At 63.6% G+C, this 53,754-nt stretch carries 64 protein-coding genes (2 of these 64 only partly in view); 32 read left to right on the top strand and 32 right to left on the bottom strand.

The genetic code is table 11. The features are described from left to right. The 6 genes from PVU19_RS17290 to PVU19_RS17265 all read right to left on the bottom strand — a co-directional run. Positions 1-435: the 5' end (the start) of a glycosyltransferase family 4 protein gene (locus PVU19_RS17290; protein ID WP_050664047.1), read on the bottom strand. 645 nt of this gene lie to the left of the window's left edge; the window shows 435 of its 1,080 coding nt (coding positions 1-435); the start codon lies at positions 433-435; its stop codon lies beyond the left edge, outside the window. Beyond that, on the bottom strand, positions 432-1,205 hold the full coding sequence (locus PVU19_RS17285) for an inositol monophosphatase family protein (protein ID WP_235575878.1): 774 nt from the start codon (positions 1,203-1,205) through the stop codon (positions 432-434). Before PVU19_RS17285 ends, PVU19_RS17290 begins: the two co-directional genes overlap by 4 nt. A gap of 25 nt (positions 1,206-1,230) precedes the next feature. Then, positions 1,231-2,196 carry a zinc-dependent alcohol dehydrogenase gene (locus PVU19_RS17280; protein WP_050664045.1) on the bottom strand — a complete coding sequence of 322 codons (966 nt, stop codon included), beginning with the start codon at positions 2,194-2,196 and terminating at the stop codon, positions 1,231-1,233. A gap of 5 nt (positions 2,197-2,201) precedes the next feature. Continuing rightward, positions 2,202-3,023 carry a RibD family protein gene (locus PVU19_RS17275; protein ID WP_050664044.1) on the bottom strand — a complete coding sequence of 274 codons (822 nt, stop codon included), beginning with the start codon at positions 3,021-3,023 and terminating at the stop codon, positions 2,202-2,204. A gap of 81 nt (positions 3,024-3,104) precedes the next feature. Then, entirely contained in the window at positions 3,105-3,872 is a 768-nt protein-coding gene (locus PVU19_RS17270; protein WP_050664043.1) for a class I SAM-dependent methyltransferase, read from the bottom strand. A gap of 1 nt (position 3,873) precedes the next feature. Continuing rightward, entirely contained in the window at positions 3,874-4,269 is a 396-nt protein-coding gene (locus PVU19_RS17265; RefSeq protein ID WP_050664051.1) for a 6-pyruvoyl trahydropterin synthase family protein, read from the bottom strand. Between the two features lie 222 nt (positions 4,270-4,491). Between PVU19_RS17265 and mdoH the strand changes: the two genes are divergently transcribed. Further along, complete coding sequence (gene mdoH / locus PVU19_RS17260) at positions 4,492-6,231, top strand: glucans biosynthesis glucosyltransferase MdoH (RefSeq protein ID WP_050664042.1); 1,740 nt, start codon at positions 4,492-4,494, stop codon at positions 6,229-6,231. A 16-nt stretch (positions 6,232-6,247) separates the two neighbouring features. Beyond that, positions 6,248-6,838 carry a YceI family protein gene (locus PVU19_RS17255; RefSeq protein ID WP_050664041.1) on the top strand — a complete coding sequence of 197 codons (591 nt, stop codon included), beginning with the start codon at positions 6,248-6,250 and terminating at the stop codon, positions 6,836-6,838. A 110-nt stretch (positions 6,839-6,948) separates the two neighbouring features. Here the strand turns inward: PVU19_RS17255 and PVU19_RS17250 are convergent, their stop codons facing one another. The 5 genes from PVU19_RS17250 to PVU19_RS17230 form a co-directional block, all read right to left on the bottom strand. Continuing rightward, the gene (locus tag PVU19_RS17250; RefSeq protein WP_274789828.1) at positions 6,949-7,086 is read right to left on the bottom strand and encodes a hypothetical protein; all 138 of its coding nucleotides are present in this window, start codon (positions 7,084-7,086) and stop codon (positions 6,949-6,951) included. A gap of 395 nt (positions 7,087-7,481) precedes the next feature. Beyond that, positions 7,482-8,450 carry an agmatinase gene (gene speB / locus PVU19_RS17245; protein WP_050664039.1) on the bottom strand — a complete coding sequence of 323 codons (969 nt, stop codon included), beginning with the start codon at positions 8,448-8,450 and terminating at the stop codon, positions 7,482-7,484. Further along, entirely contained in the window at positions 8,447-9,196 is a 750-nt protein-coding gene (locus PVU19_RS17240) for a C40 family peptidase (RefSeq protein ID WP_050664038.1), read from the bottom strand. Before PVU19_RS17240 ends, speB begins: the two co-directional genes overlap by 4 nt. After that, positions 9,193-10,572 carry a leucyl aminopeptidase family protein gene (locus PVU19_RS17235; protein WP_050664037.1) on the bottom strand — a complete coding sequence of 460 codons (1,380 nt, stop codon included), beginning with the start codon at positions 10,570-10,572 and terminating at the stop codon, positions 9,193-9,195. Before PVU19_RS17235 ends, PVU19_RS17240 begins: the two co-directional genes overlap by 4 nt. 80 nt (positions 10,573-10,652) lie before the next feature. Continuing rightward, positions 10,653-11,033 carry a hypothetical protein gene (locus PVU19_RS17230; RefSeq protein WP_050664036.1) on the bottom strand — a complete coding sequence of 127 codons (381 nt, stop codon included), beginning with the start codon at positions 11,031-11,033 and terminating at the stop codon, positions 10,653-10,655. A gap of 164 nt (positions 11,034-11,197) precedes the next feature. Between PVU19_RS17230 and PVU19_RS17225 the strand changes: the two genes are divergently transcribed. After that, positions 11,198-11,848: a carbonic anhydrase gene (locus PVU19_RS17225; protein WP_050664035.1), complete on the top strand. Its 651-nt coding sequence runs from the start codon at positions 11,198-11,200 to the stop codon at positions 11,846-11,848. Between the two features lie 100 nt (positions 11,849-11,948). Here the strand turns inward: PVU19_RS17225 and PVU19_RS17220 are convergent, their stop codons facing one another. From PVU19_RS17220 to PVU19_RS17185, 8 genes are all read right to left on the bottom strand, one after another. Further along, positions 11,949-14,144 (bottom strand): 3-hydroxyacyl-CoA dehydrogenase NAD-binding domain-containing protein, encoded by a 2,196-nt coding sequence (locus PVU19_RS17220; RefSeq protein ID WP_274789827.1) that lies wholly within the window; start codon positions 14,142-14,144, stop codon positions 11,949-11,951. Positions 14,145-14,159: 15 nt separating this feature from the next. Further along, positions 14,160-15,371, bottom strand: coding sequence for an acetyl-CoA C-acetyltransferase (locus tag PVU19_RS17215; RefSeq protein WP_274789826.1), 1,212 nt, complete (start codon positions 15,369-15,371; stop codon positions 14,160-14,162). A gap of 14 nt (positions 15,372-15,385) precedes the next feature. Next, the gene (locus tag PVU19_RS17210) at positions 15,386-16,021 is read right to left on the bottom strand and encodes a glutathione S-transferase family protein (protein ID WP_050663185.1); all 636 of its coding nucleotides are present in this window, start codon (positions 16,019-16,021) and stop codon (positions 15,386-15,388) included. Positions 16,022-16,289: 268 nt separating this feature from the next. Then, on the bottom strand, positions 16,290-17,423 hold the full coding sequence (locus PVU19_RS17205) for an acyl-CoA dehydrogenase family protein (protein WP_050663186.1): 1,134 nt from the start codon (positions 17,421-17,423) through the stop codon (positions 16,290-16,292). 25 nt (positions 17,424-17,448) lie between these two features. Next, positions 17,449-17,661 (bottom strand): hypothetical protein, encoded by a 213-nt coding sequence (locus tag PVU19_RS17200; protein ID WP_050663187.1) that lies wholly within the window; start codon positions 17,659-17,661, stop codon positions 17,449-17,451. 43 nt (positions 17,662-17,704) lie between these two features. Next, a complete protein-coding gene (locus PVU19_RS17195) occupies positions 17,705-19,483 on the bottom strand; it encodes an acyl-CoA dehydrogenase C-terminal domain-containing protein (protein ID WP_050663188.1) in 1,779 nt (592 codons plus the stop codon). A 36-nt stretch (positions 19,484-19,519) separates the two neighbouring features. Next, complete coding sequence (locus PVU19_RS17190) at positions 19,520-19,921, bottom strand: MerR family transcriptional regulator (protein ID WP_050663189.1); 402 nt, start codon at positions 19,919-19,921, stop codon at positions 19,520-19,522. 173 nt (positions 19,922-20,094) lie between these two features. Continuing rightward, a complete protein-coding gene (locus PVU19_RS17185) occupies positions 20,095-20,463 on the bottom strand; it encodes a MerR family transcriptional regulator (RefSeq protein ID WP_050663226.1) in 369 nt (122 codons plus the stop codon). 117 nt (positions 20,464-20,580) lie between these two features. On the opposite strand from PVU19_RS17185, the gene PVU19_RS17180 reads away from it, so the two are divergent. The 5 genes from PVU19_RS17180 to PVU19_RS17160 all read left to right on the top strand — a co-directional run bounded on the left by PVU19_RS17180 (position 20,581) and on the right by PVU19_RS17160 (position 24,653). Next, on the top strand, positions 20,581-21,003 hold the full coding sequence (locus PVU19_RS17180) for a PaaI family thioesterase (RefSeq protein ID WP_050663190.1): 423 nt from the start codon (positions 20,581-20,583) through the stop codon (positions 21,001-21,003). Further along, positions 21,003-21,512 (top strand): PaaI family thioesterase, encoded by a 510-nt coding sequence (locus tag PVU19_RS17175; protein WP_050663191.1) that lies wholly within the window; start codon positions 21,003-21,005, stop codon positions 21,510-21,512. The genes PVU19_RS17180 and PVU19_RS17175 overlap by 1 nt, the downstream gene beginning before the upstream one ends. Next, positions 21,505-22,821, top strand: coding sequence for an MATE family efflux transporter (locus PVU19_RS17170; RefSeq protein ID WP_050663192.1), 1,317 nt, complete (start codon positions 21,505-21,507; stop codon positions 22,819-22,821). The genes PVU19_RS17175 and PVU19_RS17170 overlap by 8 nt, the downstream gene beginning before the upstream one ends. 153 nt (positions 22,822-22,974) lie before the next feature. Further along, positions 22,975-23,889 (top strand): sulfite exporter TauE/SafE family protein, encoded by a 915-nt coding sequence (locus PVU19_RS17165; protein ID WP_050663193.1) that lies wholly within the window; start codon positions 22,975-22,977, stop codon positions 23,887-23,889. After that, positions 23,889-24,653, top strand: a complete 765-nt coding sequence (locus PVU19_RS17160; protein WP_050663194.1) for a TIGR02186 family protein — start codon at positions 23,889-23,891, stop codon at positions 24,651-24,653. The genes PVU19_RS17165 and PVU19_RS17160 overlap by 1 nt, the downstream gene beginning before the upstream one ends. A gap of 88 nt (positions 24,654-24,741) precedes the next feature. Here PVU19_RS17160 and PVU19_RS17155 read toward each other — a convergent pair whose 3' ends face one another. Next, entirely contained in the window at positions 24,742-25,845 is a 1,104-nt protein-coding gene (locus tag PVU19_RS17155; RefSeq protein WP_160316369.1) for a PRC-barrel domain-containing protein, read from the bottom strand. Between the two features lie 238 nt (positions 25,846-26,083). Between PVU19_RS17155 and PVU19_RS17150 the strand changes: the two genes are divergently transcribed. The 3 genes from PVU19_RS17150 (at position 26,084) to PVU19_RS17140 (ending at position 29,126) form a co-directional block, all read left to right on the top strand. Beyond that, the gene (locus PVU19_RS17150) at positions 26,084-26,263 is read left to right on the top strand and encodes a PLDc N-terminal domain-containing protein (protein ID WP_050663196.1); all 180 of its coding nucleotides are present in this window, start codon (positions 26,084-26,086) and stop codon (positions 26,261-26,263) included. 9 nt (positions 26,264-26,272) lie between these two features. Then, a complete protein-coding gene (locus PVU19_RS17145; RefSeq protein WP_050663197.1) occupies positions 26,273-27,274 on the top strand; it encodes a YihY/virulence factor BrkB family protein in 1,002 nt (333 codons plus the stop codon). Positions 27,275-27,533: 259 nt separating this feature from the next. Further along, positions 27,534-29,126 (top strand): phospholipase D family protein, encoded by a 1,593-nt coding sequence (locus tag PVU19_RS17140; RefSeq protein ID WP_050663198.1) that lies wholly within the window; start codon positions 27,534-27,536, stop codon positions 29,124-29,126. A gap of 4 nt (positions 29,127-29,130) precedes the next feature. Here the strand turns inward: PVU19_RS17140 and PVU19_RS17135 are convergent, their stop codons facing one another. Continuing rightward, a complete protein-coding gene (locus PVU19_RS17135) occupies positions 29,131-30,219 on the bottom strand; it encodes an AI-2E family transporter (protein WP_050663199.1) in 1,089 nt (362 codons plus the stop codon). 177 nt (positions 30,220-30,396) lie between these two features. Here PVU19_RS17135 and PVU19_RS17130 point away from each other — a divergent pair, with 177 nt between their 5' ends. From PVU19_RS17130 to PVU19_RS17120, 3 genes are all read left to right on the top strand, one after another. Next, positions 30,397-30,528: a CsbD family protein gene (locus PVU19_RS17130; protein WP_338049911.1), complete on the top strand. Its 132-nt coding sequence runs from the start codon at positions 30,397-30,399 to the stop codon at positions 30,526-30,528. Next, positions 30,528-31,019 (top strand): pyridoxamine 5'-phosphate oxidase family protein, encoded by a 492-nt coding sequence (locus PVU19_RS17125; RefSeq protein WP_050663200.1) that lies wholly within the window; start codon positions 30,528-30,530, stop codon positions 31,017-31,019. The genes PVU19_RS17130 and PVU19_RS17125 overlap by 1 nt, the downstream gene beginning before the upstream one ends. A 65-nt stretch (positions 31,020-31,084) precedes the next feature. Beyond that, positions 31,085-32,740: a mechanosensitive ion channel family protein gene (locus PVU19_RS17120; RefSeq protein ID WP_050663201.1), complete on the top strand. Its 1,656-nt coding sequence runs from the start codon at positions 31,085-31,087 to the stop codon at positions 32,738-32,740. A gap of 4 nt (positions 32,741-32,744) precedes the next feature. Here the strand turns inward: PVU19_RS17120 and PVU19_RS17115 are convergent, their stop codons facing one another. Then, positions 32,745-33,476: a Crp/Fnr family transcriptional regulator gene (locus PVU19_RS17115; protein WP_050663202.1), complete on the bottom strand. Its 732-nt coding sequence runs from the start codon at positions 33,474-33,476 to the stop codon at positions 32,745-32,747. 67 nt (positions 33,477-33,543) lie between these two features. Between PVU19_RS17115 and PVU19_RS17110 the strand changes: the two genes are divergently transcribed. Beyond that, positions 33,544-33,951, top strand: coding sequence for a hypothetical protein (locus tag PVU19_RS17110; protein WP_050663203.1), 408 nt, complete (start codon positions 33,544-33,546; stop codon positions 33,949-33,951). Here PVU19_RS17110 and PVU19_RS17105 read toward each other — a convergent pair. Further along, complete coding sequence (locus tag PVU19_RS17105) at positions 33,948-34,301, bottom strand: phage holin family protein (RefSeq protein ID WP_050663204.1); 354 nt, start codon at positions 34,299-34,301, stop codon at positions 33,948-33,950. The genes PVU19_RS17110 and PVU19_RS17105 overlap by 4 nt on opposite strands. A 3-nt stretch (positions 34,302-34,304) precedes the next feature. Continuing rightward, positions 34,305-34,634, bottom strand: coding sequence for an ElaB/YgaM/YqjD family protein (locus PVU19_RS17100; RefSeq protein WP_050663205.1), 330 nt, complete (start codon positions 34,632-34,634; stop codon positions 34,305-34,307). 173 nt (positions 34,635-34,807) lie between these two features. On the opposite strand from PVU19_RS17100, the gene PVU19_RS17095 reads away from it, so the two are divergent. Then, the gene (locus PVU19_RS17095; RefSeq protein ID WP_074785621.1) at positions 34,808-34,978 is read left to right on the top strand and encodes a DUF1328 domain-containing protein; all 171 of its coding nucleotides are present in this window, start codon (positions 34,808-34,810) and stop codon (positions 34,976-34,978) included. Positions 34,979-35,062: 84 nt separating this feature from the next. On the opposite strand, the gene PVU19_RS17090 is transcribed toward PVU19_RS17095, so the two are convergent. Next, positions 35,063-35,881, bottom strand: a complete 819-nt coding sequence (locus PVU19_RS17090) for a response regulator (RefSeq protein ID WP_050663207.1) — start codon at positions 35,879-35,881, stop codon at positions 35,063-35,065. 139 nt (positions 35,882-36,020) lie between these two features. Between PVU19_RS17090 and PVU19_RS17085 the strand changes: the two genes are divergently transcribed. The 5 genes from PVU19_RS17085 (at position 36,021) to PVU19_RS17065 (ending at position 38,956) form a co-directional block, all read left to right on the top strand. Continuing rightward, complete coding sequence (locus tag PVU19_RS17085; protein ID WP_274789825.1) at positions 36,021-36,179, top strand: NepR family anti-sigma factor; 159 nt, start codon at positions 36,021-36,023, stop codon at positions 36,177-36,179. Positions 36,180-36,226: 47 nt separating this feature from the next. After that, positions 36,227-36,730: an RNA polymerase sigma factor gene (locus tag PVU19_RS17080; RefSeq protein ID WP_050663209.1), complete on the top strand. Its 504-nt coding sequence runs from the start codon at positions 36,227-36,229 to the stop codon at positions 36,728-36,730. Beyond that, positions 36,727-38,478: a sensor histidine kinase gene (locus tag PVU19_RS17075; protein WP_050663210.1), complete on the top strand. Its 1,752-nt coding sequence runs from the start codon at positions 36,727-36,729 to the stop codon at positions 38,476-38,478. Before PVU19_RS17080 ends, PVU19_RS17075 begins: the two co-directional genes overlap by 4 nt. A gap of 82 nt (positions 38,479-38,560) precedes the next feature. Beyond that, positions 38,561-38,701 carry an entericidin A/B family lipoprotein gene (locus PVU19_RS17070; protein ID WP_074785494.1) on the top strand — a complete coding sequence of 47 codons (141 nt, stop codon included), beginning with the start codon at positions 38,561-38,563 and terminating at the stop codon, positions 38,699-38,701. Between the two features lie 69 nt (positions 38,702-38,770). Then, the gene (locus PVU19_RS17065) at positions 38,771-38,956 is read left to right on the top strand and encodes a DUF3008 family protein (protein WP_050663211.1); all 186 of its coding nucleotides are present in this window, start codon (positions 38,771-38,773) and stop codon (positions 38,954-38,956) included. A gap of 7 nt (positions 38,957-38,963) precedes the next feature. Here the strand turns inward: PVU19_RS17065 and PVU19_RS17060 are convergent, their stop codons facing one another. The 4 genes from PVU19_RS17060 to PVU19_RS17045 form a co-directional block, all read right to left on the bottom strand. Continuing rightward, complete coding sequence (locus tag PVU19_RS17060; protein ID WP_050663212.1) at positions 38,964-39,548, bottom strand: exopolysaccharide biosynthesis protein; 585 nt, start codon at positions 39,546-39,548, stop codon at positions 38,964-38,966. Between the two features lie 78 nt (positions 39,549-39,626). Beyond that, the gene (locus tag PVU19_RS17055) at positions 39,627-40,502 is read right to left on the bottom strand and encodes a DMT family transporter (RefSeq protein ID WP_050663213.1); all 876 of its coding nucleotides are present in this window, start codon (positions 40,500-40,502) and stop codon (positions 39,627-39,629) included. 7 nt (positions 40,503-40,509) lie between these two features. Next, positions 40,510-41,229, bottom strand: a complete 720-nt coding sequence (locus tag PVU19_RS17050; protein WP_050663214.1) for an SDR family oxidoreductase — start codon at positions 41,227-41,229, stop codon at positions 40,510-40,512. Beyond that, positions 41,226-42,755 (bottom strand): AAA family ATPase, encoded by a 1,530-nt coding sequence (locus tag PVU19_RS17045; RefSeq protein ID WP_050663215.1) that lies wholly within the window; start codon positions 42,753-42,755, stop codon positions 41,226-41,228. Before PVU19_RS17045 ends, PVU19_RS17050 begins: the two co-directional genes overlap by 4 nt. 174 nt (positions 42,756-42,929) lie before the next feature. Here PVU19_RS17045 and PVU19_RS17040 point away from each other — a divergent pair, with 174 nt between their 5' ends. Both PVU19_RS17040 and PVU19_RS17035 read left to right on the top strand, forming a co-directional pair. Next, entirely contained in the window at positions 42,930-43,739 is an 810-nt protein-coding gene (locus PVU19_RS17040; protein WP_050663228.1) for a division plane positioning ATPase MipZ, read from the top strand. Positions 43,740-43,872: 133 nt separating this feature from the next. Then, on the top strand, positions 43,873-44,583 hold the full coding sequence (locus PVU19_RS17035) for a GNAT family N-acetyltransferase (protein ID WP_160316371.1): 711 nt from the start codon (positions 43,873-43,875) through the stop codon (positions 44,581-44,583). A 3-nt stretch (positions 44,584-44,586) separates the two neighbouring features. Here PVU19_RS17035 and PVU19_RS17030 read toward each other — a convergent pair whose 3' ends face one another. After that, positions 44,587-45,486, bottom strand: a complete 900-nt coding sequence (locus tag PVU19_RS17030; RefSeq protein ID WP_050663217.1) for a DMT family transporter — start codon at positions 45,484-45,486, stop codon at positions 44,587-44,589. A gap of 65 nt (positions 45,487-45,551) precedes the next feature. After that, the gene (locus tag PVU19_RS17025) at positions 45,552-46,136 is read right to left on the bottom strand and encodes an HdeD family acid-resistance protein (RefSeq protein WP_050663218.1); all 585 of its coding nucleotides are present in this window, start codon (positions 46,134-46,136) and stop codon (positions 45,552-45,554) included. Between the two features lie 144 nt (positions 46,137-46,280). On the opposite strand from PVU19_RS17025, the gene PVU19_RS17020 reads away from it, so the two are divergent. The 4 genes from PVU19_RS17020 to PVU19_RS17005 are packed head-to-tail and all read left to right on the top strand — an operon-like array spanning position 46,281 to position 48,639. Further along, a complete protein-coding gene (locus PVU19_RS17020) occupies positions 46,281-47,051 on the top strand; it encodes an aldolase/citrate lyase family protein (RefSeq protein WP_050663229.1) in 771 nt (256 codons plus the stop codon). Further along, the gene (locus tag PVU19_RS17015; protein WP_050663219.1) at positions 47,044-47,970 is read left to right on the top strand and encodes a glucokinase; all 927 of its coding nucleotides are present in this window, start codon (positions 47,044-47,046) and stop codon (positions 47,968-47,970) included. Before PVU19_RS17020 ends, PVU19_RS17015 begins: the two co-directional genes overlap by 8 nt. A gap of 46 nt (positions 47,971-48,016) precedes the next feature. Continuing rightward, positions 48,017-48,265, top strand: a complete 249-nt coding sequence (locus PVU19_RS17010) for a hypothetical protein (protein WP_050663220.1) — start codon at positions 48,017-48,019, stop codon at positions 48,263-48,265. Continuing rightward, entirely contained in the window at positions 48,262-48,639 is a 378-nt protein-coding gene (locus PVU19_RS17005) for a type II toxin-antitoxin system death-on-curing family toxin (RefSeq protein WP_050663221.1), read from the top strand. Before PVU19_RS17010 ends, PVU19_RS17005 begins: the two co-directional genes overlap by 4 nt. Before the next feature lie 19 nt (positions 48,640-48,658). Here the strand turns inward: PVU19_RS17005 and PVU19_RS17000 are convergent, their stop codons facing one another. Next, on the bottom strand, positions 48,659-49,378 hold the full coding sequence (locus tag PVU19_RS17000; RefSeq protein WP_050663222.1) for a redoxin domain-containing protein: 720 nt from the start codon (positions 49,376-49,378) through the stop codon (positions 48,659-48,661). Positions 49,379-49,613: 235 nt separating this feature from the next. Here PVU19_RS17000 and parE point away from each other — a divergent pair, with 235 nt between their 5' ends. From parE to PVU19_RS16975, 5 genes are all read left to right on the top strand, one after another. Continuing rightward, entirely contained in the window at positions 49,614-51,569 is a 1,956-nt protein-coding gene (parE, locus tag PVU19_RS16995; RefSeq protein WP_050663223.1) for a DNA topoisomerase IV subunit B, read from the top strand. A gap of 15 nt (positions 51,570-51,584) precedes the next feature. Further along, on the top strand, positions 51,585-51,995 hold the full coding sequence (locus PVU19_RS16990) for a RusA family crossover junction endodeoxyribonuclease (protein ID WP_082237697.1): 411 nt from the start codon (positions 51,585-51,587) through the stop codon (positions 51,993-51,995). Further along, positions 51,992-52,633 carry a hypothetical protein gene (locus tag PVU19_RS16985; protein ID WP_050663224.1) on the top strand — a complete coding sequence of 214 codons (642 nt, stop codon included), beginning with the start codon at positions 51,992-51,994 and terminating at the stop codon, positions 52,631-52,633. Before PVU19_RS16990 ends, PVU19_RS16985 begins: the two co-directional genes overlap by 4 nt. Before the next feature lie 264 nt (positions 52,634-52,897). Beyond that, positions 52,898-53,029, top strand: coding sequence for a hypothetical protein (locus tag PVU19_RS16980; protein WP_254892329.1), 132 nt, complete (start codon positions 52,898-52,900; stop codon positions 53,027-53,029). A gap of 110 nt (positions 53,030-53,139) precedes the next feature. Continuing rightward, a protein-coding gene (locus PVU19_RS16975) for an arsenate reductase/protein-tyrosine-phosphatase family protein (protein ID WP_050663225.1) crosses the window boundary here: on the top strand, positions 53,140-53,754 show its 5' portion. Its footprint extends 237 nt past the window's final position; 615 of the gene's 852 nt are visible here — the first part of the coding sequence; it begins with the start codon at positions 53,140-53,142; the stop codon falls past the right edge of the window.

Genomic DNA, 53,754 nt, shown 5'->3' with positions numbered 1-53,754 from the left:
GTACTCAGTCTCCAGCAGGCGAGCGATATGCGGGCTTGTCACGACGATATGCCGTGCAAGCGCCAGGTTGGCCATTTCACGCGCCGCCATCTCGCGCGCCTGTGCAGTCTCCAGCCCCGGCTCGAGCGCGAGCGGATGATGCACCAGAGCCACAAGAGGGGCGCGGACCTTTGACAGCCGACCCGTGTCAAGAGCGCCGAAGGCCAGCCCATCGACAAGCGCGGGGCAACTGGCGGGCAGCCGGTCAAGCTGCGCCAGCGCATCCGCCATGTCGCGTGCAGTCGGATGAGGAAAACTGTCGCCAAGGGTCAGGTGATGCAGGTCAATGCCGGACGCCACCAGCGCATCGGCCAGCCTGCGATCATAGAGATAGCCGCCGGTCACCGTTTCGATATCGCCCGGCACGGCAAAGGCCATGGCGCGGGGCGCGGTCATGCACTGTCTCGCAGGTCGCAAAGGCGCGGTGCCAGAAGCGGGCCGAGATCGGCATTCGAGGCCAGAAACGAGCCTGTCTCCAGCACCGACTGCCCCGGCCAGAGCGGCCGCATATCCCCACCCGCCTCGGTCACCAGAAGCAGGCCCGCCGCTACGTCCCAAGGGCCGAGGTTACGCTCCCAATAGGCGTCGATTCGGCCTGCCGCCACATAGGCGAGATCCAGCGTCGCGGCCCCCCAGCGGCGTATCCCGGCGCAATCGGGCATCAACCCCTCGATGTCGCGCATGCTATGCGAGAGATAGGTCACCCGCCCGCCCGCAGGCACGCCGGTGGCGAGCAGCGCATGAGAGAGGGGAACATCCTGTGACACCCGCATCGGTGCGCCATTGAGATATGCCCCGGTGCCCGCCCCGGCGGTGAATGTCTCGGACTTGAACGGATCGTGCACCACGCCGGCGATCACCCGGTCGCCCTGCGCCAAGGCAATGGAGACAGCCCAATGCGGCAACCCGTGCAGGAAATTCGTGGTGCCGTCGAGCGGATCGACGATCCAGCGCAGGCCGTTCGGGTCACCCGATGCGCCGGTTTCCTCGCCAAGCCAGCCGATCCCGGGATGGGCACCCTGCAACCGGTCGCGGATCATACGTTCCGCCGTCAGGTCCGCGTCGGACACGAAATCGCCCGCTGTCTTTTCGGTGCGCGGAATGAATTTTACCGTCTCGAACCGGTCGAGCAACTGCGCGCCCACTTCTTGCGCCACGCGTGTCATCAGGTGTAGTGCCCCCCCGCCCGGATCATCCCTCATAGCGCAGCCTGTGGCACAGTGTCTCCGGGGCATCGAGGATATGGGCATAGTCTTGCGCCGTCATGTCGAATGCACTTTCCCCCGAGATGAGCGTGTCGAGCGCCGGATCGTCGAGCAGTCGAAGTGCGGCTTCCAGACGCCTGCGGTGTGTCCAGCGGGCTGCGCGATGCGCGGGGATGCGACCCACCTGCGAGGCGACCAGGCGCAGCCGTCTTTGATGAAACGCAGCCCCCAGGCTGATCGTCGTCGGCCGCGTGCCGAACCAGCTGGCCTCGATCACCGTGGCCTCGAGCCCGGCAAGCGTCAGCGCAGTCGCAAGCCCTGCTTCGGTGGCCGAGGCATGGATCACCACATCTGCCTCGCCATGTCCCGCATCGGGCGCGGCAAAGGCGCAGCCCAACGCGCGGGCAAGAGCGGCGCGGGTGGGATCGACATCTATCAGGCACGTCTCGGTGCCCGGGATACGCGCCGCGAGATAGCCTGCGAGCGCGCCAACCGTGCCCGCCCCCACCACTGCCACGCGGTCGCCCGGCTGCACCTGCGCATCCCACAGAATATTGAGCGCGGTTTCCATGTTGGCCGCCAACACGGCGCGCGCGGCAGGCACTGCTGATGGCACTGGAACGGCCATCGCCTGCGGACAGGCGAATCGGGTTTGGTGCGGGTGCAGGGCAAAGACAATGCGGCCTGCGTCCGGGCCGTCTTGGATCTGGCCGACGGCGCTGTAGCCATATTTCACGGGAAAGGGAAATTCCCCGCCCTGCATGGGCGCGCGCATGGTCTGGTATTCGCTTTCCGGCACGCGGCCCTCGAACACGAGACGTTCCGTTCCACGGCTGATCCCGGAAAAGAGCGTGTGCACGACATAATCTTCGGGCCCGGGCGTGACATCGGTCGGGCGGATTTCCGCAACCCGCGGGCCGGTGATCCAGAGTGCGCGGGCAGCCTCCGTCATCTGAGTCAACCGTGCAACGCCGCAGAGGACATCGCGGCATGCGGCCACGCACAGGGGGCCGCCCGCGTGCCGACAAGACAATCGAACACCACGTCCGATCCCAGCCCATAGACCTGCGTTTCCGGCCGGCGCGCCTGCGCAAGCCGCGATATCGGCTGTGTTGTCAGCCCCTGCGGCCCGGACCCGATGAGCAGCGGGGCCACGGCGACATGCAGGCGCGTCAGCAGGTCCGCTTCGAGAAAACGTGCGATGGTAATTGCCCCGCCCTCGATCAGAAGATGATGCAACCCCTTGCCCTGCAGCGCGGTGATGATCGCACGGGGCGCTATCCATGTATCGCGCGGCAGGCGGATCACCTCCACACCCGGAGGCCGGGGGACATCCACCGTCTGGATCACGATCCGGCGCGCACCATCCTCGGCGAAGAGCCGCGCATCATTGGGCAGGCGGCCCGATGGGTCGATCACCACACGCGCCGGGTTGCGCCCCGGCACCAGCCGAACGGTTAGGCGCGGGTTGTCGTGCAACGCGGTCTTCACGCCGACAACCACGGCATCGACAAGCGCGCGCATGCGGTGCAGATGCGCCAGCCCGTCGGGCCCGGACACGTCCGCGGCATCGCCCGATAGGGTTGCAACGCGCCCGTCAAGCGACTGCCCGATCTGCGCCGCAACGTGACAGGTGCCGGGGGTCGCGATCATTGCCCCGTAAAGGCCGATTGCCGCGCGCTCACCCGCACTCCAGTCGCCGCAGCACAAACAGGACGCGCCCGCACGAGTTCTGACGATGCGATCCCAGACCTTGGGTGTTACGTCGGTCGCGTGCATGTGGCATTCCCTTTGTTGCGTTGCCCCAATTGAGGGGTCTTTACTGCGTCATGTGCAAAGATAGAGGCCAGTGTGCAAATGTCACCCGCCCCCGGGCAGGGCGAGTACATCCACATGGCCGATTTCCGCCCGACCATGGCTAATCGCACCCCGTCGACGCGCCGCCCATCCCCCGGCATCGTCGAACCCCGCGTCTTGCGCCGCTCCGGCGATCCCCGAGAGCAGGGCGTCCTGCAATCGGGCCTCTTGCGGGCCGAGATGCCAGGGGCTCCGGGCGCTGAAGACCTCATATCCGCGGGCAGTCAGCAATGCGGTCATCCGCACAGCCGCCTCTGCTCCGAGCGCCGGACCAAATCCCTTGTCCCCGCATTGATGGAGGTTGAAGCGATCCGTCACCTCGGCGTCGTCTCGGTCCTCTGGGCTCCAACGCATCACACCATCATAACTGAGCGCCGCATAAAGCGCGATCCGGTGCTGCGCCAAACGATCAGAAAGGCGTATCACCCAGTCCTCCGAGACCAGATCGAACAGCGCGGACGCGGTGACCATCGTCACATCCGTCAGAGGCACCGCATCGAGGTCGGTCAGATCGCAGGGGCGAATATCTGCCGCTGGATGGTGTTCGCGCGCAAGATCCAGCAGCGCCTGGTCATTGTCTAGCAGACACCAGTCAAGAGACGTGGCCCTCGACGCCGCGAAGGCCCGCACCGTGGCCCCTGTCCCGCAGCCCAGATCAAGCATGCGCGCGCCGGGGCCCGCATAAGCGATCGCGCGATCAAGCAACCCGGCATCGCGCGCCCGATCGTCCGCAGGTGCGCGTAGGTCAAGCCATTCGGCGTCAAAGCCCATCTCAGATATCGGCCTCGTACCAGCCGCGCGCCACGTGGCTTTCGTGAAGCATCACACGTATCCTGCGCAACCGACCGGCATCGCCAAGTCCCTCGGACTTGGCGGTCTCGCGCAGCGCGCTCCAGATATGGTGACAGAGAAATTCGGTCGTGGTGAACTTGCCTTCGAATTCCGGCTTTTCGTCCAGATTGCCATAGCGCAGCGGTTCAAGCGCACGGGCAAGCGCCTCGGTCGCAAGCCCGATGTCGACCACCAGCCCATGCGCGTCGAGATCTTCGGTGTAAAAGGCGGCATCGACCACAAATGTGGCTCCGTGCACGCCCTGTGCCGGGCCGAAAACCGGCGCGGGCAGCGAATGGGCGATCATGATGTGATCTCGGACTTCTACGGCGAACATGGGCATTTCCTTCAATCAGTGTCGCAAGATAGCTATCATTGCGCACCAAAGGGTCAAGCGACGCGGCAAAACCGGCGATTCCCCGCACACCCACGAAGAATTCATTGGACCGGGGCGGGCAAGACTTTACTTCTTCCTCAACATTATATGATCAGGCCAAGGCTGCCGACACGCTTGGAGAGACTGTTGACCCTAATCACGACACATAAGGAGTACCGACATTTGGCCCCGTTCGAGGGCAAGCGCGTTCGCGCGCGACGTCGGCTGGTTCTTGGCCTCAACTCGGTGACCGTGCTTTTGCTCTTTTCGGTGATGGCGTCGTTTTTCGCCCCCTCCGGCATCACGTTCGCCGAAGTTGCGTTGCTGATCTGTTTCGCGCTGACGCTGCCATGGCTCTCGATCGGCTTCTGGAACAGCGTGCTGGGTCTGGTGCTTGACCTGCAGCATGGCGAAAAGGCCGCCACGCATGTCACACCTGCCTTGGCACGGGTCGTGGGCGACGAACCGCTCACCGCGCGGGTCGCGATCGTCATGCCCCTGCGCAACGAAGATCCCGACGCCTCCATCGATCGGCTGCGGCGGCTTGAGGCAGAGATCGCCCACACACCCTGGGCCGGGCGGTTTTCCTATCACGTGCTAAGCGACACTGACGCGCCCGGCATCGCCCTCAAGGAAGAGGCGCGCGTCGCCCAATGGCGCGCGGCGCGGCCCAATGCCCAAATCCAGTATCGCCGCCGGACCGAGAATACCGGCTACAAGGCGGGCAATATCGCCGAATTCCTGCATAGTGACGAAGGCGAGAGCGATTTCTTCCTGCCGCTTGATGCTGATAGCGAGATGGGCGCCGAGACAGTCTTTCGTCTTGTCCGCGTGATGCAGGCCAGCCCCGAGATCGGTATGCTGCAAAGCCTTGTGACCGGTCTGCCCTCGCGCAGTCTTTTCACCCGCGTATTCCAATTCGGGATGCGCCACGGCATGCGCTCCTTCACCCTCGGCTCGGCCTGGTGGCAGGGCGATTGCGGGCCGAACTGGGGTCATAACGTCCTGATCCGCACCGAGCCGTTCCGCAGCCATTGCATGCTGCCTGACCTGCCCGGGCGCGGTCCGCTCTCGGGCCCGATCCTTAGCCACGATCAGCTTGAGGCCGTGATGATCCGGCGCGCAGGCTATGAGGTGCGGGTGATGGCCGAGGAAAGCCAGAGCTTCGAGGAAAACCCGCCCAGCCTGGTGGATTTCATCCGCCGCGAATTGCGCTGGATGAACGGTAACCTGCAATATCTGCACCTGCTGGCAATGCCGGGGCTCAAAGCGGTGAGCCGCATTCAACTGGTGCTCGCGATCCTGATGTATGTCAGTGCGCCCGCCTGGATGGCCTTCATCCTGATCGGGGCCGCGATGATGGCGCTGCCCGGTCAGTTGAACGCGATGCCGGTGGCCACCGGGCTGGCACTTTTCGCAACAATTCTCACCTTGAGCCTCAGCCCCAAGATCATGGGGCTGGCGCAGGTGCTGGCCAGACCGGAACGTCATGCGGCCTATGGAGGGGGCACGCGCGTTGCCATTGGCGGATTGATCGAGATGCTCTTTTCGATGCTCACAGCCCCCATCGTGGCTCTTGCGCTGACACGGTTCGCCATTGGGCTGCTGTTCGGGCAGCGCATCGGCTGGAGCGCGCAGCAACGCAGCCGAGAGCGCCTGGAATGGAGCGAGGCCGCCCGCGTCCTCTGGCCGCAGACCGTCATCGGTCTGGCGCTTGGGCTCTGGTTTGCGGCGTTCGCCCCTTGGGCGCTGATTTTCGGCGCTCCGATCCTGCTGGCGCTTATCGGCGCAATCCCGATTGCCGTACTCTCGGCCCTGCCGGGCCTTGGGCGCTGGTCGCGCCGCGCAGGTCTTTTCGACATTCCCGAGGACCGCATACCACAAAAGCGTGAGGCCGCTGCCATCCACGCCAACACCGCCTGACATGGGAGGATAGAGAATGACCCGACAGACCCTCACCGCCGCCTGCACCGTTGCGGCCCTGAGCCTGCCACAGATGGCTAAGGCCGAACCGGCAAACTGGCAGATAGACCGTGAACACGCCGTCGTTGCCTTCACCATCATGCATGCGGGCTATGCCAAGGTGCTGGGCCGCTTCTCCGAGATCGAGGGGCAGTTCACCTATGACCCCGAAACGCAGGAACTGGGCGAGGTGCGCGCCACCATTGGTGCGCAAAGCGTCGATACCGACCATGAAAAGCGCGACAACCACGTGCGCTCTCCCGATTTCCTCGATGCCGAGGCAAATCCGCAGATCACCTTTGTCGGCACCGGCAGCACGCCTGAGACCGAGACCACCGGCACCGTCACTGGCGAATTGACCATTCGTGGCGTGACCAAACCCGTTACCCTCGACGTGACGCTCAACAAGCGCGCAGATTATCCCTGTTGCCACGGCAAGGAAACGCTCGGCATCTCGGCCAGCGCCGAGATCCTGCGCAGCGATTTCGGCAGCACCTACGCCCTGCCGGACTTCGTCGGCGACGCAGTGAATATCATCCTCGAATTCGAGGCGATCCGCTCCGAGTGAGCACCTCCGGACGATCTGACGGCCAGAGGCCCTCAGCGTTGGTCGGAAAGATGGTCGCCACGAAAAGCGGCACACCGCTGCTATCGGGAGGTCCGCAAGATGTTCGGGTATCACGTATCATGTGACACGCAGGGGTCAGCCATTGCATTGGGGTCAAAGCCGGTCTGGTAGAGGTGCAGATAAGTGTCGAAACCGGCTACTGTCGTCTCTGCCGAGAATGACAGCGGCTGCGTGATCGTCACGTTCACGGTCTGAAACGGTGTCGCGTTGCCAGAGCCCGACAAGCCGGGCCCGGCACCTATCGGTCTGTTCCACGTGGGCGCGCCCGTCGTGTCACCGTTGATTATGGAACTTTGCGCCAAAGCGGCAGAACCGGCAACCATTGCAAGTACCGTCGTTGTCGCGAAGAAAAATCTTTTCATTTTGGTAAGCCCTGATCCTGCTCTGAATATCTGGTCCAGCCTGTTGCGCGCGGGGCAGGATTCTCTGCGCAGGCCGCGATCGCTTGGGTGGCACCACCCCAACTCTTCACTTTTTAACACAATTACATGTGTGTGACATGCTAGCGAAAGGCTCACAACTAGAGCTTTCCATATCTCAAGACCTGTCTCCAACGCGCAACACAGGCCCGGGCGCGATGTGCTTATTGCGCGCGTCGGACCCCCGCCATGACGCAGAGCAATTCGAACATGATCGACGCTCCGAGAAACGCGGTGTTGCCGGAGGCATCGAAGGGCGGCGAGACCTCGACCAGATCGGCGCCGACGATATTGACCCCCTCCAGCCCGCGCACCACCTGCAGGGCCTGATAGCTGTTCGGCCCGCCCACCTCGGGGGTGCCAGTGCCGGGGGCAAAGGTGGGATCGACAAAGTCGATGTCGTAGCTGACATAAGTATCGCCCTCGCCCGCAATCTCGCGCGCCTCTTCCATAACGTCCTCGGGGCCGCGGGCATGGAATTCCTCGATCAGGATCAGGCGGATGCCCTCGGCCTTCGCGAAATCGCGGTCCTCGGTGTCATACATGGTGCCGCGCAGCCCGATCATCACCACCCGCTTGGGGTCGAGCAGCCCTTCCTCCACCGCGCGCCGAAACGGGGTACCGTGGGTATACATCGTGCCGCCGAAATACGAATGATAGAGGTCGGTGTGGCTGTCGAAGTGGATCATGCCGACGGGCGCACGCCGCGCCAGTGACCGCAGCACCGGCAGCGTCGTCAGGTGATCGCCCCCCGCCGTCAGCGGCATGATGCCCGCGCCGGTCACTCCGTCGTAAAACTCGGTGATCCGCGCCATGCTGTCGATGATATCCGCCGGGTTCGGCCCCACATCCCCCAGATCGGCGCAATTCACCGCCTCGAACGGGCGCATGCCAGAGGTCGGATGCTGCGCGCGGATCATGGTCGAGGCATCACGCAACTGCCGTGGCCCGTGGCGCGGGCCGGGCCGGTTGGTGGTCCCGCTATCCCACGGCACCCCGACGAGGCCGATCTGCACGTCGCTATACCGCTCATGCCCCTTGGGCACGTAAGGCAGACGCATGAAGGTCGGCACCCCGGCAAAGCGCGGCATCTCGAAGCCCGAAACGGGATGGAAGAAGGGATCGGAGGTCATGTCAGTCCTTTCAGTCGTTTGCGGGCGGTCACAGGGCCGTCGCCCTGCGCCGCGATGCGGGAAATGGCGTCCTGCACCGGCTCATAGGTCACCGCCATGTGGTGCACATTGGCATGGATCAGCGTGTCCGGGTCTGCGACCCAGGCCACATGCCCGCGCCAGAACAGCAGGTCGCCGCGTCTCAGGGCGGCACCCTCGGGCAGCGTTTCACCCAACGCCCCCTCCTGATCGCCGCTATCGCCGGGGCAGGGCAGGCCACAGGCGAGGCACCCCGCCTGCACCAATCCCGAACAGTCGATGCCAAAAGCAGAATTACCGCCCCAAAGATAGGGAGTGCCGATCAAGATTTCGGCAACGCTTACGGGATCGGTCTCGCGTTGGTCCAGAGGAACCAGATGCGCGCGAGGGACATAGCCTTGCGGGGTTTCCGCGAAGCGGCCCTGTTCCGAGAGCACATCAAGCCGCGCGCCGTGGCTGAGGCTGACCCGCTCGGGGCTTTTGAAATCGGCGGCGCTGTAGGCATGCGTCGCGCGCGCGCTGACCCGGTGAGTGACGGTGCCGCTGGTCAGCGCCGCCTCGGGGATATAGCCGGGATAGCCGTCGCGCAGCGCGGAAACTTCCGCCCATGCGCCCTTGATCCCAACAAGCTGCACTGCTTCACCCATCAGCAACTGCCGGTCGCGCGCACCCTCCGGGGCGCGCCGCAGATCGACCAGCGGCCAGTCGATGAGACGCGTGGCAGTCACAGATCGAGCACCTCGGGCAGGGCGTCCAGAAGCGCGCGCGCGCCCATGCCGACGCCGCCCTTGGGCCGCGCCGGGGCGGCGGTGGGGCACCAGCCATAGATGTCGAAATGGCTGTAATTGAACCCGCCCGCAAAGCGGCGCAGGAAAAGCGCGGCGGTGATCGAGCCTGCAAACCCGCCCGAGGGCGCGTTGTCGAGATCGGCGATGCCGGGCTCGATCATCGCCTCGTAGGGTGTGTGAAACGGCAGCCGCCAGACCGGATCGTCGACGCGGTCGGCGGCACGTTCCAGCGCCGTCGCAAAGCCCGCATCATCGGTGTAATAAGGCGAAAGGTCCGGCCCAAGCGCCACCCGCGCGGCCCCCGTGAGCGTGGCCATGGAGATCATCAGATCAGGGCTTTCTTCGGCCCCGTAGGCCAATGCATCCGCCAGCACCAGACGCCCCTCGGCATCGGTGTTGTTGACCTCCACTGTCATGCCATTGCGCGCGGTCAGGATGTCACCGGGGCGAAACGCATTGCCCGCAACCGCGTTTTCCACCGCCGGGATCAGCACCCGCAAGCGCAGCGGCAGATCGAGCGCCATGATCATATGCGCGAGCCCGAGAACCGTCGCCGCACCGCCCATGTCCTTCTTCATCAGCCCCATCGACGACCCGGGTTTGAGGTTGAGCCCACCAGTGTCGAAACAAACCCCCTTGCCGACAAGGGTCAGGTTCGGCCCGCTCTCGCCCCATGTCATCTCAATGAGGCGCGGGGCCTGCGTGGCGGCGCGCCCGACGGTATGGATCAGCGGAAACTTCTGCTCCAGTAGGTCCGGGCCGCGCGTGCAGGTGAGCCGCGCGCCCTGTTGATCGGCGATGGCGATGCAGGCGGCCTCCAGCGCGTCGGGGCCCAGATCGTTGGCCGGCGTGTTGATCAAGTCACGGGTCAGCGCCTCGCCCGCCGCGATCACCTCCAGCCGCGCGGCATCGACGCCTTCGGGCGCGATCAGCCGCGCCTTGGCCGGGCTCTGCTCGCGGTAGCGTTCATAGGCGTAATGCGACAGCAGCCAGCCAAGCGCCTCGGTTTCCGCCGCTTCTTCGGGCAAACCTTCCAGCCGGTAAGTGCCCCCGGGCAGGGCCGAGGCCACACCCGCCAGATGAAACCGCGCCCGGGCGCGCGATGTGGCGCTGCCATAGCCCGCAAGCGCCAAGGCAATGCCGCCTGCCGCGTCCGGCACGGCGAGCGCGCGACCAAGCGCGCCGGTGAAGCCCATGGCCCGCACCCAGGCCGCGATCTGCGCGGGCTGCGCGTCGAGCCAGTCCGCGAGCGCGCCCTCTTCCACCACATACAGCGGGATTGCGGGCGTGTCGGGGGGGGCGAATGTCAGGCTCATTTGGTCGGACCTCTTGCAACGGATGATGCCAGCCAGCCTAGCCGCGATTGCGCCGCCTGCAACCCGTCAAATCGCGCCGTTCAAAAGGGCGTGTCCTGCGCCTCCCATATCTCGCAGAGCGAGCGTTCGCCGATCCGCAAAAGCCGTGCGAAGGTGGCGGAGAGCCCGTTGTGATCGCCCGCGTCGATGCAGCCCGCCACATCCCCCGCCACCCGTGCCAGAAGGGCCATGCCGATCTGGTCGGCGATCGCGATAAGGCTGCGGCTGCTCTTGCGCATTTCACTGAACCGCCCGTCGCGATAGAACCGCTCGGCATGACCCAACCGCGCCGCCAGTTCCTCGAGCGCGCGGCAGACCACGTCCTCGGCGCTGGTCTCGCCCAGTTCCAGGTAAAGCGCCTCCAGCCGTTCGGCATCGAGCCGCACGCATTCGTGCTGTTGCAGCACCGTCAGTTGATCCACTTTCTTCACCTTCTCACCCGCTTGTCGTGTTCCAGCCCCCACGGCTGCGCAGAGAATGGCACTGCCAAGGTTCCCAAATGGTTGCCGTGCTTGCGAATTATGGCTCGAATTCGAGGTGAATACCTATTATCCAGCCGTGAGCCGCCCCTAGCGCCGGAGAGATCATGGACTACGCCCGCCCCCTGCCCACCTATCTGGTGCACCGCTTCCACGGCTGGAAAGCCACCAGCTATACCGAGAATCAGGCCTGGTACCGTCACCTTGCCCAACAGGGCCAGCATCCGCGCGCGATGGTGATTTCGTGCTGTGACAGCCGCGTTCATGTCACCTCGATCTTCGGCGCGGATCAGGGCGAGTTCTTCATTCACCGCAACATCGCCAATCTTGTGCCGCCCTACGTGACCGACGGCGCGCAGCACGGCACCTCCGCGGCGGTGGAATTCGCAGTGACCGCGCTCAAGGTGGCGCATCTGATCGTGATCGGCCATTCGGCCTGCGGCGGGGTCAAGGGCTGCCAGCAGATGTGCGCGGGTCATGCGCCGGAACTGGAGGAGCAGACCAGTTTCGTGGGCCGCTGGCTCGATATCCTGCGGCCCGGCTACGAACGGGTCAAGGACATGGATGACGAGGCGGCACAGCTCAAGGCACTGGAAAAACAGGCGGTTATGGTGTCGCTGGAAAACCTGATGAGCTTTCCCTTCGTCGAGGCGGCGGTCGCCTCGGGCGAGTTGACGCTGCACGGGCTCTGGCACGAAATCGGCAGCGGATCGCTCGAACAATACAGCGCCAGCCAAGGCGCTTTCGTGCCGCTGTGATGAAAATCCCCGGTACTGCCCTGCGGCAGACCGGGGATTTTGAGTATTTTCGCCATAAAGAAACCCCGCGCGCCCGGTTGGAGCACGCGGGGCTTTTTCTTTATGCGGCCTGTGACTGCTGGCCGAACCGGGCATAGAAGCCCTGGTTCTTGTCGGCCATCTCACGCAGTAACACAGGCGTGGCAAAGCGCGGCCCGAATTTCTCGGTCAGCTGGTCACAGCGCTCGGCGGCATAGGGTGTGCCGATGATGTCGAGCCAGGCGAACGGTCCGCCCGACCAGGGCGCAAAGCCCCAGGCCAGGATCGCGCCCACATCGCCTTCGCGGATATCCTCGAGCACGCCTTCCTCCAGCGCGCGCACCGCCTCGAGCACTTGTGCGAACATCAGCCGATGCTGCACCTCGTGCAGGTCGGGTTGCTCCTCGGCGCGGGGGTATTTGGCGGCGAGGCCTTCCCAGTATCCGAGACGCTTGCCCTTCTCGTCATACTCAAAAAACCCGGCACCCGCCTTGCGACCAAGCCGGCCCTCGCCTTCCATCCAGAAGATCACCTCATCCACCGCCGCGTCGGGATAGGCGTCGCCCATGGCGGATTTGGTCGCGCGGGCGATCTTGGCACCGAGGTCGATCGAGGTCTCATCGACCAGTTGCAGCGGCCCCACGGGGAAGCCCAACTGCCGCGCGGCGTTGTCGATGAGCGCGGGGGCCACGCCCTCCGCGACCATGCGGATACCCTCGTTGATATAGGGGATGATGCAGCGGTTGCAGTAGAAGAACCGCGCATCATTCACCACGATGGGCGTCTTGCGGATTTGCCGCACGTAATCGAGCGCCTTGGCCACGGCACGGGGGCCGGTTTTCTGCCCCTTGATGATCTCGACCAGCATCATCTTCTCAACCGGCGAGAAGAAGTGGATGCCGATGAAATTCTCTGGGGTCTCGGACGCCTTGGCCAGTTCCGTGATCGGCAGGGTCGAGGTGTTGGTGGCGAAGATGCAATCCTTGTCCACGACCTTGAGCACGTTCCTGGTCACTTCGGCCTTGACGGCAGGGTCTTCGAATACCGCTTCGATGATCAGATCACAGCCCTTGAGAGCGTCATAATCCGTGGTGGCGGTGATCAGATCGAGCGCGGCCTGCTTTTTCTCTTCGGTCGCCTTGCCACGCTTGATGCCCTTGTCCATGTAATCGGCGGTATAGGCCTTGCCCTTGTCGGCGGCCTCTTGTTTATGGTCGATCAGCACCACCTCCATCCCGGCCATGGCCGACACGAGCGCGATGCCCGCGCCCATCATGCCCGCGCCCATGACGCCCACTTTTTTCACCCGCTGATCGGGTACATCGGGGCGGTTCGCGCCTTTTTCCAGCGCCTCCTTGTTGATGAAGAGCGAGCGGATCATGGCGCTTGACGAGGGGTTCATCAGCACATTGGTAAACCAGCGCGCCTCGATCTTCAGCGCCGTATCAAACGGCACGAGCGCGCCTTCGTAGACCGCCGACAAGAGCGCCTTGGCCGCCGGAAACGCGCCTTGCGTCTTGCCATTGACCATGGCCGAGGCCCCGACGAAGGTCATGAAGCCCGCCGGATGGTACGGCGCGCCGCCGGGCATCTTGTAGCCCTTTTCATCCCACGGCTTGACGATGGTGGGGCTGGACAGCACCCATTCGCGCGCCTTTTCGATCAGCTCATCCGCGGGCACCACCTCGTCCACCACCCCGGCGGATTTGGCTTTCTTGGGGTCGTTCAGCTTGCCTTCGAGCAAGAGCGGCGAGGCCGACATCGCGCCCAGTTTGCGCGCCAGCCGCGTGGTGCCGCCCGCGCCGGGGAAGATGCCGACCATGATCTCGGGCAGGCCGATCTTGGCCTTGGGATTGTCGGCGGCAAAGATGCGGTGGCAGGCAAGCGGGATTTCCAACCCGATGCCAAGCGCCGTGCCGGGCAGGGCGGCGGCAATCGGCTTGCCGCCCTTGTTCTTGTCGTCCATGCCGCCGCGCTCGATCTTGCGCAGGATGGCATGCATGCCCATCACGCCCTCGAACAGACCCTTGGCAGGCTCGTCGCCCGCATCATCGCGCATCTTGGCGATGATGTTGAGATCCATGCCCCCGGCGAAAGATCCGTCCTTACCGGAGGTCAGGATCACGCCCTTGACGGCCTCATCGGCGAGCGCGTCGTCGATCAGCGCCTCGAGGTCGAGAAAGCCCTGTTGGTTCATCACGTTCATGGATTTGCCGGGCACGTCCCAGGTGATGATCGCGACGCCGTCGGCGCCTTTTTCCATCGTGAAATCGGTCATTGTCGCAGTCTCCCCTTACACGCGTTCGATGATGGTGGCGGCACCCATGCCGGAGGCCACACAGAGCGTGGCAAGACCCACACCCTTGCCGCTGCGCTCCAGCTCATCCAGAAGCGTGCCGATGATGATCGCGCCAGAGGCCCCGAGCGGATGGCCCATAGCAATGGCCCCGCCATTGACGTTGAGACGGGAATGATCGACGTCAAAGGCCTGCATGAAGCGCAGGACAACGGCGGAAAACGCCTCGTTCACCTCGAAAAGATCAATATCCGAGATCGCCATACCGCTGTCTTTCAGCGCCTTTTCGGTGGCGGGCACCGGGCCGGTCAGCATGATGGTGGGATCGGTGCCGATCTTGGTGGTCTGGCGGATGCGGGCACGGGGGGTGAGACCCCATTTTTCGCCGAACGCCTTACTGCCCACGAGCACGCCCGCCGCGCCGTCGACGATGCCTGAGGAGTTACCGGCATGGTGGATGTGGTTGATCGCCTCAAGATGCGGGTATTTCAGCTTGGCCACGGCATCAAAGCCCGGCATCACCTCTCCCATGTCCTTGAAGCTGGGCTTCAACGCTCCGAGCGATTGCATGTCGGTGCCCGGGCGCATGTATTCGTCACGATTGAGGATCGAGAGGCCATTCTGGTCCTTGATCTCGATGATCGAGCGATCAAAGCGACGGTCCTCCCACGCGGCGGCGGCGCGGCGTTGCGATTCAACGGCAAGCGCGTCGGCATCATCACGGCTAAAGCCGTATTCGGTGGCGATGATATCCGCTGAAATCCCCTGCGGGACGAAATAGCTGTCCATGGCGATGCTGGGATCGACGGCAATCGCCGCCCCGTCGCTGCCCATGGCGACGCGGCCCATCATCTCGACCCCGCCCGCGATATAGCCGTCCCCGGCGCCTGCGCGCACCTGATTGGCGGCGAGGTTCACGGCCTCCATACCGCTCGCACAGAAGCGGTTGATCGAGAGGCCGGGAATGCGCTCGTCGAGATCCGAGGCCAGCACGGCGGTACGCGCGAGACACCCGCCCTGTTCCATCACCTGCGTGGCGTTGCCCCAGATCACATCCTCGACGGCGTGCCCTTCAAGCCCGCTGCGCTCCCTGATCGCGTTCAGCATATCCGCCGAGAGCCGCGCGGCGGTTACCTCGTGCAGCGCGCCATCCTTGCGGCCCTTGCCACGCGGGCTGCGCACGGCGTCGTAGATATAGGCATCTGTCATCTCGGTCTCCTTTTTCACGCTCGGTCAGCAGGGCTGCCGGGCATCAGGTCATAGGGGTGTTTCCAGCCGGGCAGGCCCTCGATCGTCGAGAGCCACCGGTCGATCTCGGGCCAGTCGGTGCGGTCGAAACCGAAAGGTTCCGGGTAAAAGAGATAGCCGCAGCAACTCAGGTCGGCATTGCTCAGGGCGTTGCCCACGATCCAGTCGCGGCCCCGCAGGTGGGTGTCGAGCGTGGTATAGGCGGCCTTGAGGCGGGCTTGCGTGAAGGGAATCACGCCCTCCGGGCGCTTGTCCTCTGGCAAGAAGTTCATCAGAAACCGCGTCATTCCCGCCGGGGAGCTGAGCTTGTGATTGTCCCAGAACATCCAGCGCATCACCTCGCGCGCCTCCTCCGGTGTTTCGCCGCCGAATTTTCCTGTCTTCTCGGTGATATACATCTGCATGACGCCCGACTGCGTCAAGGTCACGTTGCCGTCCACCAGCACCGGAACTTCGCCCATCACGTTGATTTGACGAAATGCATCGCCGCGCGTCTCGCCGCCGAAGAAATCGACGAACACCGGCGTCCAGTCGAGGCCCGCCAGTTCCAGCGCAAGCGCCGCCTTGTAGGCGTTGCCGCTCTCGCCGAAGCAGTGGATTTTTATCGTCATGGCGTGGCTCCCGGTTGCGGTGTTGGATTTGAGTATTTTTGGCAAGATGAAGCCTGCGGGGATTCACCGTACATTAACGTCAATGCGCTTTGATCGAAGGCGCGGTACAGGCTGGAGAGCCGATGACCGCGCAAGGTGAAGCCCTGTTCCGGTGCCTGATGCCAATTGGCCCGCGCATCGGACAGGGTGGACCTGTCCCATTCATCTTGGCCGAAATACTCCTGCCGGAGGCATCCGTCATCTGCCCTATGTGCTGCCGTCCAGACCCTCACAGCGCCCTCGCGATCAGCTCTTTCATGATCTCGTTGGTGCCCCCGTAGATGCGCTGCACGCGGGCATCGGCCCACATTTCGGCGATGTCGTATTCCTGCATGTAGCCATAGCCGCCATGCAGTTGCAGGCACTCGTCCAGCACCTCGCCCTGCGCATCGGTCAGCCAGTATTTCGCCATCGCCGCTTTTTCGACGCTCAACTCCCCGCGCATGTGCTCACTGATGCACTCATCCATGAAGGCGCGGCAAACGGCGGTCTTGGTCTGGCATTCGGCCAGCTTGAAGCGGGTGTTCTGGAATTGCAGGATCGGTCCGCCGAAGGCCTGACGCTCTTTGCAGTAGGAAATCGTGCGCTCCACCCCGCCTTCCATCGCGCCCTGCGCACCACAGGCGATGATCAGCCGTTCCTGCGGCAGTTGCTCCATCATCTGATAAAAGCCGCGCCCCTCTTCACCGCCCAGGATGTTCTCGGGCGGAATCTCGACATTGTCGAAGAACAGTTCCGACGTGTCGCCCGCATGCAGCCCGACCTTTTCCAGATTGCGCCCGCGTGCAAAGCCCGACGCGCCCTCGGTCTCGACCACCACGAGCGAGGTGCCTTTCGCGCCCTCCTTGGGGTCGGTCTTGGCGGCGACGATGATCAGGTCGGCATGCTGCCCGTTGGTAATGAACGTCTTTTGCCCCGACAGGCGATAGGCGTTGCCGTCGCGCACCGCGCGGGTCTTGATGCCCTGCACATCCGATCCGGCGGCGGGTTCGGACATGGCGAGCGCACCCACCATCTCGCCCGAGACCATTTTCGGCAGCCAGGTTTGCTTTTGCTCCTCGCTGCCATAGGCAAGGATGTAATGCGCGACGATGCCGGAATGAATGGGGTTGCCCCAGCTTGCGAGATTGGCGCGGCTCTGCTCGAGACAGATCACCGCCTCGTGCCCGAAATCGCCGCCTGCGCCGCCGTATTCCTCGGGGATGGAGGGGCACAAAAGGCCCAACTCGCCCGCCTCAAGCCATGTCTCGCGGTCCATGATGCCCGCCTTGCGCCAGCGCTCGTAATGCGGGCGCCATTCATCATTGATGAACTTGGCCGTCATCTCACCGAGCATCCGGTGCTCGTCCGTCATCCATGTCATCGCCGGGCCTCCCGTCCCTGAATGGTCAGCGTTTGCGCGCATCAAGCTCCGAATTGAAGATCCTGAGCCGATGCGCGAACGTGTCCTCATCGATCACGCTGTCGAAATTCTCGAACAGAAATGACAGCGCCTCGCCCTCGTCGAGCCCCGCCTCCTGACTGAATTTGCGCAACCGGCGATAGCCGTCCTCGGTCATCGCGGCATTGAAGCGGCGCGTCAGGCGAAAGCGTTTCGGCATCGTTTCTTCCTCCCGTAGGGTGGGTGTTCAACCCACCCCTTTTTCAGAACGCCTCGGCGTCAAGCTCCATCACCGGTTCCGCACCGCTCTCGATGCGCGCCAGATGCAGCGCGGTCGCGGGCAGGCGGCGCTTCATGTAAAAGCGGCCCGTCGCCAGCTTGGTCTTGTAGAACGCCTCATCCGTGGTGCCCGCCTCCAGCGCCGCATGGGACGCCTTGGCCATCCGCGCCCACATCAGCCCGAGGCAGACATGGCCGAAAAGGTGCATGAAGTCATAGGATCCGGCAAGTGCTGCGTTGGGGTTCTTCATGCCGTTCTGCATGAAGAACATCGCCGAGGCCTGCAGGTCTTTCGACGCCGCCTTGAGCGGGTCGAGAAAGTCTTTCTTCAGCGCCTCGTCGCCCTCGTTCTCCTTGAGGAAGGTCTTGATCATCTCGAAGAAGGCCATCACGTGCTTGCCGCTGTCCTGTGCCAGCTTGCGCCCCACCAGATCGAGCGCCTGCACGCCGTTGGCCCCCTCGTAGATCATCGCAATACGGGCGTCGCGGGTGAACTGCGACATGCCCCATTCCTCGATATAGCCATGCCCGCCATAGACCTGCTGCGCCAGCACGGTCATGTCGTAGCCCTCATCGGTCAGAAAGCCCTTGATGACCGGCGTCATCAGCGAAATCAGCCCCTCGGCATCCGCATCCTCGCCGCGATGCGAGCGGTCGATGAGTTCCGCGCCCCAGAGCATGAAGGCGCGCGCGCCCTCGATGAACGATTTCTGATCCATCAGCGAGCGCCGGATATCGGGATGCACGATCAGCGGATCGGCGGGGCCATTGGGGTTTTCCGTTCCGGTCACGGCGCGGCCCTGAAGCCGGTCCTTGGCATAGGCGAGGGCATTCTGATAGGCGACCTCGGCTTGTGCCAGACCCTGCATGCCGACGCCGATGCGGGCCTCGTTCATCATGGTGAACATGGCGCGCATGCCCTTGTGCTCTTCGCCCAAGAGCCAGCCGGTGGCGCCGTCATAGTTCATCACGCAGGTGGAATTGCCGTGAATCCCCATCTTTTCCTCGATCTTGCCGCAGGTGACGCCGTTGCGATCACCAAGGCTGCCGTCGTCCTTAACAATGAACTTCGGCACGATGAAGAGCGACACGCCCTTGATGCCATCGGGGCCACCAGGGATCTTGGCCAGCACCAGATGGACGATGTTGTCGGCCATGTCATGCTCGCCCGAGGAAATGAAGATCTTCTGCCCCGTCAGCAGATAGCTGCCATCCTCCTGCGGCTCGGCCTTGGTCCGCATGAGGCCCAGATCGGTGCCGCAATGCGGCTCGGTCAGGTTCATTGTGCCGGTCCACTCGCAAGAGAACATCTTGGGCAGATAGGTCTCTTTCTGCTGGTCCGAGCCATGCACGAGGATCGCGGAGGCCGCGCCATGGGTCAGGCCCTGATACATGGTGAACGCCTGATTTGCGCCCGAGAACATCTCGCCCACGGCGGTGCCCAGCACGTAAGGCATGTTCTGACCGCCATACTCTTCGGGCAGATCAAGCGCGGTCCAGCCGCCTTCGCGCACCTGGTCGAACGCCGCCTTGAAGCCCTTGGGCGTGCGCACCACGCCGTTTTCCAGCACGCAGCCCTCGCTATCGCCCACCGGGTTCAGTGGCGACAGAACCTCCGAGGAAATCTTGCCGGCCTCTTCCAGAACCGCGCTGGTGAACTCGCGGTCGAGTTCGGAATAGCCCGGCGTGTCCTGCTCTGACACATTCAGCACGTCATGCAGGATGAATTGCATGTCGCGGGTCGGTGCGGTGTAGCTTGGCATCTGGTTCTCTCTCCCTAAAGAATGGCCGTGCCGGTATCACTCGGCGGCGTCGCGGTTGTCCTTGAGCGAGGCCAGCATGCGCTCGCCCCATGTCATCTGTTCGCGCAACTCGGAGATTGCGGCCTCCAGCTCGTCGCGCTGCGTTTCCATCTCGGCCAGACGCGCCTTTGCCACCTCATAGGCGCGGGCGATCTGGGTGTGCTGCTGATCCCCCTTGTCGTAGAGATCGAGCAACTGGCGCAGTTCCTCGAGGCTGAACCCGAAGCGCTTGCCGCGCAGGATCAATTTCAGCCGCGCACGGTCGCGCCGGGTGAAGAGGCGGCGCTGTCCTTGCCGAATGGGCGAGAGCAGTTCCTTGGCCTCGTAAAACCGCAGGGTGCGTGGGGTGACGTCGAACGCCTCGCACATCTGCCGGATAGTCATCACATCATCAGTCATTGCATCGCCTCGTCGCAGAGCATCTGGCGACTATCTGCGTCGGGTGCCCTATGGTTACAACAGCCGCGCGGCTTTACGTAACCGCTACGTCACGTCACTTTCAAATTGACGTAAGATAAGGCAAGGTAAAGGGATATATCGGGACATTTTCTTGCCCCAGCGTCAGCCTGTTCTCAGTCGAGATTCGCCTCGGTCTGATCGCGCAGCTGGCGCAACTCGGCCATCGCCTCGTCGATCTGGCGGCGCTGTTCGGCGAGTTCGGCAAGCTGTCGGTCGGCAAGGTCGATCCAGCTGCGCATCTGCGCGTCGGTGCCCTCATGCTCGTAGATCAACAGCCATTGGCGGATATCCTCGAGCGAAAATCCGAATTTCCGCCCCCGCAGGATCAGCGTCATACGCGCGCACTCGCGCGGCCCGTAATAGCGCGACCGCCCCTCGCGCTCCGGCTGCAACAGCTCGATATACTCGTAATACCGCAACGTTCGCGGCGTGACGTCGTATTTCTCGCACATCTCCTTGAAGGACAGTCTGTTCTCCGCCATCGCCCGGCCCTCCTGCAGGGTCAGGTTAGGGCCAAGGCGCGTGCCGTGCAACCGTCGCTCTTGCAGCCCCGGCCCGTTGCGTCCCATAAAGGGCGCGAGATCGCAGCGGGGATGCCCATGGATGACGAGAAGAACCGGATCGCGCAGCAGTTCATGCAGGCGCTGCCGCATGCCCGCGCGCTTGGCCTGCGCCTCATCGGCATGGGCGAGGGTCGCGCGGAGATCGAAATGGATTACGACGACCGCCTGATCGGCGATCCCGAAACCGGGGTGATTCACGGCGGCGCGGTCTCGGCGCTGATGGATACCTGCTGCGGGGCGGCGGCAATGAGCCACCCGGCCTCGCCCGGCGGCACAGCCACCATCGACCTGCGCATCGACTACATGCGCCCGGCCACGCCGGGGCAGGCGATCCGGGCCGAGGCCGAGTGCTATCACATCACCCGTTCGGTGGCCTTCGTGCGCGCCCGTGCGATGGACGACGACAGCGCCCGCCCCGTGGCCACCGCCACCGGCACCTTCACCGTGGAGGGCGGCTGATGGCGCGCGCCCGTCCCGAACCCGTGCAGGTGGTCAAGCAACGCCGCGATGCCGCATTGAAGGCGCTGGTCGAGGGCGTGCCCTACATCCGCTTTCTCGGCGTGCAGTTCGAGCGGCGCGGCGACGAGCTGACCGCCGTGATGCCGTTTGACGAAAAGCTGATCGGCAATCCCCTGCTGCCTGCCCTCCATGGCGGGGCGACCGCAGCGTTTCTCGAAATAACCTCGATCATCGGGCTAAGTTGGGGCCATTTGTGGGAAGAGATCGAGAGCGGCAAGGTGGAGGTCGAAACGCTGACCAATGGCCGCCTGCCGCGCCTGCCCAAGACGATTGATTTCACCGTCGATTACCTGCGCTCGGGTCTGCCGCGAGATGCCTACGCACGCGCTCAGGTCAACCGCTCGGGGCGGCGCTATGCCAGCGTGCATGTCGAGGCGTGGCAGGACAACCGCTCGCGCCCCTTCGCGCAGGCTACCGGCCATTTCCTGATGCCGCGCCGCGATGAGTGAGACTGCCCGCGCGGTCACTCATGCCCGCGTCCTCAAGATCGCCCTGCCGATCGTCATCTCCAACGCGACGGTGCCCATTCTGGGCGCGGTGGATACCGGCGTGGTGGGGCAGATCGGGCTCGCCGCGCCCATCGGCGCGGTCGGCATCGGCGCGGTAATCCTCACGGGGCTCTACTGGATCTTCGGCTTTCTGCGGATGGGCACCACGGGGCTGACCAGTCAGGCGCATGGGGCAGGGCAAACCGGCGAGGTTGCGGCCCTGCTCACCCGCGCGCTGATGATCGGCTTTGCCGGGGGTCTCCTGGTGATCGCCCTGCAGGTGCCGATCTTCTGGGCTGCCTTCCAGATCTCCCCCGCCAGTGCCGAGGTCGAGGCCCTCGCGCGCGACTACATGGCCATTCGCGTCTGGTCCGCACCCGCGATGATCGCGCTTTTCGGCATGACCGGCTGGCTCATCGCGCAGGAACGCACCCGCGCGGTGCTGATGATTCAGGTGCTGATGAACGGCGTCAATATCGGGCTCGACCTGTGGTTCGTGCTGTGGCTCGATATGGGCGTCACCGGCGTGGCGCAGGCCACGGTGATCGCCGAATGGGGCGGGCTCGCGCTCGGCTTCTGGTTCTGCCGCGATGCCTTCGGCGTGCCCGCCTGGCGCGACTGGCCGCGCGTGTTTGACCGCGCACGCCTGCGCAACATGGCGATGGTGAATACCGATATCCTGCTGCGCTCGCTGATGCTGCAGATCATCTTCATCTCGTTCCTGTTTCTGGGCGCGGATTTCGGCGATGTGACGCTGGCGGCCAATCAGGTGCTGTTGCAGTTCCTCAACATCACCGCCCATGCGCTCGACGGCTTTGCCTTCGCCGCCGAGGCGCTGGTGGGGCAGGCGTATGGTGCCCGCGCGGTGGCGCTGCTGCGGCGCGGGGCGCTGATGACCAGCTTCTGGGGGCTGGTGGTCTGTATCGCGCTGGCCGTCGGTTTTGCGACCTTCGGCGGCGCGATCATTGATCTCATGGCCAAAGTGCCCGAGGTGCAGGCCGAGGCGCGCAGCTATCTGATCTATATGGCCGCCGCCCCGATTCTGGGGCTTGCCGCCTATATGCTCGACGGGGTGTTCATTGGTGCCACCCGCTCGCGCGACATGCGCAACATGATGGCGCTCAGCCTCGTGGTTTATGTGGCGGCAGCGGCGGCACTGGTGCCGTCGCTCGGCAATCACGGGCTGTGGCTGGCGCTTCTGATCAGCTTCATCGCCCGCGGCGTGACCCTCGGCCTGCGCTATCCTGCGCTGGAGCGTGCTGTCGGCTAGCCTAAGGCTCGGTCCTCCGCAAACTCCTGAATGCCGGACCAACATTCGAAGATCACGAAAGTTAAGTCCAGATAACAAGAATTGATCGGGCCTGCGGCGTTTCGCAAGGCGCTCTCCCTTGCAATGAAAGCAGGGATGAGGCTAAGGGATACCATGCAAATCTACCTCCCCATAGCCGAGGTTTCGGTCAACGCCTTCCTGCTTCTGGGGCTGGGCGGGCTTGTGGGTGTGCTGTCGGGCATGTTTGGGGTCGGCGGCGGCTTTTTGATGACGCCGCTGCTGTTCTTCATTGGCATCCCGCCCGCCGTCGCCGTCGCAACCGAGGCCAACCAGATCGTCGCCTCGTCTTTCTCGGGGGTTCTGGCCCATCTCAGGCGAAAGACGGTGGATCTCCGAATGGGCACGGTGCTGCTGATCGGCGGCCTCTGCGGGGCCGCCTTGGGCGTGGTGCTGTTCAACTACCTGAAATCCATGGGCCAGGTCGATCTGCTGGTCAAGCTCTGCTACGTCGTCTTCCTTGGCGTCGTCGGCGGCATGATGTTCTTCGAGAGCCTGCGCGCCATTCGCAACACCCGGCGCGGCGCAGCTCCCAAGCGCAAGAAACACGGCTGGGTGCATGGCCTGCCGTTCAAGATGCGGTTCCGCACCTCGGGCCTCTATATCTCGGTGATCCCGCCGCTTCTGGTGGGCGTCAGCGTCGGTATTCTCGCGGCGATCATGGGTGTCGGCGGCGGGTTCATCATGGTGCCTGCGATGATCTACCTCCTCGGCATGCCGACCAAGGTGGTGGTGGGAACCTCGCTCTTCCAGATCATTTTCGTCACCGCCTTTACCACCATGCTGCACGCGACCACGAACTATACCGTGGATATCGCGCTTGCCGTGCTGTTGCTGGTGGGCGGCGTGATCGGCGCGCAGATCGGCACCTCGATCGGCACCAAGATGAAGGCCGAACAGCTGCGCATCCTGCTGGCGATGATGGTGCTGGTGGTCTGTGGCAAACTGGCGCTCGACCTGCTGTTGCAGCCGTCCGAACTTTACTCGCTCGGCGCGGCGGGGGGGCATTGATGCTCTGGCGTCTGGCCGCCCTGCTGATCCTCGCTGCCGCGCCGTTGCGCGCCGAAGAGGTGGTGCTGGGCCTGTCCAGCGACAAGGTGGCGATCACCGCGACCTTCGACGGATCGGAAATCTTGATCTTCGGCGCGGTCAAGCGCGAGGCCCCGATCCCCGAAACGACGCTCGATGTGGTGATCACCGTCTCCGGGCCGTCACTCCCGGTGCAGGTGCGCCGCAAGGACCGGCAGTTCGGCATCTGGATCAATACCGACATGGTCGATCTCGATGCCGCGCCCAGTTTCTACGCCGTGGCGACCACCGGCCCGCTCGACAAGGTGCTGTCCAATACCGAGGACTTGCGTCACCGCATCTCGATCCCGCGCGCGATCCGCTCGGTCGGAGCGGCGAGCATGGCCCCCAATGTCGATGTTGGGAATTTCACCGATGCGCTCATTCGCATCAAGCGCGACCAGAACGCCTATCAGATGCGCGAAAGCGCGGTGGTTCTGGATGAACAGACGCTGTTTCGCACCGCGATCAGCCTGCCCGCCAACCTGACCGAAGGCGCCTATCAGACCCGAATCTTCCTGACCCGCGAGGGCCGTGTGGTATCGCAGTATCAGACCGTGATCGACGTGCGAAAGGTGGGGCTGGAACGCTGGCTCTTTACCATGTCGCGCGAACAGCCGATGCTCTACGGGCTGATGTCGCTGGCCATAGCGATTGCCGCCGGTTGGGGCGCATCCGCAGCATTCCAGATCATGCGGCGTGGCTGAGTTCGGCCCACGAGGCCCGGCTTTCAGACATGAAAAAGGCCGGGCTCCGTAGAGCCCGGCCTGAAGACGAGACTGGGATGAAAGGGGGTTACCCTTCCCACTCATTCATGCCTTCGAGGTCTTCGCTGCTATGTGCGACCGTGGCACGCAGGGTGTCGGTCATGTCATCACCACCCTCGCGCAGCGTAACCTCCTCGAACGGAAGGGCGACCGGCTTTTCGCCAAGCCCGAGAAAGCCGCCGACATCAATGACGACCTGCGAGATGTCGCCGTTGTCGCTCAGGACGAGTTCCGAAATCTCGCCGATGCTTTCGTCGTTGGAGCCATAGACCGAGAGACCTTGCAGATCATCCGCAGTCAGCGCATTACGCTGATCGGTGTTCAGCTCGGCCGACCCGCTGGCCTGACCGGACATGTCCGACTCGTCAGACGCGGTCTGCGTGCCCTGCTCGGAGGCGTTATTGCTGGCCTGCTCACTGGTGGTGTCGCCAGTGCTCTCGTTGGTGGCCTGTTCGCTGCTGGCGTTGCCAGTGCTCTCGTTGCTGGCCTGCTCGCTGCTGGCGTTGCCAGTGTTCTCGTTGCTGGCCTGACCGTCCATCTTGTCCTTGGACTGCTGCTTGTCGGACTCGTCGCTCCAGAAGCTGTTGCCGCTATCGCGTTCGCTTTGCTCATCGACCTCGTCACGGTCTTCAAGCGCGCTGCGGTCGCCAGTGAACACGACGTAGTAATGCCGCGCTGCTCCCGATTCGGATTCGGCGTTGTCACCGCCCTCGGACGAGACGAACTTCAACTCATCCATACTGGTGCTAACATGCTTTTCACCGATCCCGAGAAAGCCACCGGCGTCAAGCGTCACGGAGTCGATACCGCCATCCTTCGTGAGGATGAGGTCACCGATTTCGCCCACACGCTCCCAGTTGTCGGCAGGTTGGCTCACGCTGTCGGCGATCTCTTCATCCGACGCGTCTTCACTGCGGATATAGACCGGCTCGCCGATCATGTCGGCGGCGTGGATGGTCTTGTCGCCGACCTTGGCGCTTGCGTTGGATTTCGCGGCCTTGTCAGACTGGCTTTGCGACATTTCGGCGGATTCACTCGCCTTCATGTCACTTTCCTTGTCCGCGTTCGTGTCGGCCATAACCGGCGCTGCTGCGAGGGCCACGATGGCTGTGGTTGCGAGAAAACGTTTCATGGTCATACTCCTTCCGAGTTGTATTCCGTCGGCGCCAATGCATTCCGGCGCCTCGGGATCACAACCCTCGGGGTGCGTCGGTTGTTTCATCCGCAGCCAAAAATTTTCCATATTTTTCGCGGGAACCAGACCGACGCCTGTTGCGTTTCACAAGGGCGCGCACAGCGCGGGCGCGCCCGTTCAGAGACGTCCTGCCGACAGGACGCGCGGGCAACCGGAACACGGAAAAGGAGACCACATGCTCGAAGTGACAGGAATTGGCGGGATCATCCTATTGATCCTCGACGTCTGGGCGATCGTATCCGTGATCGGATCGGCCGAAAGCACCGGCAAGAAGGTGCTCTGGGTCCTGCTGGTCCTTCTGCTGCCGCTTCTGGGCTTTCTCATCTGGCTCATCGCCGGGCCGCGCTCGGTCTAGGGCACCGCCATGAGTGACGCAGCGACCGATACACGCGACGCGACACGCCCCCGGGATTTGAGCGGGCGCGCCTGGTGGCGTGTCCTGCGCCGGGTCATGGGCGAATCCGACAGCCGCAATCTGGGTCTGATCTCTGCGGGCGTGGCATTCTATACCATGCTGTCGATCTTTCCCGCGATCGCCGCGCTGATCGCGATCTGGGGCATCGTCGCCGATCCGCAGACCATCGCCAGCCAGCTTGGCATGGCGCAGCAACTCCTGCCCGAAGCGGCCTATGGCATCGTCGAGGGTCAGATCGATGCGCTGATCCGCTCGAACGACTCGACGCTGCAACTGACCAGCATCATCTCGCTTCTGCTGGCGGTCTGGACCGCGCGCAATGGCGTGGCGGCCCTCATACGCGGACTCAATGCCGTCTACCGCGAAGAGCACCGCCGCAACCCGCTCTGGCGCTACCTCGTGGCCATCGGGCTCACGCTGTTGCTGATCGGGGTGGCGATCATTGCCTTTGCCGCCGTCATTCTGGTGCCGATCGTGCTCTCGGTGATGGTGCTGCCGTTCGGGGTGGAGGCGCTGATCAGCGCGCTGAAATGGGTGATCCTCCTGGGCGTGGTGCTGTTTTCCATCGGGTTGCTCTATCGGCACGGGCCGAACCGGCGCGGCGCGCGGGTGGCCTGGATCAGCCCGGGTGCGCTGTTCTCGCTTGTCACCTGGGCGGCGGGCTCGGTCGCGTTTTCGATCTACCTGCGCAATTTTGGCTCCCTGAACGAGGTCTACGGCTCGATCGGGGCGGTAATCGCGCTGCTCCTGTGGTTCTATCTCAGCGCCTATGTCGTGCTTCTCGGGGCGCTGCTCAATGCCGAGATCGAGCTTGAGACGGGGTGCGATACCACGATCGGCGCGCCCCGGCCCGCCGGTGAGCGACAGGCCGTCGTCGCCGATCACATCGCCGACAGCGATGGTGAATTGCAGCCAGTACCAGACCGCGCACCGCATGCCCAGAAGCACTGAGGTCGCCAAACAAACCTGAGAATTGGGAACTTTTCCCGCCCCAGGCGGTTGGTTGACTGAAGCCAGCGCCACATACGCTGGTTTGTCCAGGTTCATCCCTGTCCCCATTCCCGATGAGCCTGGGCCACCCGCCGATACCATCGGGTGCCTGGCCCCCGTCCCCAGCAGGGCGGGGGCTTTTTCAAAACAGGGTCAACCCGCCCGCGCGAGAAATGAGTTCTGGACGTGCAGGAGGCAAACAACACGTTGTAGCGAGATCATGGAAAAAACATCGCAAACCAAACCAGACGCCGACCCGGAGCCCGCCAGCGCAGCGAGCGTCGAGAAATTCGACGTGCTGGTCACCGCCGAAGAGGCATACCCTGCGTTCGAGCGGGCTTTTCTGACGGCCAAATCCGAGATCATCGCCAGTTTCCGTGTCATCGACCTTTCCACGCGACTGCGCTCGCCCGAGGCGCTCAAGATCGGCACCACCTGGATGGACCTTATGATCCACACGCTCGATCGCGGTGTCGCGGTGCGTCTGGTGACCTCCGACTTCGATCCCGTGGCCGCGCCGGAACTGCACCAGCTGGCCTGGCGCACGCTGCGCCAGATCGCAGCGGTGCGCGAACTGACACGCGATTGCGGGCGGCTCGACTTCACCCTCGCGCTGCATGATGCGCGGACCGGATTGGTGCCGCGGCTGATCCTCTATCCCCTCGTGCGCCACAAGATGAACCAACTGGCCCGGACCTGGCACGAGATGAGCGATCCGGAACGCCAGCGCTTCAGGGTCGAAACCCCCCGCTTGCAGAAAATCTGCTACGAGAATGGTGACGGCAAGCTTTGCTTTCCGCTCCGCCCGGTTGATCTCTTTCCGGCAACACATCACCAGAAGATGGCCGTTTTCGACCGCGAGACGCTGTATATCGGCGGGCTCGACCTCAACGAGCGGCGCTACGATACCAAGCGTCACCGCCGCGCCGCCGAACGCACGTGGCATGACATACAGGCCATTGCAACGGGCCCCGTAGCACAGGCCGCGCAGGCCCATCTGGAGAGTTTCCTCGACAGTGTTGCGGGGCGCGCCGCGCCGCCTCCCGCCGCGCCCGGTTTTCTGCGCACCTTGTCGCGCCGCCGTCGCGGCATGCCGCTTCGCCTCGCGCCCCGAACCGTGTTGCGCGAAATCGAGACCCGCCATATCGAGGCGATCGGCCGGGCGCGCCACCTGATCTATCTGGAGACGCAGTTTCTGCGGCATATGCCTTTGGCGCGCGCGCTTGCGCGGCGCGCCCGCGAATGTCCCGGTCTGCGACTGATCGTGATCCTGCCCGCCGCCCCCGAGGACGCCGCCTTTGACAGCAATCAGGGTCTCGATCTGCGCTACGGCGAATATCAGCAGGTGCGCTGCCTGACGCGGTTGCAACGCGCGTTCGGCTCGGATCGGTTTCTGGTGGCCTCGCCGGTGCAGCCGCGCAAGACTGAGAGCGAAGGGCGCGATGCGCTGGAAAACGCGCCGCTGGTCTACGTGCATTCCAAGGTTTCGATCTTTGATGATTTCGGGGCGATCTTGTCCTCGGCCAATCTCAACGGTCGCAGCATGCGCTGGGATAGCGAGGCGGGAATCTACCTCGATCAGCCCGCCCATATCGAGGAGTTGCGCCGTCGCGTGATGGGGCACTGGCTGCCGCCGCACTCAGATGCCGCCTACCTTGATCCGCAAGCCGCGTTCGGGCATTGGCAGCGCCTTGTGGAGAGCAACAGCGCGTTGCCGCCCAGCAAGCGGCAGGGCTTTCTGGTGCGCTACGATTCGGACGTGGCACGTGATATCGCCGCGCCGATCCCGGGCATGCCGGACGAGGTCGTCTGAGCGATCAGGCGCTGTCGTCTGCGGTGCCCTGCGACATCGCGGTTTCAGCACCGATCTCGCTGTCGACCTCGAAGATGTCGAGCATCACCAAGACCATCACCAGAACCGGGATCGCGACGATCCCGCCGATCGGCCCCCAGATCCACAGCCAGATCACCAGCGACACGAAGATCAGCAGCGGGTTGACCGAGATGTGCCTGCCTACCATCGAGGGTGTGACGAATTGCGCCTCGATCATGTTGAGCATCAGAAAGATCGCCGCCGGTGCAAGGATCATCAGCCCGTCAAACACGATCAGACCCGCAAGCAACAGCGCCCCCACCACGACCATCGGCCCGGCATAGAGTATGAAATTCAACAGCGCGGCCCCGATCCCCCAGATGATCGGCGCGGGCATGCCGATCAGGGCAAGCGCCGTGCCGAGCGCAATGCCAAGCCCGGCATTGACGATCGAGATCGTCAGGAAATAGCGCGCCACCAGCCGCTCGGCGGTGGCAAAGCGGCGCTGAATGATCGCGGTGTCCCGCGAGGTGCCGATCCAATGCGCCAGCCATTGATAGATGCCCTTGCGCGTAAGCAGAAAGAAGAACAGCGTCCCGCCGAAGATCAGCACCTGCGCCAGCACCACCGGGGCAAGAAACAGCGTGCTGGTGAGGGTCGGCATCGGGTCGGGCCCGCTCTCTTCGCTGCCATCACTCGGAGATTGCGTGCCGAGCGCCTCCTCGACCTCGCGGTTGACCGCGTCGAGCCCCCGCACGAGGCCGCGAAATTCGCCGATGATGGCGCGCAGTTCCCATTTGATGGTCGGCAGATGCTCGACCACGCGCCAGATCAGCGGCTCCACCAGTATCCCCATCACGGCGATCACCGAGACCCCGAGGACAAGCATGATCGCCGAGGCCAGCCCGGCAGGCAGCCCCCACCGCTCGAAGACATCGGTCATCGGTGCGAGGATGACGCCGGTCACGACCCCCAGAACCATGGGCGCGAAAATGTCGGCACCGAGTTTCAACGTCCCGAAGCCGAGCGTCACTGCGATCACGATGACGGCCACCCGCACGATCGGATCACCAGTGGAATGAGGACTGAGCATGCAAAGCCAACGCGCGCCGCGCGGGAATGTTCCCTGCTTTTTGCGCGGAACAAAGCGCCGCTTGGCCGCGTTGCCCCGACAGACCATCGCAACCGAAAGGAGTGCGTCCTGAACTGGGAACAAATCCAAGGCAAATGGAACAAACTCAAGGGCAATGCCCGCGTCGAATGGGCAAAATTGAGCGATCAGGACCTGGAGCGCGTCGCGGGCGAGCGTGAAAAGCTCGTGGGCCTCATTCAGGAGAAATACGGCCGCACCAAGAAAGAGGCCGAAGAAGAGATTGACGACTGGTGCCGGAGAGTGTCGTGATGACCGATCAAACCGACCTCAAGCAAGACCTATGGAAACGGCTGGACGATCAAACCGCCGGCATGATGGGCATCGAGGGGGCAGGGCTGCACATGCGGCCGATGACCCCCCATGCCGATGCGGCGCGCAACACGGTCTGGTTTCTGTGTGCCTCGGACAATCAGCTGGCGCAGACCGGGGCCGAGAGCGGTCGCGCCTATTTCACGATCCAGAGCCCGGATGAACGCTTTTACGCCTGCCTCAGCGGCCCCATCACGGTGAGCCGTGATCGCGACAAGCTCAACGAGCTTTGGAGTGTCTTTGCCTCCGCCTTCTTCGAGGGTGGGCCGGAAGATTCGAGCGCGGTGCTGCTGGAGTTGACGCCGGAAGAGGCCGAGATCTGGACGGTCGAGGCCAGCGGCACGCAATTCGCCGCTGAAATCGCCCGCGCGGCCTTCGGGGCCAAGTCTCGGCCCGATCTTGGCACGCATAACGTGGTGGCCCTGCCCTGAGAGGTATCACGCGCTGAGCGCACGACCATGACGGAACCATTCGCCCGCTCGGGCGTTTGGCTGTTATGGTATCGTTTTTTCGTCTGCTGATCCTCTGCGTCACGGCCCTCTTTTTTACGGGGGCCGTGGCCCAAGACTCGTCGAACGCCTGGTATTCTGCCGAGGTGTTGAATGAGGGGCTTGGCGCCGCTCCCGATGATCTCGATCTCTCGACACCGCGCGCGGCGATGCGCAGCTTTGTCGAGTATGCGCGCGCTGATCGGTTCGACGCGGCAGCGCATGTTCTCAACCTGTCGAGGGTCGAGCCCGAGCGTCAGCCTGACCGGGCGGTTCGCGTCGCGCAGCAGCTATACCAGGTGATCGACCGCCGTGTCTGGGTGGACTGGTCCGACCTGCCCTCGCGCCCGGATGCCAAGGTCGAGCAATCGGCCAGTGAGGGCAGCGGCCCCGGAGAGATGCGCCGCGACCTGGGGATCAAGCTCTTTGAGTTGAACGGCCGCGCCTACGAAATACGGATCGCGCGCTACAAGGCGGGCGAGGACAGCGAGCCGGTCTGGCTCTTTACACCGCAGACGGTCGCGGATGTCGCGCCACTGCATGACGCTTACGGCCCGCGTGCCTTTGAAGAGTACATCCCCGACCGGATGAAGGATCAACTGGGCGGGCTGCGGATCTGGGAGTGGCTCGGCCTGCCGATCATGCTGGGCCTGCTTATCGGCATCGGCTGGTCGGTCAATTCGATGGTCACCATGCTCGCGCGCAAGGCCCCTTACGGGTTCTTGCAGCACGCCTTCGCACGCGCGGGCTTTCCGCTGGCGCTGTTCGCCGTGGCGGTGCTGGCGCAGGTCGTGCTCAGCCTCGCGGTCTCGTTCTCCGGCCCGGTCACCAGTATCGTGCAGCCGCTGCTTGTGATCGTCATGGCCTCGGGTGTCGGGATGGCGGCGCTGCGCATCGTCGATGCGATCCTTGATCGCGTCACGCTGCGCTATGTCGGCGATATCGACGACACGCGCAGTCTCGACAAGCGCGAACTCTATACCTCGATCTACGCGCTGCGGCGGGTCATCGTGCTCTTCATGGTCGGGTTCGCCGCGTTCTACGTGCTGGCACGGCTCAACCTCTTTCAAACCGTCGGGATGACGCTGCTGGCCTCGGCGGGTGTGCTGACGGTGCTCTTGGGCATCGCCGGGCAGGCGGTGCTGGGCAATATCCTGGCCTCGCTCCAGATCGCACTGGCCAAGCCGGTGCGGATCGGTGACAGCGTGCTCTTCGAGGGCGATTGGGCCTATGTCGAAAGCATCTTCTACACCTTTATGCGCCTGCGCACATGGGACGAACGGCGGATCATCGTGCCGGTGCGCTATTTCGTTTCCAAACCCTTCGAGAACTGGTCGGTCAAGGATGCGCGGATCATGCATACCGTCCGCCTCCGGCTCGATCACAGCGCCGATAGCGACGTGCTGCGCGACCGGTTTGTTGAACTGGCGCGGGAAGACGAGGGCGTGATTGAACACGATCAGATCGCCTGCTATGTCACCGATCACAACGCACAGGGTGTGGAGATATCGTTCTACGCCATGTCGCCTGACCCCTCGACCGGATGGGTGACAGAAATGCGGCTGCGCGAGGGGATGTTGCGGTTTATCCGCGAAAGCCATCCCGAATGGTGGCCGCAGGAACGCGTCGAAGGCGGCGCGACAATCGCCGCCACACAGGGCTGAGCTCTTAGATCAGCGGGCGCGTGACCGGGGCGCGCGCGCCATCGAGGTCGGCGATCTCGCACAGCTTGTCATAGTCGAAAAACCGCAGCCTCCCATTGCGCCAGGACACCACGCCCATCTCGCGCAGGTGCTTGAGCGTCTTGTTGGTATGCACCAGCGACAGGCCGAGCGCGTCAGCCAGATCCTGTTGCCGGTAGGGCAGGGGCATCTCTGATCCCTCCACCAGCCCAAGCGCCATGCAGCGATCATGCAGCCGCACGAAGGCGCGCGCGATTCGCTCGATCCCGCTCATATGTCCGATCAGCGCCAGAACCTCGCCCAGAAAATGCTCTTCGACGGCGGCGATCCATGTCAGGTCAAACGCCCGTTCCGGTTGATCGCGAAACAGTGCCCACAGCGATTTTCGGTCAAACACGCAGAGCGTCATCGCCGTGGTTGCCTCGACAGAATGCTGCATTTCCTTCATCACCCCTGCCTGCAATCCGACAAAATCGCCGGGCAGAACGATGTTGAGAACCTGCCGGTCGCCCGATGCCATGGTCTTGTAGCGCAGGCCCATCCCGTCCAGCACCGTATAAAGCTGCGGGCTGTTCGATCCCTCCAGCATCAGCGTGGTTCCCGGATCGACCTGCAATTCTCCGGTCTTGAAACCCTGCATGAAATCGACTTCGTGGTCGCTCATCGGGGCAAAGAGCGACAGCTTGCGCAGCGGACAATTTCGGCAAGACGTCGCCATCGAATATTTCCTTCCCGATATGTCACAGTTAAATGCGGGGGTGCCCATTGTGCTCTACCCAAGGAGCATGCCCGAGATCGATACAATGAACAATGCAATGCCCGAAACCATGAATCCAGTGATCCCCGTATTCCTTGTGCTGGAGCGCGACGCGCTGATTGCCGAGGATATCATGGGGTCGCTTGCGGATATGGGGCCATGCCGTACCATCCATGTCAGCGACGCGTCCGAGATCACGCCGCATCTGAGCGCGGAGCCGGCCGTTTCGGCGGTGTTTCTGGAAATGCGCCTGACGCAGGTTCTGGAACTCGGCCTTGACCGGCGTCTGGCCGAACATGGCGCGCATGTCATCCTCACCATCGGCGAGGATGACGCGGATCATGCGCAGGCCCTTGGGTGGGGCATGCTGGTGCGCCCTTTCACCGATGAGATGCTCCGCGAGGCGCTCATGGGCACGATCGAGCGTCGGCGCTAGTCGCGCCGCTCGCGCATCGCGCGGCCCGCCTGCATGCCCATGGCGAAGCCTTCGGCAAGTTGCACCAGCGGGTCTTTGGTCGGCTCTGACGGGGGGTCAGCCCTGCGTGGCTCATTTGCCCCGCCGCCCTGTGCCCCGAGCGCCATCAGGCAGAACCCCAGCACAAGATAGAGCGCGCCGATCACCGTATAGGCCATCAGTACGCCTTCATGCGTGGCCAGAAGAATCCACAGCGCCACGGTCAGAAACCCCAGCCCCGCAAGGCCAAAGACCACGCCCATCACGCTGAACGCAGTGGCGCGCGCCGCGTGTCGCAGGCGCGCGCTCATGGTCGAGAGAAAACCGGGCATCGGTCACTTCCGCCCGGTCATGAACCCAAGCAGAAAGCCGAGGCCAACAGCCAGCCCGACCGCTGCGGCAGGCTGATTGCGCACCTGATCGGCGGCCTGCTGGCCCATTTCCTCGGCGCGGTATTGCGCGTTATGCATCTGCCGCTGGCCCGCATCACGCAGGTCGGCGGCCTTCTGGCGCGCCTGTTCGGTGGCCGCGTCGCGCGATGACCGGCCCAGCCCCGAAAGCGTTTGCGAGATATCGGAAATATCCTGCCGCAGTGTCGTGATCTGCTCCGAAAGTTGGTCGATATCCTTTTGCGGCGATGCGTCGGTGGTTCTCGATTGTGCCATTCTGCGGCCCTCCGTTTTGAGTTGCGTTGGCTTGTCAACGCGGGCGCGCCCGGGAAGTTCCAGAAAAACCTGTTAAAAATCCGGGTCGTGCCATGGCTTCTGGAATTTCTTCGGAACCATTTGCCTTGCCCGGGGGTTTTCAACGCAACGGCAACTCAGCAATGGAGGCACTCATGCTTTACTGGGCACTCATCTTTCTCGTCGTCGCACTTGTCGCCGGCGTTTTCGGCTTTGGCGGGATCGCCTCGGCCTCGGCAGGGATCGCGCAGATCCTGTTCGTGATCTTCCTCGTCCTTTTCGTCGTGGCGATGGTCGTGCGCGCGCTCAAGGGCCGCTCGCCCTGATTCGCATCCGTACACGGGCTGAACTCAAAAAAGGCCCTGCACCTTGATGGTGCGGGGCCTTTTCTCACCTTTTGGGGCAGGCGATCAGCCCTGCAACGTCTCGGTGCTGGCAAAGAACATCGCCTGGCTCACCGCCGACAGCACCTGGTCCTCGGAATAGGGCTTGGTGATCAGAAAGGCAGGCTCTGGCCGTTCACCGGTCAACAGCCGTTCGGGGAATGCGGTGATGAACACCACCGGCACCTCGCCGATCTCTTCGAGAATGTGATTGACCGCGTCGATGCCCGAGGATCTGTCGGCCAACTGGATATCCGCCAGGATCATGTCCGGCGGGTCGCGCCGTGCGAGTGTCACCGCCTCGTCGCGGGTGCGGGCATTGCCGGTCACCTCGTGGCCCATGCCCTCTACGATGGCGGTGATGTCCATGGCGATGATCGCCTCGTCCTCGATCACCATGATCCGCCCGCAAATATCGCCAGACATCTCGCGATGCGCAATGCTGAGAAATTCGCCCGCCTCATCGGGGCTGACATCGAGAATCGCGGCGATGTCGCTGGTCTGAAACCCCTCGATGCTGTGCAGCAACAGCGCCTCACGCGTGTTAGGCGTCAGCGTCGACAGCCGCCACTGCGCGCGGGCTTCGGCTCCGTCCGCCTCGCCCATCTCGTCGACAGGCGCCCCGGACGAGACCCAGATCTGATGAAACGCCCGAAATAGCGCGACCTTGTGCGACAGGCCCGCATCGAACACCTCCTTGTCTGCCAAAAGCGCCTCTAGCGTGGCCGCCGCATAATGATCCCCGGTTTTCTGATTGCCGGTGAGTGCCCGCGCATAGCGTCGCAGATAGGGCAGCTCCTCCGCGATGTGCTGCGCGAGGTCAGGCTGGCTTTGGGTTTCTGTCATGGCATCCTCAAAAAAATGTTGCTGTGCGTGGAACCAAACGCGGCTTGGCGTGTTAGGTTCCCGCTCGGGCGAAAAAAACCGCCCGCTCAAGCATGGCAGAAAAAGCGGCACGATGACAAACAAACGCAGGACTTCAAGGTTGCAACAGCAGATCGACGACAATCTCCGGCGCGTCTACTCGGACACGGTACAAGAACCGTTGCCCGATCGTTTCTCGCATTTGCTCGACAAATTGCGCGCGCAAGAGAGCGAAGAACCCAAAGATAATTCCGAGCAATCGTCAAAGGATGACTCGTGACCTCTAGTTCCGATCCCAGAGACGAGCTGGTCGAGCATTTGCCAGCCATGCGCGCCTTCGCGATGAGCCTGACGCATAATCCGGCGTCGGCGGATGATCTCGTGCAGGACGCGGTGGTCAAGGCATGGGGCAACTTCGACAAGTTCCAGCCCGGCACCAACCTGCGCGCCTGGCTTTTCACGATCCTGCGCAACACGTACTATTCGCTCTATCGCAAGCGCCGCCGCGAGGTCGAGGACCCCGATGGCACGATGGCGGGGCAGTTGTCGGAAAAACCCGCCCATGACGGTCATCTTGCGATGACCGATTTCCGCGCGGCCTTTGCCAAGCTCACCGACGAACAGCGCGAGGTGCTGGTTCTCGTGGGTGCCGAGGGCTTCTCCTATGAAGATGCCGCCGAGATGTGCGGCTGTGCGGTCGGCACGATCAAGAGCCGCACCAACCGCGCCCGCAAGCGTCTGGCCGAGTTGATGCATCTCGACGACGAGGACGAACTAGAGATGACAGATGCCGCCACGCTCGCTGTCGTGCAGGGCACGCCTGCAGCATGAGCGCCCGCCCCGCGCTGCCCCGGCGCGCTCTCAAACCCCGCCTTGCCACGCAACTGATCGTGGTTCTCAGCATCGCCATCCTGCCGCTCGGGCTGATCTCGGTCTATCAGACCAACAAGGTCCTGCAAGAGCGCCAGTCGCTCTCTGAATCCGCCCTTCTGCAACGCACGCAACAGGCGGTCGGCGAAAGCCGCGAGGTCATCCGTTCGGCCATCAGTTCCGCCGAGACACTGGCGGTCCAGATTTCCGCACTGCAATCCTCGGGCGACACCTGCAGCGCGGTCATGTCCGAGGTGGTGGACCGCTCGGAAACATTTGCCTTTGCAGGCTACCGCGACAACGCACGCGGGCTGATCTGCGCCTCAAGAGACGTCATCGCCAATACCGAAAGCCCTCTCGATGCCCTTCCGGAAATCGACCAGCGGAGCGAATCCGTGCTGATGCGCCCGCTCGAATTCCTGGGCGGGATCGCAACGTTCAGCGTCACCGTGCCGGTCATCGACGAGGGCCGCTTTGTCGGCACGGTCTGGATCGCGGTACCGGTTTCGGCCCTCAACGGGGCGCTGTCGCAGGCCGGCGAAAACGTCAATCTGGTGCTCTTCAAGACCGATGGCGACATCATCGCCACCGAGGATTACACCGAGAACCGGCGCTCCGTGCTGCCTGCCGACTACAGCCTTCAGGATCTCGCGGCCTCCGGTCGGCAGACCTTTCGTGGCGAGAGCCGCGAAGGCGAAACCCGCGATTTCGCGGTGTCGCCCATCGTCTCGGGGCAGGTTTTTGTCCTCGGCAGCTGGATGCCGCAGGGGCGCGGGATTCAAATGCCGATCTTCGAGCAGGCGCTCGCGCTTTATTTTCCCTTCGCGATGTGGGCGATCACCATCGGCGTCGCCTATGTCGGCGTGCACCGTCTGGTGATCCGTCACGTGCGGCGGCTGCGCTCGTGGATGCGGCTCTATGCCAGCGGCGGTTACGACGATCTGGGCGACGCGCGGCTCGATGACGCCCCCGAGGAACTCGAGGTCATGGCCGATGCCTTTCGCGCGATGACGCGTCGCCTGTCAGAGCAGGACCGTCGCCGCGAGGAGGACTTGCAGGAAAAGACCGTGTTGCTGCGCGAAGTGCATCACCGGGTCAAGAACAACCTGCAACTGATTTCCAGCATGATGAACATGCAGATCCGCGCCACCAACAGCGCCGAGGCACAGCGCCTGTTGCGCCGGGTGCAGGACCGGGTGATGGCCCTTTCGGCCATTCACCGCTACCTCTATCTCGCGCGCAAGCTGTCGATGCTGCGCGCCGACAAGCTGCTCGAAGATATCATCCAGCAACTCGTGATCGTCGGCACCCTCGATGAGAGCGGCCAGCAGATCAAGGTCGCGACAGAACTCGACCCGGTCGAGATCAACCCCGATCAGTCGGTGCCACTGTCGCTGCTGGCCACCGAGGCGGCGATGAACGCGGTCAAATATTGCGGCGTGAACGCGGACGGCGAGGCGTGGATCAATATCGCGCTGAAATCGCAGGACGACGGCAACCTGTGCCTCAGCATCGTCAACTCGCGCGCAAGCGCGGACGACGATGCCGCGACCGATGATGCCAGCAGCACCGGGCTGGGCTCGCGCCTCATCAAATCCTTTGCGACCCAACTCAACGGCACGCTGGAAACCGAGGATCTGCCCGATCGCTTCGAGCTGCATGTGGTCTTTCCGATGGCCTGGCACGAGGCGCGAGAAGACGCCGTCTGAAAACTGTGGGTAATCGCGTTTTTCTCTGGAACCATCCGGGCGTTGCCGCGTTTGGTATTCAGCAATGAAACTGGAGGTCACCATGATACGCAAACGCATTTCGCTTCTCTCTCTCATCGCCTTCGCGTTCGTCAGCGCCTGCGAGACCGTGGAAGGCGCCGGGCAGGACATCGGCAAAGCCGGGGACGCCATTTCCGACACCGCCCAAGAGGCCGACAATTAAGCGCAATGATCAGCCCGCGGGGACACGCCTCGCGGGCTGATTTTTGGTGTGCACCCAAAGGAGCCACCCATGCCCGCACAATCCGAAGCCCAGCAAAAGGCCGCCGGTGCGGCCCTTGCCGCCAAGCGGGGCGAGACCAAGGTTGCCGATCTGCAAGGTGCCTCGAAAGACATGTATGAAACGATGACCGAGGCCGAGCTTGAAGAGATCGCGGCGACCTCGCATGACGATCTGCCCGACCGCAAGGAAGACTGAGCCGACCTCAGATCAGGACGATCAGGCCACCGGTGACCGCCATGGCGAGCATCATCCCGATCAGCACCAATAGCCCGTCGCCCATGAACATCCCCGTCGCCAGCACGACAATGATCGCGCCGAGGATCGACGAGGAGAATGGGATCAGCTCCAGAAGCGGCATCACCATCCCGAAGATCAGGCAGATGCCCTGCGGCAGCCGCGCGAGCGGCGGAGTTACCAGCCCCCGCAACCGCCGCTTGGTAAAGGTATCGAGCCACCGCGCCGGACGGGTGAACCACAGCATCGCGCTGCGTGCGCGGTCGGTGCTTATGGTCGCGCGGCGCAGCCAGCCCGGCAGCCACAGGTTCGGGCGTTGCAGGATCTGTTGCAGCGACACCGCCGCGATCAGCAGGCCGCAGACGCTGGTAAATCCGGGCACTCCGCTTAGCGGCGAAACCAGTGCCAGCGAGGGCACGATCAACAGCGGCGTATAGCTTGCCACGCCAAGCGCGTCGATCACCTCGCCGACGCTCGACGTCGCGCCATCGAGCGCCTTGCGCGCCTGTCTGACCACGTCGCTCGCGGTTTGCAATTCGGCAGAGGCCGGCACATCAGTCTCCTTTTTGAAAACGTCCCCTCAACCAACGCATCGCAGGGCGATCGGTTCCCCGCACGCCCTATCGGGCCGTCACGGGCGCAGGCCGGGCAGTGCCCTCTTGTGACTGGCCCAGAGCGATCCGATCCCCGACAGCGCGATCAGCACCAACCCCAACAGCGACCAACCATCCGGCCAGTCGCCAAAGACCAGCACGCCAAGCACGGTGGCGGAAACCAACTGGCTGTAGATCAGCGGCGCAATCAGACTGGCTTCGGCGGTGCGGTTGGCGATCACCAGCATGAAATTGCCGCAGGCCGAGGCCCCGGCGCTCAGCGCGACAAGCAGCGACAGGCGCATGTCGAACACAGGCAATTCTCCGGTCACGCCAAGCGGGGTCAGCAGCGCGCTCCCGATCAGCAGTTGCGAGATCAGCAGAAACCGGGGCCGGTGCGCGCCCGCCACGGTGCGCGTCATCACCAGATAGGCCCCGTAGAACGTGCCGGCGGCCAGCGCAAAGCCCATGCCGGGCGTCGCCCCGAACCCCGGCTTGACCACCAGCATCACGCCCAGAAACCCGAGCGCCAGCAGCAGGCTGCGCCGCAGCGTCGGGCGCTCGTGCAGAAAGATCATCGCCAGCACGTAGGACACCACCGGCCCGATAAAGAACGCCCCGAACACATTGGCCAGCGGCTCGGTCCGCAGCGCCGTCAGGATGCATGACACGCCCGCCGCGATGGCCGCCGCGCGCAACAGGATGCGCCAGCGAAACAGTTCCGGCAGCTCATCCCGCGTCAGCCCGCTGAACGGCAACAGCACCAGCCCCGCCAGCGCAAAGCGCGACCACGCCACGAAGAACGGATCGACCCCGCCCGCCGTCATCAGCTTGCCCGCCGTGTCGCCGATCACCACGCAGGTGACGGCGGCAAAGACCAGCAGGATGACGCGAACAAGCTCTGACAGGGGCATGTCAGGGTCAGCCGCGCCCGACAAATGGCATCTTGGTCGCCATCAGCGTCATGAACTGCACGTTTGCCTCGGGCGGCAGATCGGCCATGTGCAGCACCGCGCGCCCCACTTCGGCCACGTCCATCGTGGGCGGCGGGTTGCCCGGATTGGCGGCGATGATCCCCTCCAGCAACTCGGTGCGCGCGTTGCCGATGTCGATCTGCCCACAGGCGATGTCAAAGGCGCGGCCATCAAGGCTGAGCGTCTTGGTCAGCCCGGTAATCGCGTGTTTCGTCGTGGTATAGGCGACCGACCCCTCACGCGGCGCATGCGCCGAGATCGAGCCGTTGTTGATGATCCGCCCGCCCTGCGGCGATTGCCGCCGCATCTGGCCGAACGCCGCCTGCGCGCAGAGGAACATGCCGTGCAGGTTCACATCGACCACCTGTCGCCACTCGTCATAGCCCAACTCGTCGATCGTCGCCGCGCGGCCAAAGCTGCCCGCGTTATTGAACAGAACATCAAGCCGTCCGGTTCGGGCGGTGAAATCCGCGAAACAGCGCGCCACGTCCTGCGGGTCGGTCACGTCGCCGGGCAGGATCACCGCGCGATCATGCCCCTCAGCCACGACCTCCAGCGCCTCGGGGCGGCGCGCCATCAGGCCGACCTGCCAGCCTGCCGCCAGAAAGGCGCGCGCGCAGGCGGCCCCAATACCGGCACTTGCGCCGGTGACGAGAACGGTTTTCATGTCTCTTCCTCCTGTTCGAGTTCCAAGGGCACCGGCGCGGCTCGCAGATCGTCGATGCGAAGCGGCGCGGTGGGTTTCGACAGCCGGTTGCGCACCACCCAATGCAGCCGCTCCTCGGCGCGGGTGATCGCCACATAGGCGAGGCGCTTCCACAAGGGCTGTCCGGCCTCGGATCGGCCCATCCGCGCGGCGGCATAGATATCGGGGGCAAAGACCTGCACATCGCGCCATTGCGAGCCTTGCGCCTTGTGGATCGTCACCGCCGCGCCATGCAGGAACGTGGCCCCCATATTGGCCGCATAGGGAATGAACGGCTCTTCCTCGTCGGGCTTCTCGATCTTGACGATCGACGCCGCCGACAGGCGCGGGTCTTCGGCACCGATGACATGCAGCCGCGAAAACCCGGGCCGCTTGCCGGGCCCCAGATAGATCACCTGCGCCCCCTTGATCAGCCCGCGCGCCTCCAGATCCAGCCGCTTCTTGCGATGTTTGAGCGGCAACTCGATCCCATCACAGACCAGCGGTTCGCCTTCCAACAGCGCCGTCTCGGGCGCGCCATGCACCGCGCGAAACGCATTGATCAGCCGGATGCGCGTGGCGTTGCGCCAGACCAGAACCGGCGAGCGCGCCATCAGATCGACCTCGACCCGCTCGGCCCATTGCACGCGCTCGTCGCGCTTGGCCGCGTCCTCGATCATCCGCTCGAACTGGTGGAATTCCAGCGCCGGATCGGCGAGCGCATGCGCCAGATCGAGGATCGGGTTGTCGGCATCCTGCCGGTGAATTCGGCTCAGTTCCAGCCGGGCGGGGGCGGGCAGGGTCTCGAACACCATGCCGTCATTGGATTTGACAGGCGGCAATTGCGCCGGATCGCCGAACAACAGCAGGGTCGGAAAGATTTCCTGCAAATCCGCGAATTGCTGGGCATCCAGCATGCTCGCCTCATCGACGAACCCGATATCGAGCGGCTCTTCTCGGCGTTTCCAGCCGGTGATGAAATCCGAGCCGCGCAGCCCCGCCGCCGCCAAGGCTCCCGGAATGGACTTGTTGCTCTGGTAGAACGCCAGCGCCCGGTCAAGCGCCAGATCGGTCAGCCCCTCGACCTCGGGGCGGTCGCCATTCCCGGCCAGCCATTCGGCGATCTTCTCATATTCCGGGTCATAGACCGGGGTATAGAGAATGCGGTGAATGGTCGTCGCGGGCACGCCGCGCAGGCGCAGCACGCTCGCCGCCTTGTTGGTCGGCGCGAGAATCGCCAGCGTGCGCCGGTCGCGCCGTTTGCGCCCCTCCCAATCGCCCGAGACCACATCGACCCCCGCTTCCTCCAGCGCACGGTAGAGCGCGGCCAGCAAGAGCGTCTTGCCCGACCCGGCCTTGCCCACCACCGCCAGAACCGCCTGCTTACCCTCACGCGGCGGGGTCAGCAGCCCTTCGTCAAGGTCCACGCCCACGCCGCGCAACGCCTCTGCGATGCGGTCATGGGCCTCTGCCTGATCGGGAGAATAGATAAGTGCGGTCTCGGTCATGCGCGCGACCCTAGCGCCGGGGCGGATGAGGTGCCAGCGAAAGACGCAGCCGCCATGGCGATGTCGCTTGACCCGGCTGGCGCACCTTCCCTATTGCGATACCAACAGGTAAAGTCACACAAAAAGACCGGGGGCGTGCAGGCTGCGCACCCCGCGACCAAGGGGAACGGGACCATGGCGCATATCATCGTCGTCGGGAATGAAAAGGGCGGCGCGGGCAAATCCACCGTGTCGATGCATGTGGCGACAGCCCTTGCGCGGATGGGGCACAAGACCAGCGCGCTCGATCTCGATCTGCGGCAGCGGACCTTTGGCCGCTATGCCGAGAACCGGAAACGCTTTCTTGCGGCGGAGGGGCTCGACCTGCCCAGCCCGCGCTATCACGACCTGCCCGAAGTGGCCGCCGATCAGCTCAAGCCGGGCGAGAACGTCTATGACCGCAGGCTCTCGGCGGCGGTGGCGGAACTGGAGCCCGACAGCGATTTCATCGTGATCGACTGCCCCGGCTCGCATACCCGCCTCAGCCAGGTGGCGCATAGCCTCGCCGATACGCTGATCACGCCGCTCAACGACAGTTTCATCGACTTCGACCTGCTCGCCAATATCGACGGCGACGGGCAGAAGATCCTCGGGCCGTCGGTCTATTCCGAAATGGTCTGGAATGCGCGTCAATTGCGGGCCCAGGCCGGGTTGAAGGCGATCGATTGGGTCGTCCTGCGCAACCGGGTGGGCGCGCAGCAGATGGTCAACAAGGAAAAGATGGGCCGCGCCATCGAAAATCTCGCGCGCCGGATCGGCTTTCGCGTGGCACCCGGCTTCAACGAACGGGTGATCTTCCGCGAGCTCTTTCCGCGCGGCCTGACGCTGCTCGATCTCAAGGATATCGGGGTCAAGGGCCTCAACATCTCGAATATCGCCGCCCGTCAGGAATTGCGCGATCTGATCAAGGCGCTGAACCTGCCCGGCGTCACGGCCAAGTTCTAGTCCCTGTCACCGCCGGTCAGGCCGGACCATCAGCAACCCCATGCCCGCCATGCGCGCCCTTGAACGGCGCGCGCGCTCCCCCATATCTTTAGAACATACGACCAAGTATCGCCGCCGACTGGGGAGCCGCGACGTGACGGATCGAAGCAATAAATCGTTTCCAGAAGGGCGCGGTCCTGCGTCCTCTCTTTCGTCGCGCTGGGACGGGCGTCTCGACCCCGAGCAAAAATCATGGTGCGAGGCCAATGGCGTGCCCCTGGCCTATGACCCGATGCAGATCGGCTGGGTCATCGCCGACAAGGAGGCGGTCTGCCCCAACGCCGTGCCATCCGCGCCGCTGTCATGGAAGGCGAAACCCACCCGCCTGCTCGATTTCAGGCGCTGGCAGAGCGATGATCTACCCGCCTTCCGGCAGCTTCTGGGCGATCCGCAGGTCTGGCGCTACATGCACGAGGACTGGCCCGGCGAGATGACCGAGACCCTCGCACGCGACCTGATCGAGATTTCCGCGCTGGGCGATCACCATGACGTTCTGGCCTTCACGCTCGACGGCGCACCCATCGGGCAGATGCGCCTTGCCTTCGGCGCGGACCCCAGCAGCGCGGACACCGCCGAACTCAGCTACTGGCTGGGCCGCGCGCATTGGGGCAGGGGCCTCGGGCGCGACCTCGTGCGCCGCGCCACGCAGCGCGCCTTTGCCGATCACGACTGGCTCTACCGGCTGGTGGCCTTCGTGCATCCCGACAATCCCGCGTCAGAGCGGTGCCTGCGCGCGGCGGGCTATCACGACCGCGGGCATCGCGATGACGGCTGGTCCTGCTTCGTGACCTACCGCGACAGCTAAGGCTCAGACCGGCGGGCCGGTGCGCGGCTGCGGCCGGTTGCGCAGACGTCGCTGATAGATCAGCGCCCAGAGGTTCGACACGAAAAGCGCCCCGATCACCACTGCCCCGCCGACGATGGTCCAACCGCCCGGTTCCTCGCCGATCACCACCCAGACCAGCAGCGGCGCCAGCACCGATTCCAGCAGGATAAGCAGCGCCACCTCCGCCGAGGCGATATAACGTGGCCCAAGCGTCAGCAGGCAGGTCGAGACGCTGATGAACGCCCCATGCGCGAGGATCAGCGGCCAGTTCAGCGACCAGACCGCCAGCGGCTGCGCCAGCGGCCAGATCACCAATGAGGCCCCGATCATCGCCACCGGAATGGCCGGGATCATCGACACCGCGCGCAATTGCCGGGCCGCCGTTATCGCTGCCGCAAAACTGGCCGAGACGCCGAGGGCCACCAGATCGCCGCTCCAATGCGCGCCATGGGTCTCACCCGACCCCCGGGCGATCACCGCCAGCCCCGCGAACACCCCCAGCATGGTCAGGATCATCCGACGGCTGATCGGCTCTTTTAGAAACACCCGGCTGAAGATCGCGGCAAAGACCGGCATCGAGGCGAGGATGAAAACCACATTGGCCACGCTTGTCATGCTGACGGCAAAGACAAAGCCGGGCGCGGTGGCCCCGATCAGCACCGTATAGATCAGCCCGGGCCGCCCGGTGCGCGCCACCTCGGCAAAGCCGCGCACGCCATTTATGGCTAGCACGCCCAGCAGGATCACACCCCCCGCCGTGATCCCGCGCCAAAAGGCGATGCTCGCCGCGTCCCCGTCAATAAGCCGCACGAATAGCGAATCCGGCACCACGAAAAGAACGCCGAGCGCGGTGATCAAAAGCCCCTTGAGATGTTCCGACATGCACCGCCTCCTCGCGGCCAGTCAGACCACAGAGCGGCGGCGCTGTCCATGCGGTGGCGGCGGGCTCAGCTGTGGGTCTTTTTCGCCCAGGCGAGGACCAGTGACGCCGCCCCGGCCATGGTCAGGTCGATCCCCAGGAAGAGGCCAAGAATCCCGAGCGCCGCGCTCGGCAGCCCCAGCACGATCAGCGCCGCCAGCACCAGCGACAGAACGCCCGAGGCCATGATCCAGCCCCAGCCTTGGACGGGCCGCATCTGCCACGCCAAGCCGACCCGCAACGCGCCCAGCACCGTGAAGAGCACCGCCACAAGGACGGTCAGCGTCACCAGCCCGGCCAGCGGATTGAGCACCAGCGTCACAGCGAACAGCACCAGCGCCAGCCCAAGCGCACCCGACAGCCAGCGATCGCCGGTGGTCTTGGTCTTGTCGGTCACCGCCAGCCAGAGTTGCACCGCCCCGGCCGCAAGGAATGCGGCACCGGCCACCGCCTCGGCGGCAAGCGAGGCGGCGAATGGATTGAGAAACGCCAGAAAGCCGCCGATCAGCATCACGACGCCCAGCACGGCCAGCCCTTTCCAGCCCATGTCCGGCGTCAGCGTCTCGAGATCGTCCTCCGCGTCGCTCCGGGACGTGTCATCGCGTGCGGTCATGTCGTCCTCCTTTCAAAGCCATTCAAAGCCATGTCGTTGCACCGTGACCTGCGCATGCGCCTTGCAGGTTTCAACCACCCACCCCCTCGCCATTTCCCGGCGGCGCGGTCTATGCTGCGCCTGACCCTGACAGAGGAGAGCGCGATGCCCGCCCCGCAAAATCCCTTCAAGGCCGCGTTGCAGCGCGGCGAGATGCAATATGGCTGTTGGGGGGCGTTCGCTGATCCATACGCTACCGAATTGATGGCCTCGACCGGGTTCGACTGGCTGGTGATCGACGGCGAACACGCGCCCAATGACCTGCCCACCATCACCGCGCAATTACAGGCGATGCACGGATATTCCACGCATCCCGTGGTGCGCCTGCCGATGGGCGAGGATTGGGCGATCAAGCAGGTGCTCGACGCCGGCGCGCAGACTTTGCTGATCCCGATGGTCGAAAGCGCCGATCAGGCCCGCGATCTGGCACGCGCGATGCGTTATCCGCCTGCGGGCATCCGGGGGTCGGGCGCGATGATCGCCCGCGCGACGATGTTCGCCGGGGTTGAAAACTATGTCGCCACCGCCGATGCGCAGATGTGCCTTCTGGTGCAGGTCGAAACCCGCGCTGGCATTGACGCGCTCGACGAGATTCTGCTGGTCGAGGGCGTGGATGGCGTCTTCATCGGCCCGTCTGACCTTGCAGCCGACATGGGCCATCTCGGCGATAGCGACGTGCCCGAGGTGCAGGAGGTCATTCGCAACGCATTGGGCCGCATCGCTGCCTCGGACAAGGCGGCGGGCATCCTCGCGACCGATCACGAGGTGGCGCTGCGCTATCGCGACTGGGGCGCGCAGTTTCTCGCCGTGGCGGCGGATGTCCTGCTGCTGGCGCAGGCGGCCCGCGCGACCGTGGCGCGCTGGCGCGATGGCTGAGGTCTTGCTGGCCGATGTCGGCGCGAGCCATACGCGGCTCGCGCGCGGCACGGGGCAGGGGCTCAGCCCCGGCACGACGCGGCGCTATGCCAATGCCGGTTTTGCAGGTCTCGGCCCCCTCATGGCGGCCTATCTCGACGGAACCCCGGTCGATGCGGTCTGCGCCGGGGTGGCCGGGCCCGTGCGGGCTGGCACGGCACAACTGACCAATCTCGACTGGTTCATCGACGCCGCCGAGATCGCCCGCGCGACCGGCGCGAAGGCGGTACACCTCCTGAACGATCTGCAGGCGCAGGCCCACGCGCTCGATGATCTGCCCCCGGCGCGCATCACGCCGCTCGTTCCGGGTGTGCCGGATCCGGATGGCCCGCGCATGGTCATGGGGCTGGGCACCGGCAGCAATATCGCGGTCGCGCATCGGGTCGGCGACCGCCTTTTCGTGCCACCCGCCGAGGCCGGGCATTCCGGCCTGCCGCATATGGGCGCGGCAGAGAATGACCTGATCGCCGCCCTTGGGCGCGAGGTGGCGCACAAACCCTATGAGGCGGTTTTGTCGGGGCCGGGCCTTGCGCGGCTGCACCGGCTGTGCAGCGGGCAGGAACAGGCACCTGACCGGATCATTGCCTTGTATGAGACCGGCGTGCCGGAGGCGCGCGAAACGCTCGATCTGTTCGGACGCATATTGGGCACTGTAATGGGCAATCTGGCGCTCACCCATATGAGCACCGGCGGCGTCTTCCTGATCGGTGGTCTGGCCCGCGCAATCGCCCCGCATTTCAACGAACTGGGATTTCACCGCCATTTCTGCGATAAGGGGCCCTATACGCAAATCATGCGCGATATGCCCATCTCACTCGTCACCGATGATCACGCAGCATTGCTTGGATGCCTGCAACATCTGCGAGCTATATTGAAATAACCATCATTCAGATGTATATTCTGGTGTGTAATATACGGAGCATCCCATGAAACGCCTCTTCACCAACCAGATCTGCACCATGACCGAACTGCGCGAGCCGCAAAAAGTGCTCGACGCGGCGGGCGGCAAACCCGTGGCGATCATGAAGAACTCCAAATGCATCGGCTATCTCGTGCCCGAGGCCGCCACCCTCCAGGACGAGCCGCGCCACGCGACCATGGATGAGGTGATGGCCGCGTTTGACCAGACGCGTGCGCAGGCACAGCCCGTGCTCGACTATCTCAAAGACAAATGAGCTTTCTGCTTCTGACCGTCGAGCAGGTCGAGACGCTTCATGATCTGGTGCTGAACCCCGGAGAATTGCCGGGCAGGGCGCGCGACAAGTCCCTCGACGGGGCCTTGGCGCGGGTCGACAACCGCATTCTCTATGGCATGATCGAGGACGTGTTCGATCTCGCTGCCGCCTATGCTGAGGCGATCGCGCAGGGGCATTGCTTCAATGATGCCAACAAGCGCACGGCTTACCGCGCGATGATCGTCTGCCTGAAACTCAACGGTGTGCTGTTGACGCATGACACCGAAGACACCGGCCAGCAGATCATCCGCCTCGCACAGGGCCAGATCGACGCGGGCGCAATGGCCGATTGGCTAAGGGCGCGCGCGGGCTGAGCCCCGCGCGCGCCGCCGGTCAGTCCACCGCCCCCGCGTGGACAACCTTCAGATAATCGCACATCCGCGTCCATTTCCGACCATACCGCGCATCCAGGTCTGCATCGCCACAATCGCTCGCCCGCGCCAGAAGATCGTCGCCCGGCTGCCAGTCCGCCGGAACCCCGAGTGACGTGCGATCCACCGCCTGCAAGGCCAGCGTGGAGCGCAGGGCTTCTTCACTCGACCGCCCGACCGAGGGCGGATAGTCGAACATCATCCGCAATTTCAGCGACGGGTCGATGATGAAACTCTTGCGGATCGTGCAACCGGCGGCCTCCTTGGAATGGATCAGCCCCATCTCTCGCGAAATGCGCCCGCCGGGATCGGACATCACCGGGAAGTCCACGTCGAGGCCGAACGTGTCCTCAACATCCGCCACCCAGCGGGCGGCTTCCTCCTGTCCGCTCATCGAGATCGCGGCGACAGAAACGCCCGCCTCTTCGAAATCCTGCAGCATCATCGCCATGGAGGCGAGTTCGGTCGTGCAGATCGGGGTAAAGGCTGCCGGGTGGCTGAACAGATAGACCCATCCGCCCTCGGCCCAGTTGTGGAATGCGATCTTGCCTTGTGTGCTCTGCACGTTGAAGTTGGGAAAGATATCGCCGATCTGGGGCGTCCATGCGTTGGACTTGCGATATCCGGATGGGACTTCGACCCAGTTTTCGGCGGCGCGCGCCGAGGCTGACCAGTATTTCATTCTCTTTCGTCTCCGCAATGAGGTTTCGTTCAAACAAAACAGGAAGCGGAACCAACTACACGTTGAGGTTGTTTTTTAAGTGTGGCCGAATTGAGGCAAATGCGTTGCAGTTTTCCTCAATGCGCTCTTGCAGAAAATACAACTGCGCGACACCGGGCCCGGTGCGCAATCCCTTTCCCCGCCCGGCCCCCTCTGCCATAATGCCCGCCAACCCATAAAAGCAAAGAGCAGCGGCATGAACGATCTTCTCTCGCCCACCCCGAAATCCGAGTATGACGCCTCCTCCATTCAGGTGCTCGAGGATATGGAGCATGTCCGCCTGCGTCCGGGCATGTATATCGGCGGCAAGGATGACCGCGCCCTGCACCACATGGTAGCCGAAATCATCGACAACTCGATGGATGAGGCGGTGGCGGGCCACGCCACATGGATCGAGGTGGAACTGCATGCCAACGGCCATGTCAGCGTGCGCGACAACGGGCGCGGCATCCCGGTTGATCCGCATCCCAAGGACCCCAGCAAGACCGCGCTCGAGATCATCTTCTGCACGCTCAACGCGGGCGGCAAGTTTTCTGGCGACAGCTACCAGACCTCGGGCGGCTTGCACGGCGTCGGCTCTTCGGTGGTGAACGCGCTTTCCGATCATCTCAGCGTCGAGGTGGCGCGCAACCGTGAACTCTATCGCATGGAGTTCTCGCGCGGGTTACCGCAGGGCCCGCTGGAAAAGATCGGCGCGGCCCCCAACCGGCGCGGCACATCCGTCACCTTCCACCCCGACCCCGAGATCTTCGGCTCGCTCACGCTCAAGCCCGCGCGGCTTTTCAAGATGGCGCGCTCCAAGGCCTATCTGTTCTCGGGCGTGGAAATCCGCTGGAAAACCGAGATCAGCGATGGCGAAACCCCGCAGGAGGCGACGTTCAAATTCCCCGGTGGTCTCGCCGATTACCTCGCCGAGACGCTTGGCACCAGCACCACCTATGCCGAGCGCCCCTTCGCCGGGACGGTCGATTTTCGCGACAAGTACAACGTGCCCGGCAAGGTCGAATGGGCGATCAACTGGACACCGGCGCGCGACGGTTTCATCCAGTCCTATTGCAACACCGTCCCCACCCCCGAGGGCGGCACCCACGAGGCCGGGTTCTGGGCCGCGATCCTCAAGGGCATCAAGGCGTATGGCGAGCTGAGCAACACCCGCAAGGCCGCGCAGATCACCCGTGATGACCTCATATCGGGGGGCTGCGCGCTGGTCTCGTGCTTTATCCGAGAGCCGGAATTCGTCGGCCAGACCAAGGACCGGCTGGCCACCACCGACGCGCAGCGCATGGTCGAGGGCGCGGTGCGCGACCATTTCGACAACTGGCTGGCGGCCGACACCAAATCCGCCGGTGCGATCCTCGATTTCCTCGTGCTGCGTGCCGAGGAACGGCTGCGCCGCCGGCAGGAAAAGGAAACCGCCCGCAAGACCGCCACCAAGAAACTGCGCCTGCCCGGCAAGCTGGTGGATTGCACCTCGAACACCCGCGACGGCACGGAACTCTTCATCGTCGAGGGCGACTCGGCTGGCGGCTCCGCCAAGATGGGGCGGGACCGCAAGACACAGGCGCTTTTGCCGCTCAGGGGCAAGATCCTCAACGTGCTGGGCGCGGCCTCGTCCAAGCTGGGCAGCAATCAGGAAATCAACGACCTGACACAGGCGCTTGGCGTGGGCTTGGGGACCAAATTCAACCTCGACGATCTGCGCTATGACAAGGTCATCATCATGACCGACGCCGATGTCGACGGCGCGCATATCGCGGCCCTGCTGATGACCTTCTTTTTCACCCAGATGCGCCCGATGATCGACGCGGGCCATCTCTACCTCGCCTGCCCGCCGCTCTACCGGCTGACGCAAGGGGCGAAGCGGGTCTATTGCCTCGACGAGGCCGAGCGCGACGCCTGGATGGAAAAGGGCCTCGGCGGCAAGGGCAAGATCGACTACAGCCGCTTCAAGGGTCTGGGCGAAATGGACGCCAAGGACCTCAAGGAAACCACCATGGACCCGGCCACCCGCAAACTCATCCGCGTCACGATAGACGAGGACGAACCGGGCCAGACCGGCGATCTGGTGGAGCGCCTGATGGGGAAAAAGCCGGAACTGCGGTTCCAGTATATCTCCGAGAACGCGCGGTTCGTGGAGGAGTTGGATGTTTGAGGGAGGGGTGAGGGAATGTTCGAATGTGTATTTCCATTGACCTTCGCGGTTCAAGGCACCCCGGTAAGTTCTAAAGCGAAGAAGAGCAAACAGCCCTGGATGGACGCAGTTGCGAGTGCCGCCACAGAGGCTCTGCCGCAACACTGGATGCCGACAGACGCAGTATTGTCTCTTACGATATATGATTTCCCTTCTGACGCCCCACAGGGCGATGTCGACAATATAATAAAACGTATTCAAGATGCGATTAAGGGTGTTGTTTGCGTGGATGACCGCCAGATAACAAGGGTCGTTGCTCAGCGTTTTCTTCCAGAAGACTACGAAACTAAGTATGAACTCCCAGATCTAGTTGCTGAAGCGTTGGTCAATGATCCGCCATTCGTTTATATCTGCGTTACAGACACCCCATGGAGTGAGGCCCGATGATTGGATCAGAGATTGAGCGTTTGGCCCTTGAACAATTGAGGCCTAAGTTGGAACAAGACGGTTACATAGTGGTCGAGGATCCTTCTCGTCAAATGATGCCGCCCAAGTTTCGCGGATACGTTCCTGATTTTATAGCTCAAAAGGGTGACGACTATATTGCTTTCGAGATAAAGGCGAAACGTAATGAATCGATACATAAAAAACTCGAGGAACTTAAGAGAAGTATTGAAGAGCAGCCAAATTGGTCTTTCAAGATAATATACGCGGACGAGATCATGAAAGATGAAGGCCCTGTCAAGCAGGGAACTCACTCAATCTATGAAGCTTTATGCCAAGTCAAAGCGATAACTGAGCACAACAACCCCCAAGCGGCCCTCCTGCTCGCATGGGCGACTTTTGAGGCGGCCGCGAGACATCTGCATCCGAAGATTTTTGCGAAACCGCAAACCCCCGGACGGATCGTGACTGTTCTCGCAGAAAGGGGTCTGATTGATTATGAAACGGCTAGCAAGCTTCGAACATTAATTTCAAAGAGAAACAGCATAGTGCATGGTGAACTCAGTATCCAAGTTACAAAGGAAGATGTGGAGGCTGTGACATCTGCAGTAGGGTACTTGGTTGCGATCGAACACGATTAAGGGTCACACCACCAACCGATTCGACGCGGTGGTTTAAATTCACACCCGTAGATCGCCGCACTGCGGCCCGTCGACCGCGCGGCCCCATCACCCCTCTTGCCGCCACGCCCCGGCCCCCTTATCTTCCATCCTGCAGCACCGGCCCCGCGCCGTATCCGCTGCGCCCAAGGGCTCATCGCCCTGACCCTGTCAGGCTCCCCTGAACCCCTGAGCACGGACCGGCCCGGCATCCCGCCCGGCCGGGATCTTTCAGGAGTCGAACCCATGTCCAAAGAAAAAAACCGGGGCAACCGCGAGGCCAAGAAGCCGAAGAAGGAAACGCCCAAGGTCCTTGCCACCGCGAATTCCAACGCCGGAAAGAACCCCACGGTGATCGCGGGCAAGCCGGTCAAGTAACTTAAGACCATCGCGCGCGGAGCGGCCCCCGCCCCGCGCGTCCCCTTCGACACATTCCTGTCATCAAACCTTCACTGGACTCGCTTTCATATTTCACATATTCACGAAATATGGAAAAAGAGATTCCCGACAGGCTCGCCACCCTCGGCCATCCGCAGCGGCTGGAGCTGTTCCGGCTCCTGATGCGGCGCTATCCCGACCGGGTTCCGGCGGGCGAGTTGGCCGAGGCGCTCAGCCTCAAGCCGTCGACCCTCTCGGCCTATCTCAATGCGCTGATGCGCGCCGGGCTGGTCACGCAGGAACGCAACGGCACGTCGCTCCGCTATTCCATGAACATGCCAGAGGTGCGTCGCACCTTCGATTACCTGCTCAATGATTGCTGTCGCGGGCGGCCCGATATCTGCGCCCCCACCTCTAACCTGCCCCCCACCTTGCAAGGAGGCCCGGACATGGCCGACAAGACCTACAACGCGCTCTTCATCTGCGTGGGCAACTCCGCCCGCTCGATCTTTGCCGAAACGCTGCTGCGCGACATGGCGGGGGATCGGTTCACCGTCCATTCCGCCGGCACGCGGCCGTTTTCCGAATTGAACCCCTTCGCGCTCGAGGTGCTGAAATCCAAGGGCCATGACGTCTCCGCCCTGCGCGCCAAGCATGTGGACGAGTTCACCGCGCCGGATGCCCCGGTGATGGATTTCGTCTTCACCGTCTGCGACCGCGCCGCC

This window comes from Roseovarius tolerans (assembly GCF_028885395.1).
Taxonomy (GTDB): Bacteria; Pseudomonadota; Alphaproteobacteria; order Rhodobacterales; family Rhodobacteraceae; genus Roseovarius; species Roseovarius tolerans.
Note: the sequence above shows the minus strand (reverse complement) of the source record. Positions and strands in the feature narration are given on the sequence as shown.

What these genes read in the sequence shown, in the direction of transcription:
- PVU19_RS17285 (WP_235575878.1), bottom strand. Translation starts at nt 1,205, where the DNA reads ATGACACGCGTGGCGCAAGAAGTGGGCGCGCAGTTGCTCGACCGGTTC.
- PVU19_RS17280 (WP_050664045.1), bottom strand. Translation starts at nt 2,196, where the DNA reads ATGACGGAGGCTGCCCGCGCACTCTGGATCACCGGCCCGCGGGTTGCG.
- PVU19_RS17275 (WP_050664044.1), bottom strand. Translation starts at nt 3,023, where the DNA reads ATGCACGCGACCGACGTAACACCCAAGGTCTGGGATCGCATCGTCAGA.
- PVU19_RS17270 (WP_050664043.1), bottom strand. Translation starts at nt 3,872, where the DNA reads ATGGGCTTTGACGCCGAATGGCTTGACCTACGCGCACCTGCGGACGAT.
- PVU19_RS17265 (WP_050664051.1), bottom strand. Translation starts at nt 4,269, where the DNA reads ATGTTCGCCGTAGAAGTCCGAGATCACATCATGATCGCCCATTCGCTG.
- PVU19_RS17255 (WP_050664041.1), top strand. Translation starts at nt 6,248, where the DNA reads ATGACCCGACAGACCCTCACCGCCGCCTGCACCGTTGCGGCCCTGAGC.
- speB (WP_050664039.1), bottom strand. Translation starts at nt 8,450, where the DNA reads ATGACCTCCGATCCCTTCTTCCATCCCGTTTCGGGCTTCGAGATGCCG.
- PVU19_RS17235 (WP_050664037.1), bottom strand. Translation starts at nt 10,572, where the DNA reads ATGAGCCTGACATTCGCCCCCCCCGACACGCCCGCAATCCCGCTGTAT.
- PVU19_RS17225 (WP_050664035.1), top strand. Translation starts at nt 11,198, where the DNA reads ATGGACTACGCCCGCCCCCTGCCCACCTATCTGGTGCACCGCTTCCAC.
- PVU19_RS17220 (WP_274789827.1), bottom strand. Translation starts at nt 14,144, where the DNA reads ATGACCGATTTCACGATGGAAAAAGGCGCCGACGGCGTCGCGATCATC.
- PVU19_RS17215 (WP_274789826.1), bottom strand. Translation starts at nt 15,371, where the DNA reads ATGACAGATGCCTATATCTACGACGCCGTGCGCAGCCCGCGTGGCAAG.
- PVU19_RS17210 (WP_050663185.1), bottom strand. Translation starts at nt 16,021, where the DNA reads ATGACGATAAAAATCCACTGCTTCGGCGAGAGCGGCAACGCCTACAAG.
- PVU19_RS17205 (WP_050663186.1), bottom strand. Translation starts at nt 17,423, where the DNA reads ATGACATGGATGACGGACGAGCACCGGATGCTCGGTGAGATGACGGCC.
- PVU19_RS17200 (WP_050663187.1), bottom strand. Translation starts at nt 17,661, where the DNA reads ATGCCGAAACGCTTTCGCCTGACGCGCCGCTTCAATGCCGCGATGACC.
- PVU19_RS17195 (WP_050663188.1), bottom strand. Translation starts at nt 19,483, where the DNA reads ATGCCAAGCTACACCGCACCGACCCGCGACATGCAATTCATCCTGCAT.
- PVU19_RS17190 (WP_050663189.1), bottom strand. Translation starts at nt 19,921, where the DNA reads ATGACTGATGATGTGATGACTATCCGGCAGATGTGCGAGGCGTTCGAC.
- PVU19_RS17185 (WP_050663226.1), bottom strand. Translation starts at nt 20,463, where the DNA reads ATGGCGGAGAACAGACTGTCCTTCAAGGAGATGTGCGAGAAATACGAC.
- PVU19_RS17180 (WP_050663190.1), top strand. Translation starts at nt 20,581, where the DNA reads ATGGATGACGAGAAGAACCGGATCGCGCAGCAGTTCATGCAGGCGCTG.
- PVU19_RS17175 (WP_050663191.1), top strand. Translation starts at nt 21,003, where the DNA reads ATGGCGCGCGCCCGTCCCGAACCCGTGCAGGTGGTCAAGCAACGCCGC.
- PVU19_RS17170 (WP_050663192.1), top strand. Translation starts at nt 21,505, where the DNA reads ATGAGTGAGACTGCCCGCGCGGTCACTCATGCCCGCGTCCTCAAGATC.
- PVU19_RS17165 (WP_050663193.1), top strand. Translation starts at nt 22,975, where the DNA reads ATGCAAATCTACCTCCCCATAGCCGAGGTTTCGGTCAACGCCTTCCTG.
- PVU19_RS17160 (WP_050663194.1), top strand. Translation starts at nt 23,889, where the DNA reads ATGCTCTGGCGTCTGGCCGCCCTGCTGATCCTCGCTGCCGCGCCGTTG.
- PVU19_RS17155 (WP_160316369.1), bottom strand. Translation starts at nt 25,845, where the DNA reads ATGAAACGTTTTCTCGCAACCACAGCCATCGTGGCCCTCGCAGCAGCG.
- PVU19_RS17150 (WP_050663196.1), top strand. Translation starts at nt 26,084, where the DNA reads ATGCTCGAAGTGACAGGAATTGGCGGGATCATCCTATTGATCCTCGAC.
- PVU19_RS17145 (WP_050663197.1), top strand. Translation starts at nt 26,273, where the DNA reads ATGAGTGACGCAGCGACCGATACACGCGACGCGACACGCCCCCGGGAT.
- PVU19_RS17140 (WP_050663198.1), top strand. Translation starts at nt 27,534, where the DNA reads ATGGAAAAAACATCGCAAACCAAACCAGACGCCGACCCGGAGCCCGCC.
- PVU19_RS17135 (WP_050663199.1), bottom strand. Translation starts at nt 30,219, where the DNA reads ATGCTCAGTCCTCATTCCACTGGTGATCCGATCGTGCGGGTGGCCGTC.
- PVU19_RS17125 (WP_050663200.1), top strand. Translation starts at nt 30,528, where the DNA reads ATGACCGATCAAACCGACCTCAAGCAAGACCTATGGAAACGGCTGGAC.
- PVU19_RS17120 (WP_050663201.1), top strand. Translation starts at nt 31,085, where the DNA reads ATGGTATCGTTTTTTCGTCTGCTGATCCTCTGCGTCACGGCCCTCTTT.
- PVU19_RS17115 (WP_050663202.1), bottom strand. Translation starts at nt 33,476, where the DNA reads ATGGCGACGTCTTGCCGAAATTGTCCGCTGCGCAAGCTGTCGCTCTTT.
- PVU19_RS17110 (WP_050663203.1), top strand. Translation starts at nt 33,544, where the DNA reads ATGCCCGAGATCGATACAATGAACAATGCAATGCCCGAAACCATGAAT.
- PVU19_RS17105 (WP_050663204.1), bottom strand. Translation starts at nt 34,301, where the DNA reads ATGCCCGGTTTTCTCTCGACCATGAGCGCGCGCCTGCGACACGCGGCG.
- PVU19_RS17100 (WP_050663205.1), bottom strand. Translation starts at nt 34,634, where the DNA reads ATGGCACAATCGAGAACCACCGACGCATCGCCGCAAAAGGATATCGAC.
- PVU19_RS17095 (WP_074785621.1), top strand. Translation starts at nt 34,808, where the DNA reads ATGCTTTACTGGGCACTCATCTTTCTCGTCGTCGCACTTGTCGCCGGC.
- PVU19_RS17090 (WP_050663207.1), bottom strand. Translation starts at nt 35,881, where the DNA reads ATGACAGAAACCCAAAGCCAGCCTGACCTCGCGCAGCACATCGCGGAG.
- PVU19_RS17080 (WP_050663209.1), top strand. Translation starts at nt 36,227, where the DNA reads ATGCGCGCCTTCGCGATGAGCCTGACGCATAATCCGGCGTCGGCGGAT.
- PVU19_RS17075 (WP_050663210.1), top strand. Translation starts at nt 36,727, where the DNA reads ATGAGCGCCCGCCCCGCGCTGCCCCGGCGCGCTCTCAAACCCCGCCTT.
- PVU19_RS17070 (WP_074785494.1), top strand. Translation starts at nt 38,561, where the DNA reads ATGATACGCAAACGCATTTCGCTTCTCTCTCTCATCGCCTTCGCGTTC.
- PVU19_RS17065 (WP_050663211.1), top strand. Translation starts at nt 38,771, where the DNA reads ATGCCCGCACAATCCGAAGCCCAGCAAAAGGCCGCCGGTGCGGCCCTT.
- PVU19_RS17055 (WP_050663213.1), bottom strand. Translation starts at nt 40,502, where the DNA reads ATGCCCCTGTCAGAGCTTGTTCGCGTCATCCTGCTGGTCTTTGCCGCC.
- PVU19_RS17050 (WP_050663214.1), bottom strand. Translation starts at nt 41,229, where the DNA reads ATGAAAACCGTTCTCGTCACCGGCGCAAGTGCCGGTATTGGGGCCGCC.
- PVU19_RS17045 (WP_050663215.1), bottom strand. Translation starts at nt 42,755, where the DNA reads ATGACCGAGACCGCACTTATCTATTCTCCCGATCAGGCAGAGGCCCAT.
- PVU19_RS17040 (WP_050663228.1), top strand. Translation starts at nt 42,930, where the DNA reads ATGGCGCATATCATCGTCGTCGGGAATGAAAAGGGCGGCGCGGGCAAA.
- PVU19_RS17030 (WP_050663217.1), bottom strand. Translation starts at nt 45,486, where the DNA reads ATGTCGGAACATCTCAAGGGGCTTTTGATCACCGCGCTCGGCGTTCTT.
- PVU19_RS17025 (WP_050663218.1), bottom strand. Translation starts at nt 46,136, where the DNA reads ATGACCGCACGCGATGACACGTCCCGGAGCGACGCGGAGGACGATCTC.
- PVU19_RS17020 (WP_050663229.1), top strand. Translation starts at nt 46,281, where the DNA reads ATGCCCGCCCCGCAAAATCCCTTCAAGGCCGCGTTGCAGCGCGGCGAG.
- PVU19_RS17015 (WP_050663219.1), top strand. Translation starts at nt 47,044, where the DNA reads ATGGCTGAGGTCTTGCTGGCCGATGTCGGCGCGAGCCATACGCGGCTC.
- PVU19_RS17010 (WP_050663220.1), top strand. Translation starts at nt 48,017, where the DNA reads ATGAAACGCCTCTTCACCAACCAGATCTGCACCATGACCGAACTGCGC.
- PVU19_RS17005 (WP_050663221.1), top strand. Translation starts at nt 48,262, where the DNA reads ATGAGCTTTCTGCTTCTGACCGTCGAGCAGGTCGAGACGCTTCATGAT.
- PVU19_RS17000 (WP_050663222.1), bottom strand. Translation starts at nt 49,378, where the DNA reads ATGAAATACTGGTCAGCCTCGGCGCGCGCCGCCGAAAACTGGGTCGAA.
- parE (WP_050663223.1), top strand. Translation starts at nt 49,614, where the DNA reads ATGAACGATCTTCTCTCGCCCACCCCGAAATCCGAGTATGACGCCTCC.
- PVU19_RS16990 (WP_082237697.1), top strand. Translation starts at nt 51,585, where the DNA reads ATGTTCGAATGTGTATTTCCATTGACCTTCGCGGTTCAAGGCACCCCG.
- PVU19_RS16985 (WP_050663224.1), top strand. Translation starts at nt 51,992, where the DNA reads ATGATTGGATCAGAGATTGAGCGTTTGGCCCTTGAACAATTGAGGCCT.
- PVU19_RS16980 (WP_254892329.1), top strand. Translation starts at nt 52,898, where the DNA reads ATGTCCAAAGAAAAAAACCGGGGCAACCGCGAGGCCAAGAAGCCGAAG.